The 57,148-nt window shown below is 56.6% G+C and carries 53 protein-coding genes, 1 tRNA gene and 4 pseudogenes (2 of these 58 cut by a window edge); 33 read left to right on the forward strand and 25 right to left on the reverse strand.

The window, feature by feature from the left end; genetic code table 11:
* The 5 genes and pseudogenes from PCPL58_RS02930 to PCPL58_RS02945 all read right to left on the reverse strand — a co-directional run.
* Positions 1 to 1,307: the 5' portion of an HDOD domain-containing protein gene (locus tag PCPL58_RS02930; protein WP_065348775.1), read on the reverse strand. The gene continues 76 nt to the left of window position 1, outside the view; only the first 1,307 of its 1,383 coding nucleotides appear in the window; its start codon is at positions 1,305 to 1,307; its stop codon lies beyond the left edge, outside the window.
* A 156-nt stretch (positions 1,308 to 1,463) separates the two neighbouring features.
* Positions 1,464 to 2,744: a 4-aminobutyrate--2-oxoglutarate transaminase gene (gene gabT / locus PCPL58_RS02935; RefSeq protein ID WP_054082315.1), complete on the reverse strand. Its 1,281-nt coding sequence runs from the start codon at positions 2,742 to 2,744 to the stop codon at positions 1,464 to 1,466.
* A gap of 179 nt (positions 2,745 to 2,923) precedes the next feature.
* The gene (gene gabD / locus PCPL58_RS02940) at positions 2,924 to 4,366 is read right to left on the reverse strand and encodes an NADP-dependent succinate-semialdehyde dehydrogenase (protein ID WP_003367662.1); all 1,443 of its coding nucleotides are present in this window, start codon (positions 4,364 to 4,366) and stop codon (positions 2,924 to 2,926) included.
* 328 nt (positions 4,367 to 4,694) lie between these two features.
* Positions 4,695 to 4,775, reverse strand: a pseudogene (locus tag PCPL58_RS30565) (LysE family translocator); the annotation flags it as partial.
* A 45-nt stretch (positions 4,776 to 4,820) separates the two neighbouring features.
* Positions 4,821 to 6,089: an FAD-dependent monooxygenase gene (locus PCPL58_RS02945; RefSeq protein ID WP_065350987.1), complete on the reverse strand. Its 1,269-nt coding sequence runs from the start codon at positions 6,087 to 6,089 to the stop codon at positions 4,821 to 4,823.
* Positions 6,090 to 6,245: 156 nt separating this feature from the next.
* On the opposite strand from PCPL58_RS02945, the gene PCPL58_RS02950 reads away from it, so the two are divergent.
* Together PCPL58_RS02950 and PCPL58_RS02955 are read left to right on the forward strand one after the other, a co-directional pair.
* Positions 6,246 to 6,322, forward strand: a tRNA-Arg gene (locus PCPL58_RS02950).
* A 167-nt stretch (positions 6,323 to 6,489) separates the two neighbouring features.
* Positions 6,490 to 7,725, forward strand: coding sequence for a tyrosine-type recombinase/integrase (locus PCPL58_RS02955; protein WP_065348776.1), 1,236 nt, complete (start codon positions 6,490 to 6,492; stop codon positions 7,723 to 7,725).
* Positions 7,726 to 7,960: 235 nt separating this feature from the next.
* On the opposite strand, the gene PCPL58_RS02960 is transcribed toward PCPL58_RS02955, so the two are convergent.
* Positions 7,961 to 8,938, reverse strand: coding sequence for an IS5 family transposase (locus PCPL58_RS02960; RefSeq protein ID WP_065348561.1), 978 nt, complete (start codon positions 8,936 to 8,938; stop codon positions 7,961 to 7,963).
* 6 nt (positions 8,939 to 8,944) lie between these two features.
* Positions 8,945 to 9,211, reverse strand: a complete 267-nt coding sequence (locus PCPL58_RS31960) for a hypothetical protein (RefSeq protein ID WP_104685587.1) — start codon at positions 9,209 to 9,211, stop codon at positions 8,945 to 8,947.
* Between PCPL58_RS31960 and PCPL58_RS02965 the strand changes: the two genes are divergently transcribed.
* On the forward strand, positions 9,137 to 9,895 hold the full coding sequence (locus PCPL58_RS02965) for a chromosome segregation protein SMC (protein ID WP_232002969.1): 759 nt from the start codon (positions 9,137 to 9,139) through the stop codon (positions 9,893 to 9,895). The two genes, PCPL58_RS31960 and PCPL58_RS02965, sit on opposite strands and share 75 nt — an antisense overlap.
* Positions 9,896 to 10,189: 294 nt before the next feature.
* On the opposite strand, the gene PCPL58_RS30575 is transcribed toward PCPL58_RS02965, so the two are convergent.
* The 5 genes from PCPL58_RS30575 to PCPL58_RS02990 all read right to left on the reverse strand — a co-directional run bounded on the left by PCPL58_RS30575 (position 10,190) and on the right by PCPL58_RS02990 (position 14,229).
* Positions 10,190 to 10,867: a hypothetical protein gene (locus PCPL58_RS30575; protein WP_157893883.1), complete on the reverse strand. Its 678-nt coding sequence runs from the start codon at positions 10,865 to 10,867 to the stop codon at positions 10,190 to 10,192.
* A gap of 37 nt (positions 10,868 to 10,904) precedes the next feature.
* Complete coding sequence (locus PCPL58_RS02975; RefSeq protein ID WP_065348779.1) at positions 10,905 to 11,435, reverse strand: hypothetical protein; 531 nt, start codon at positions 11,433 to 11,435, stop codon at positions 10,905 to 10,907.
* Positions 11,436 to 11,791: 356 nt separating this feature from the next.
* On the reverse strand, positions 11,792 to 12,601 hold the full coding sequence (gene istB, locus PCPL58_RS02980; RefSeq protein ID WP_005741073.1) for an IS21-like element ISPsy4 family helper ATPase IstB: 810 nt from the start codon (positions 12,599 to 12,601) through the stop codon (positions 11,792 to 11,794).
* The gene (istA, locus tag PCPL58_RS02985; protein WP_002551322.1) at positions 12,598 to 13,620 is read right to left on the reverse strand and encodes an IS21-like element ISPsy4 family transposase; all 1,023 of its coding nucleotides are present in this window, start codon (positions 13,618 to 13,620) and stop codon (positions 12,598 to 12,600) included. The genes istB and istA overlap by 4 nt, the downstream gene beginning before the upstream one ends.
* 54 nt (positions 13,621 to 13,674) lie before the next feature.
* The gene (locus PCPL58_RS02990) at positions 13,675 to 14,229 is read right to left on the reverse strand and encodes a ParA family protein (protein ID WP_083188520.1); all 555 of its coding nucleotides are present in this window, start codon (positions 14,227 to 14,229) and stop codon (positions 13,675 to 13,677) included.
* Positions 14,230 to 14,885: 656 nt separating this feature from the next.
* Here PCPL58_RS02990 and PCPL58_RS02995 point away from each other — a divergent pair.
* The gene (locus PCPL58_RS02995; RefSeq protein ID WP_065348781.1) at positions 14,886 to 15,896 is read left to right on the forward strand and encodes a DUF4238 domain-containing protein; all 1,011 of its coding nucleotides are present in this window, start codon (positions 14,886 to 14,888) and stop codon (positions 15,894 to 15,896) included.
* 110 nt (positions 15,897 to 16,006) lie between these two features.
* On the opposite strand, the gene PCPL58_RS03000 is transcribed toward PCPL58_RS02995, so the two are convergent.
* The 3 genes from PCPL58_RS03000 to PCPL58_RS03005 form a co-directional block, all read right to left on the reverse strand.
* Positions 16,007 to 17,959 (reverse strand): AAA family ATPase, encoded by a 1,953-nt coding sequence (locus PCPL58_RS03000; protein ID WP_173926043.1) that lies wholly within the window; start codon positions 17,957 to 17,959, stop codon positions 16,007 to 16,009.
* A gap of 84 nt (positions 17,960 to 18,043) precedes the next feature.
* Positions 18,044 to 18,622: a hypothetical protein gene (locus tag PCPL58_RS31675; protein ID WP_173926046.1), complete on the reverse strand. Its 579-nt coding sequence runs from the start codon at positions 18,620 to 18,622 to the stop codon at positions 18,044 to 18,046.
* An 887-nt stretch (positions 18,623 to 19,509) separates the two neighbouring features.
* A complete protein-coding gene (locus PCPL58_RS03005) occupies positions 19,510 to 20,058 on the reverse strand; it encodes a hypothetical protein (RefSeq protein WP_054992720.1) in 549 nt (182 codons plus the stop codon).
* A 753-nt stretch (positions 20,059 to 20,811) separates the two neighbouring features.
* Here PCPL58_RS03005 and PCPL58_RS31965 point away from each other — a divergent pair.
* Positions 20,812 to 21,138 (forward strand): DUF1493 family protein, encoded by a 327-nt coding sequence (locus PCPL58_RS31965; RefSeq protein ID WP_269454006.1) that lies wholly within the window; start codon positions 20,812 to 20,814, stop codon positions 21,136 to 21,138.
* 210 nt (positions 21,139 to 21,348) lie between these two features.
* On the opposite strand, the gene PCPL58_RS30580 is transcribed toward PCPL58_RS31965, so the two are convergent.
* Positions 21,349 to 21,960: a hypothetical protein gene (locus PCPL58_RS30580; protein WP_157893884.1), complete on the reverse strand. Its 612-nt coding sequence runs from the start codon at positions 21,958 to 21,960 to the stop codon at positions 21,349 to 21,351.
* 294 nt (positions 21,961 to 22,254) lie between these two features.
* Between PCPL58_RS30580 and PCPL58_RS30585 the strand changes: the two are divergent.
* Positions 22,255 to 22,592: pseudogene (locus tag PCPL58_RS30585) on the forward strand (transposase); the annotation flags it as partial.
* Positions 22,593 to 22,805: 213 nt separating this feature from the next.
* On the opposite strand, the gene PCPL58_RS03020 reads toward PCPL58_RS30585, so the two are convergent.
* Positions 22,806 to 23,783, reverse strand: a complete 978-nt coding sequence (locus tag PCPL58_RS03020; protein ID WP_065348561.1) for an IS5 family transposase — start codon at positions 23,781 to 23,783, stop codon at positions 22,806 to 22,808.
* A gap of 143 nt (positions 23,784 to 23,926) precedes the next feature.
* Between PCPL58_RS03020 and PCPL58_RS32525 the strand changes: the two are divergent.
* The 14 genes and pseudogenes from PCPL58_RS32525 to PCPL58_RS03080 form a co-directional block, all read left to right on the forward strand.
* A pseudogene (locus PCPL58_RS32525) lies at positions 23,927 to 24,052 on the forward strand (IS5/IS1182 family transposase); the annotation flags it as partial.
* A gap of 266 nt (positions 24,053 to 24,318) precedes the next feature.
* Positions 24,319 to 24,654, forward strand: a complete 336-nt coding sequence (locus PCPL58_RS03025; protein ID WP_016566852.1) for a hypothetical protein — start codon at positions 24,319 to 24,321, stop codon at positions 24,652 to 24,654.
* A 157-nt stretch (positions 24,655 to 24,811) separates the two neighbouring features.
* Entirely contained in the window at positions 24,812 to 25,576 is a 765-nt protein-coding gene (locus tag PCPL58_RS03030) for a hypothetical protein (RefSeq protein WP_065348784.1), read from the forward strand.
* 58 nt (positions 25,577 to 25,634) lie between these two features.
* The gene (locus PCPL58_RS03035; RefSeq protein WP_065348785.1) at positions 25,635 to 26,405 is read left to right on the forward strand and encodes an SDR family NAD(P)-dependent oxidoreductase; all 771 of its coding nucleotides are present in this window, start codon (positions 25,635 to 25,637) and stop codon (positions 26,403 to 26,405) included.
* Between the two features lie 25 nt (positions 26,406 to 26,430).
* Complete coding sequence (locus PCPL58_RS03040; protein WP_065348786.1) at positions 26,431 to 26,895, forward strand: GNAT family N-acetyltransferase; 465 nt, start codon at positions 26,431 to 26,433, stop codon at positions 26,893 to 26,895.
* Positions 26,892 to 27,611: a hypothetical protein gene (locus tag PCPL58_RS03045; protein WP_065348787.1), complete on the forward strand. Its 720-nt coding sequence runs from the start codon at positions 26,892 to 26,894 to the stop codon at positions 27,609 to 27,611. The genes PCPL58_RS03040 and PCPL58_RS03045 overlap by 4 nt, the downstream gene beginning before the upstream one ends.
* 288 nt (positions 27,612 to 27,899) lie before the next feature.
* The gene (locus PCPL58_RS03050; protein ID WP_227443062.1) at positions 27,900 to 28,202 is read left to right on the forward strand and encodes a hypothetical protein; all 303 of its coding nucleotides are present in this window, start codon (positions 27,900 to 27,902) and stop codon (positions 28,200 to 28,202) included.
* A 125-nt stretch (positions 28,203 to 28,327) separates the two neighbouring features.
* The gene (locus PCPL58_RS03055) at positions 28,328 to 28,858 is read left to right on the forward strand and encodes a GrpB family protein (protein WP_065348789.1); all 531 of its coding nucleotides are present in this window, start codon (positions 28,328 to 28,330) and stop codon (positions 28,856 to 28,858) included.
* A 147-nt stretch (positions 28,859 to 29,005) separates the two neighbouring features.
* Entirely contained in the window at positions 29,006 to 29,422 is a 417-nt protein-coding gene (locus tag PCPL58_RS03060; protein WP_232002881.1) for a hypothetical protein, read from the forward strand.
* Positions 29,423 to 30,334: 912 nt separating this feature from the next.
* A complete protein-coding gene (locus tag PCPL58_RS03065; RefSeq protein ID WP_003413911.1) occupies positions 30,335 to 30,691 on the forward strand; it encodes a DUF4190 domain-containing protein in 357 nt (118 codons plus the stop codon).
* A 16-nt stretch (positions 30,692 to 30,707) separates the two neighbouring features.
* Positions 30,708 to 31,148 (forward strand): DUF805 domain-containing protein, encoded by a 441-nt coding sequence (locus PCPL58_RS03070; RefSeq protein ID WP_065348790.1) that lies wholly within the window; start codon positions 30,708 to 30,710, stop codon positions 31,146 to 31,148.
* Between the two features lie 85 nt (positions 31,149 to 31,233).
* Positions 31,234 to 31,671: a GFA family protein gene (locus PCPL58_RS28930; protein WP_083188304.1), complete on the forward strand. Its 438-nt coding sequence runs from the start codon at positions 31,234 to 31,236 to the stop codon at positions 31,669 to 31,671.
* Between the two features lie 227 nt (positions 31,672 to 31,898).
* Entirely contained in the window at positions 31,899 to 32,264 is a 366-nt protein-coding gene (locus PCPL58_RS03075; RefSeq protein ID WP_003435103.1) for a histone-like nucleoid-structuring protein, MvaT/MvaU family, read from the forward strand.
* Between the two features lie 160 nt (positions 32,265 to 32,424).
* Entirely contained in the window at positions 32,425 to 32,724 is a 300-nt protein-coding gene (locus PCPL58_RS03080; RefSeq protein ID WP_002555839.1) for a hypothetical protein, read from the forward strand.
* A gap of 148 nt (positions 32,725 to 32,872) precedes the next feature.
* On the opposite strand, the gene PCPL58_RS03085 is transcribed toward PCPL58_RS03080, so the two are convergent.
* Complete coding sequence (locus PCPL58_RS03085) at positions 32,873 to 33,760, reverse strand: SDR family oxidoreductase (RefSeq protein ID WP_065348791.1); 888 nt, start codon at positions 33,758 to 33,760, stop codon at positions 32,873 to 32,875.
* A gap of 97 nt (positions 33,761 to 33,857) precedes the next feature.
* Between PCPL58_RS03085 and PCPL58_RS03090 the strand changes: the two genes are divergently transcribed.
* From PCPL58_RS03090 to PCPL58_RS31975, 3 genes and pseudogenes are all read left to right on the forward strand, one after another.
* Positions 33,858 to 34,679: a helix-turn-helix transcriptional regulator gene (locus tag PCPL58_RS03090; RefSeq protein WP_065348792.1), complete on the forward strand. Its 822-nt coding sequence runs from the start codon at positions 33,858 to 33,860 to the stop codon at positions 34,677 to 34,679.
* Between the two features lie 283 nt (positions 34,680 to 34,962).
* Positions 34,963 to 35,637: an HAD family hydrolase gene (locus PCPL58_RS03100; protein ID WP_065348794.1), complete on the forward strand. Its 675-nt coding sequence runs from the start codon at positions 34,963 to 34,965 to the stop codon at positions 35,635 to 35,637.
* Between the two features lie 9 nt (positions 35,638 to 35,646).
* Positions 35,647 to 35,820: pseudogene (locus tag PCPL58_RS31975) on the forward strand (DUF4411 family protein); the annotation flags it as partial.
* Here the strand turns inward: PCPL58_RS31975 and PCPL58_RS03105 are convergent.
* Entirely contained in the window at positions 35,739 to 35,993 is a 255-nt protein-coding gene (locus PCPL58_RS03105; RefSeq protein ID WP_065348795.1) for a hypothetical protein, read from the reverse strand. The pseudogene PCPL58_RS31975 and the gene PCPL58_RS03105 overlap by 82 nt on opposite strands.
* An 83-nt stretch (positions 35,994 to 36,076) precedes the next feature.
* Complete coding sequence (locus PCPL58_RS03110; protein ID WP_003435089.1) at positions 36,077 to 36,547, reverse strand: Lrp/AsnC family transcriptional regulator; 471 nt, start codon at positions 36,545 to 36,547, stop codon at positions 36,077 to 36,079.
* Positions 36,548 to 36,918: 371 nt separating this feature from the next.
* Between PCPL58_RS03110 and PCPL58_RS03115 the strand changes: the two genes are divergently transcribed.
* From PCPL58_RS03115 to PCPL58_RS03155, 9 genes are all read left to right on the forward strand, one after another.
* Positions 36,919 to 38,073: a cysteine desulfurase family protein gene (locus tag PCPL58_RS03115; protein WP_044310391.1), complete on the forward strand. Its 1,155-nt coding sequence runs from the start codon at positions 36,919 to 36,921 to the stop codon at positions 38,071 to 38,073.
* Between the two features lie 1,204 nt (positions 38,074 to 39,277).
* Positions 39,278 to 40,102 carry an energy transducer TonB gene (locus PCPL58_RS03120; RefSeq protein ID WP_083188305.1) on the forward strand — a complete coding sequence of 275 codons (825 nt, stop codon included), beginning with the start codon at positions 39,278 to 39,280 and terminating at the stop codon, positions 40,100 to 40,102.
* Between the two features lie 74 nt (positions 40,103 to 40,176).
* Positions 40,177 to 40,863: a MotA/TolQ/ExbB proton channel family protein gene (locus PCPL58_RS03125; protein ID WP_065348797.1), complete on the forward strand. Its 687-nt coding sequence runs from the start codon at positions 40,177 to 40,179 to the stop codon at positions 40,861 to 40,863.
* On the forward strand, positions 40,863 to 41,264 hold the full coding sequence (locus PCPL58_RS03130; protein WP_002555939.1) for an ExbD/TolR family protein: 402 nt from the start codon (positions 40,863 to 40,865) through the stop codon (positions 41,262 to 41,264). Before PCPL58_RS03125 ends, PCPL58_RS03130 begins: the two co-directional genes overlap by 1 nt.
* 99 nt (positions 41,265 to 41,363) lie before the next feature.
* Complete coding sequence (locus PCPL58_RS03135) at positions 41,364 to 44,189, forward strand: TonB-dependent receptor (protein ID WP_065348798.1); 2,826 nt, start codon at positions 41,364 to 41,366, stop codon at positions 44,187 to 44,189.
* Positions 44,190 to 44,332: 143 nt separating this feature from the next.
* Positions 44,333 to 46,216, forward strand: coding sequence for an extracellular solute-binding protein (locus PCPL58_RS03140; protein WP_065348799.1), 1,884 nt, complete (start codon positions 44,333 to 44,335; stop codon positions 46,214 to 46,216).
* A 1-nt stretch (position 46,217) separates the two neighbouring features.
* The gene (locus PCPL58_RS03145; RefSeq protein ID WP_065348800.1) at positions 46,218 to 47,285 is read left to right on the forward strand and encodes a microcin C ABC transporter permease YejB; all 1,068 of its coding nucleotides are present in this window, start codon (positions 46,218 to 46,220) and stop codon (positions 47,283 to 47,285) included.
* Complete coding sequence (locus PCPL58_RS03150) at positions 47,285 to 48,307, forward strand: ABC transporter permease (protein ID WP_003435077.1); 1,023 nt, start codon at positions 47,285 to 47,287, stop codon at positions 48,305 to 48,307. Before PCPL58_RS03145 ends, PCPL58_RS03150 begins: the two co-directional genes overlap by 1 nt.
* Position 48,308: 1 nt before the next feature.
* Positions 48,309 to 49,892 carry an ABC transporter ATP-binding protein gene (locus PCPL58_RS03155; RefSeq protein WP_065348801.1) on the forward strand — a complete coding sequence of 528 codons (1,584 nt, stop codon included), beginning with the start codon at positions 48,309 to 48,311 and terminating at the stop codon, positions 49,890 to 49,892.
* Positions 49,893 to 49,901: 9 nt separating this feature from the next.
* On the opposite strand, the gene PCPL58_RS03160 is transcribed toward PCPL58_RS03155, so the two are convergent.
* The 4 genes from PCPL58_RS03160 to gabT (PCPL58_RS03175) all read right to left on the reverse strand — a co-directional run bounded on the left by PCPL58_RS03160 (position 49,902) and on the right by gabT (PCPL58_RS03175) (position 54,448).
* Complete coding sequence (locus PCPL58_RS03160; RefSeq protein WP_065348802.1) at positions 49,902 to 51,398, reverse strand: methyl-accepting chemotaxis protein; 1,497 nt, start codon at positions 51,396 to 51,398, stop codon at positions 49,902 to 49,904.
* 471 nt (positions 51,399 to 51,869) lie between these two features.
* The gene (locus PCPL58_RS03165; RefSeq protein WP_002555947.1) at positions 51,870 to 52,358 is read right to left on the reverse strand and encodes an Lrp/AsnC family transcriptional regulator; all 489 of its coding nucleotides are present in this window, start codon (positions 52,356 to 52,358) and stop codon (positions 51,870 to 51,872) included.
* 47 nt (positions 52,359 to 52,405) lie between these two features.
* Positions 52,406 to 53,062 (reverse strand): HAD family hydrolase, encoded by a 657-nt coding sequence (locus PCPL58_RS03170; protein ID WP_032631801.1) that lies wholly within the window; start codon positions 53,060 to 53,062, stop codon positions 52,406 to 52,408.
* Positions 53,063 to 53,143: 81 nt separating this feature from the next.
* A complete protein-coding gene (gene gabT / locus PCPL58_RS03175) occupies positions 53,144 to 54,448 on the reverse strand; it encodes a 4-aminobutyrate--2-oxoglutarate transaminase (protein WP_065348803.1) in 1,305 nt (434 codons plus the stop codon).
* Positions 54,449 to 54,732: 284 nt separating this feature from the next.
* Here gabT (PCPL58_RS03175) and PCPL58_RS03180 point away from each other — a divergent pair, with 284 nt between their 5' ends.
* Positions 54,733 to 55,662 carry a 2-hydroxyacid dehydrogenase gene (locus PCPL58_RS03180; protein WP_044310401.1) on the forward strand — a complete coding sequence of 310 codons (930 nt, stop codon included), beginning with the start codon at positions 54,733 to 54,735 and terminating at the stop codon, positions 55,660 to 55,662.
* A 51-nt stretch (positions 55,663 to 55,713) separates the two neighbouring features.
* Here the strand turns inward: PCPL58_RS03180 and PCPL58_RS03185 are convergent, their stop codons facing one another.
* Positions 55,714 to 57,148 carry the 3' portion of an NAD-dependent succinate-semialdehyde dehydrogenase gene (locus tag PCPL58_RS03185; protein ID WP_065348804.1) on the reverse strand. Its footprint extends 23 nt past the window's final position, so only the last 1,435 of its 1,458 coding nucleotides appear in the window; its start codon lies beyond the right edge, outside the window — the gene reads right to left on this strand; its stop codon occupies positions 55,714 to 55,716.

Consider the following 57,148-nt stretch of genomic DNA (forward strand, 5'->3'; position numbering starts at 1 on the left):
GCCACGTCGAGCAACCCATCTTCGACCGCCTCGGCAGCCACCTCAGTTTCGGTCGTCAGCGGCCTCAGCAAACTCGGATCCGTCACCCCCGTCAGCTTCTTGCGCAGGCGCTGCAAGTCACCGACGCTGAGCTTCAACAGTTTGGCCGACTTGGTCTTGATCAGCGTGGTGACACTTTCTTCCTCGCCCAGGCGCGCCATCTGCCCCGCCAGGTTCATTGCCAGCACTTCGCGCGTGTAGATGCCGGTGTTGTACTGATACACCGCAGCGATCAGCTCACGCAGTTCCAGCGGCAAACGCCAGCGCGTGCGCAGAGCAGAACCGAAGGCCGCGGAGTACTGCTCCAGAGACTGCCCGATCACCTGCTCATCCAGTTGGCCGCCAGCCAGCAGCCACTCCTGCAGGCAACCCAATACCGCCAGGTCACCCAGCGACTGCAACAGCCCGGCGCTGAAGCAGCGCTCCGCATCCAGCTCCAGCATGCCGCCCAGAATGCGTGCGTAATCTGCCGTGCGCTGCGAAAGAGTCCAAAGCTCATGGGCCTTGGCCAGCAACGCATCATTGGTCAGCACCGCCATACGCTTTTTGGCCAGGCCTGACGCGATATTGGCACCCTGCACCGGCCCGAGAATGGCCAGCGCCCCGCCCATGGTCTGGATCGGCTTGCCCAGATGCTGCGCCGCCGTATTGGCAGCTGCGATCAGTACTGCCGTGATGTGCGGATCGTTGCGCAGCTCCTGCTCCAGCAAGGCGGCGTCGATGCCGCTGGCGGTCTGGCTGAGCGTCACCGCCGTGGCGACATCGACGAACAGCGGCGCGCCATCGGCTATATCACGGCGTTTGTCGAGAAACTTGGTCAGGGTCAGGCCCGGCGTCAGCGCGGGCACCGCACCCGCAGCCGGGGCGCTGCGTTCCAGCAACAGGCCTTCAAGACGCTGGCGCAGCCCTTCGGTGTTCAGTGGTTTGGTCAGGTAGGCAGTCGGCGCCAGCGGCACGACCTCACGCACGCTGGCGCTGTCATTGCGATTGCTGATCAGAATGAACGGGATGGCGGGCTGACGACGCAGATTGCGCACGCCCCGCAGTAGGCTCAGGCCATCGATGCCCGGCAGCTCGCGGGCGGCGATGATCAGGTCCGGCAGGTGTTTTTTCATCCACTCGACGGCCTGTTTGCCATCGGTGCACATCTCCAGCTCGATATCCGCACGCACGTCCAACACCAGGTCGCTAAGCGTCTCGCGAACCCATGGATCAGACTCGGCTATCAGTACGCGAGGAACGGCGGGCAAAACTACAGCGGTCATCATGACTCTCCGATGTCAATGCGATCACCTTAGCCAATGCAAACGTCCGGATATACCCAAAACAGCGAAATACCCTGCTCAAACGCAAAAAAAACCCGTCGAAACGGGCTTTTTTTGTCTGTTTGGTCATAAATTAATCAATTCATGACTTCACACTTTTTACGCGATTTCAGCAAAGCATTCGTCGAGAATGGCCAAGCCGCGGTTCAGCAATTCGTCTTCGGCAGTCAACGGCACCAGCACGCGCAATACGTTGCCGTAAGTACCGCAGGACAGCAGAATCAGACCCTTGTCACGCGCCTTGGCAACCACCTGAGCCACAGCAGCGGCGTTAGGCTTGTGCGAATCGCCGTCTTCGAACAGCTCGACAGCGATCATCGCACCCAGCGCACGCACTTCACCGATAACCGGGTACTTGGCCTGCATCGCCTTGAGCGAGGTCACCAACTGCTCGCCAACCGCCTTGCAGCGCTCCAGCAGGTGCTCTTCTTCGAAGATGTCCAGCACCGCCAGTGCCGCAGCACAGGCCACCGGGCTACCGGCATAGGTGCCGCCCAGACCGCCGGGTGCGATGGCGTCCATGTATTCAGCCTTGCCGCATACGCCCGCCAGCGGGAAGCCGCCTGCGATGGACTTGGCGAAAGTAGTCAGGTCAGCCGCAACGCCCATCTGCTCCATCGCGAAGAACGTGCCGGTACGACCCGCGCCGGTCTGCACTTCGTCAGCGATCAGCAGAATGCCGTGCTTGTCGCACAGCTCGCGCAGACGCAGCATGAAGGCCTTCGGCGCCACGTAGAAACCACCTTCGCCCTGAACCGGCTCAATGATGATTGCAGCGATGTCCTTGGGCTCGGCGTCGTTCTTGAAGATGCGCTCGATGCTGGCGATGGAATCGTCAACGCTCACGCCATGCAGTTCGCACGGGTACAGCGCACGGAAGATACCGCCCGGCATCAGGCCCATGCCGGCCGAGTAAGGCACGACTTTGCCGGTCAGGCCCAGGGTCATCATGGTGCGGCCGTGGTAAGCGCCGGTGAAGGCGATAACGCCCGCACGACCGGTCGCAGCACGGGCGATCTTCACGGCGTTTTCCACCGCTTCGGAACCGGTGGTCACCAGCAGGGTTTTCTTGTCGAAATCACCCGGCACTTTGGCGTTGATCTTCTCGCACAGCTCGACATAAGGCTCGTAGGCCAGCACCTGGAAGCAGGTATGGCTCAGCTTGGTCAGCTGTTCTTGCACGGCGGCGATGATCTTCGGGTGCAGGTGACCGGTGTTCAGAACGGCGATACCGCCCGCGAAGTCGATGAACTCACGACCTTCCACGTCGGTAACGGTCGCGTTCTTCGCCGAAGCAGCGAAGATCGGGTGGATCTGACCAACGCCACGCGGGACGGCTGCATGGCGGCGTTGCATCAGGGATTCGTTAGTCTTGCTCATGTATTCCTCATTCGCCGCTCATCGGTCGGCGTGGGTCAAGGATCAAGCGGACCGGATCAACTGCAGCAGCATACGATGATCGACTGCTGCAGCCTTCAGGCCACCAGGAAACTGCGGTGCAACAAAAGCCGATGACACGTCGCTCTCGCGCGCCATCGGCTGCAATACCCGAGTGTCGGTCAGACCGACAGGCAGAGGTATTTGATTTCCAGATAATCTTCGATGCCGTACTTGGAGCCTTCACGGCCCAGGCCGGACGACTTGATACCGCCGAACGGCGCCAATTCGTTGGAGATCAGGCCGGTATTGATACCCACCATGCCATATTCCAGCGCCTCGGCAACACGGAACACGCGGCTCATGTTCTGCGCGTAGAAGTACGACGCCAGACCGAACTCGGTGTCATTGGCCATCGCGATCACTTCGGCCTCGTCCTTGAAGCGGAACAGCGGGGCCAGCGGACCAAAGGTTTCTTCCCGGGCCACGGCGGCATCTTTCGACACGTTGACCAGAATGGTCGGTTCGAAGAACGAGCCTTCCAGGCTGTTGCCACCGGTCAGCACGGTTGCGCCCTTGCTGACGGCGTCGGCGATGTGTTCCTTGACCTTGGCCACCGCCTTGTCGTCGATCAACGGGCCGGTGGTGACGCCTTCTTCCAGGCCGTTACCGATCTTCAGCTTGCCGACCGCCGCCTTGAGCTTCTCGGCGAATGCGTCATACACCGCGTCCTGCACGTAGATGCGGTTGGCGCACACGCAGGTCTGGCCGTTGTTGCGGTACTTGGAGATCATCGCGCCTTCGACCGCCTTGTCGAGGTCGGCGTCGTCGAACACGATGAAAGGCGCGTTACCGCCCAGCTCCAGGGAAACCTTCTTGATGTCCTTGGCGCACTCGGCCATCAACTGGCGACCAATGTCGGTCGAGCCGGTGAAGGACAGTTTGCGCACGATCGGGTTGCCGGTCAGCTCGGCACCGATATCGCCTGCGCTGCCGGTCACCACGCTGAACACACCAGCCGGGATACCCGCACGCTCGGCCAGTTCAGCCAGGGCCAGTGCCGAGAACGGCGTTTGCGACGCAGGCTTGAGCACCATGGTGCAGCCCGCCGCCAGTGCCGGACCGGCCTTACGGGTGATCATTGCCGCCGGGAAGTTCCACGGGGTGATCGCCGCCGTCACACCAATCGGCTGCTTGAGTACGATCAGGCGCTTGTCCGGCTGGTGACCAGGAATCACATCGCCATACACGCGCTTGGCCTCTTCGGCGAACCACTCGATGAACGACGCGGCGTAGGTAATCTCGCCCTTGGCTTCGGCCAGTGGCTTGCCCTGCTCCAGTGTCATCAGCAGACCCAGATCGTCCTGGTTCTCGATCATCAGCTCGAACCAGCGGCGCAGCTTATTGCCACGCTCCTTGGCGGTCAGCGCACGCCAGGCCGGAAGCGCCTTGTCAGCCGCCTCAATCGCCCGACGCGTCTCGGCTGCGCCCATTTTTGGCACAGTGCCGAGGATCTCGTTGTTGGCAGGGTTGTTGACCTTGATCGACTGACCACCGTCCGCATCCAGCCACTGGCCGTTGATGTAGGCTTGCTGGCGGAACAGTGTGGAATCTTTGAGCTGCATGTCGGCCTCCTAAACAGCATCGCCCGAGAGGCGACGCGAACAATTGATATCGATGCACCCCATTTGGAAGCCATCGTCAGGAAAACATTCCATCGGGTTCCAGCGCTGCGCAACGCATGAAGGCAGGAAGACCGAACAAGAGCGTTTGAAATCTCAAACGAATCCTAGGCATTGCAGGGGGAAAGGACAATAGCCCGTTCGAAAAAAAGAACGGGCGTACGGAGGTGGGTGGTTTTCTGATCAGCGCCGAACCTGACCGCAAGGCAGCCGCAGCGTGATCAGGCAGCGCATAAAAGCCGTGAGCGACCACGGAGCAACCGGCGAAGGTCACGATCAACCTCAAAGCATTGCCGAACGACCCGATCATCGTCCTGGCCGGGCCGTGGCTGATCGAGTTCGACAGCGCCATGACCACCGCAGAGCCCGGCGCAGGTTTTAACCCACGCCTGTAGCGCTATCGATAATCCGGCAGCGTGAAAGACTGCACCGCCGGGGTCAGCGCCTTGGCAGCACGTTTGCTGATAAAGGGCGTTGCCACCAGCCGCTGCACGGCGCGCAGAATCTTCACCCCGGTCTGAGTGCGAGGATGGACCAGACGCGGAACAAGTTTCGGCACGCTCTGCGACTTTTTCACCACAGGGCGCAGGACATATTCGTACGCGGCAAGCGCCTCGGCAATGGTGTCGGTCTTGGTGAGTTCGCCCGCCAGCACATACGCGCCAATCAGCGCCAGCGAAGCGCCGACCCCACCCAGCGGCGTGACACACCATGCTGCATCGCCCAGCAGTACCACCGGGCCATTCGACCAGCGATCGATCTTCACCTGACGCAAGTCGTCGAACCAGAAATCCTCCGCAGCCTCCATCCCCTCCAGCAGACGAGGCACCTCCCAGCCCGCGCCTGCAAACGACGCGCGAAGAAACGCCTTCTGCTCGGCAACACTGTTGCCGACCGTCAGGTGGCTTCGGCCCTGCACATTAAAGAACGCACGCGTCGTACCGCGATTGTCCGGACGAACCCCCGCACTGCGACCGCCCACCGCGTTATACCAGCGCGCGGTCTGGCTATCGGTCGGCGCACGAGGCACGGTAAAGAACGCGCTGGCCAGGTCCATCCGGCGCAGCTGATTCTCGCCGGGGAACACCAGCTCCCGCGTGCGCGAACCGACACCTTCAGCAATGATCAACAGATCAAAACGCTCCTCGCCACCGCCCTCGAACGTGACCGACACGCCCTCCGCATCGTGCTCGACCGAGACAATACGATCTCCAAAGCGATAGAACGCATCAGCAGACGACGCCTCATACAGCAGGCGCGCAAGATCCCCGCGCAACACCTCAAGCTCAGCAGTCGGGCCGTCGCCCTCCAGACCGGACAGATCAATTTGCGCCGCCGTGCGGTTGTCCTCATCGACCCACGCAAGCCCGGTCTCGCCGGTGTTGAGATCCTTCACCGCCTGCTCAAGCCCCATCAAACGCAGAACCTGCCGAGCCGCGCCCCGCATATCCACATTCTGCCCGCCATCGCGAAAGGCAGGCGCCTGCTCGACAACCGTGACATCGCAATCGCGCTGCGTCAGCCACCAGGCCGCGGCACACCCCGCGATACTGGCCCCGGTAATAAGAACGCGGCACGGGCTGCGCTCGATGCTTTTGAACTGATTGATAAGAGGCCCTCGGTGAGAACGAACTGACAGAGTGGTATGGGGAGCATCATGCACCACCACACAGCCGTGCCGAAAGCGCAGGTCTGTCCCTTTGTGGGCGGTAATGGGTGTGGGCTGATGAAAGGCTGTGGCGGGGCGCGCTGAGTGATTTGTGTCGCACACCGCCCGCAACTGGACGCCCCGTACCCATGTGAGTATCATGGCGCCCGCGTCGCACCAGTAGCTCAGCTGGATAGAGTACTGCCCTCCGAAGGCAGGGGTCGTGGGTTCGAATCCCGCCTGGTGCACCATATAGCAATCTAGACCTGTCTCAGACAGTCTACGAAATACCCCAAGAAGCCCGCCCCGTGCGGGCTTTGTTGTCTCTGGCTATCCATAGCGGTCCACCCCTATACCTTCACGCCGTGTATGCCCACGTGTATGCTTTGCAATTCCTTGAACAGGAGGCATACAAGCCGTGAAACGCACCGACATCAAGCGCCGCCCGCTAGCCGACACCACCCTCTCCGGCCTGGAACCAGAGGATGCAACCTATCGGGAGCAAGATGGCAACGGCTTGTATTTTCGGGTCAAAGCAAATGGCCAGAAGTCTTGGGAATTACGTTACAAAAAGCCAGACGGAAAATGGTCTTGGCTAGGGCTAGGCGGCTATCCCGAAGTCAGCGGTTCCCTAGCCAGGCAGAAGGCTGCACAACTGCGTGAAGACTCATCCAACGGGAAAAATCCGTTAGTCAGCAAACAGGCTAGGAGAGCTGCTGACCTGGAGGCAGCCAATAACACGTTCGAAGCGCTTGCACGGGAGTGGTTTGATTCAAGACGGTCGGGCTGGGAAGCTGGGACCGCCCGGCGAATCATTGGAGCTTTGGAGCTGCACGCGTTTCCAGTATTTGGGAAGCGGGTTTATACCGAGATCCTGCCTCTTGAGTGGATGGAATTCCTGCGCAGCATGGAGCAGAAAGGGATCATTGACCAAATGGGCAGAGTCCGCGCCACGTGCAAAGAAATCTATGACCTGGCACGCGTCACTGGACGCGCCATCCATAACCCTCTCGAAGGCCTCAACAAATTCCTTCAAACGCGTAGCGCTGAAAATTATGCGCACGTTTCAGTAGAGGAACTGCCTGCACTGCTTCGTGCGATCAACTCTTACCCTCACGCGAAGGATGTTCGTTTGGGGCTCCGCTTGCTCGCGCTGTTGGCCGCACGTCCGAGTGAAATTCGAGAAGCACGCTGGTCAGAGATCGACCTCAATAAAAAGCTATGGACGATCCCAGCCGAACGTATGAAGCGTAGGCGTGAACACGTGGTCCCTCTATCACGACAAGCTGTCGAAGCAATCACTGAATTGCGCTCGCTTACAGGAGCATACCCACTGCTGTTTCCCGGCCGGAAAGATCGGACTATCCCACGCAGCAATACCGTTTTTCTGATGGCGTTACGGAGACTCGGTTATGGCGGACGCCAAACAGGCCATGGCTTCCGCCATATCGCAAGCACGATCCTCAATGAACAGGGCTTCGATGAAAATCATATTGAGGCGCAGCTTTCCCATGTGAAGGAAGGAATCGCAGGGGTGTACAACAAGGCAGTTTATTTACCTCAACGCAAAGTCATGATGCAGTGGTACGCCGATCATCTTGATCAACTCGCCCAGGGTAACGTGGTAGAAGGCCACTTTGGCAAGGCTGTATGAACGCGCATACCCATCCCCCCTCAAAAAGCGGTGTAACCAGTGTTACTCGTGTAACGTCACTCGCTAAACGCCCGGTTTCATTGGTTTTAAGGAAGGTCTGAAGTAGGCAGACTTTTTAACCCTCCCGTTGCTTCAAAGTTTCAAAAAACGTCGTTTCAATCGAAAATCAGACCTTTGCCTCGCCCAACTCCTCTTTTTTCTTCGGACAAGCGCTTTTTAGCGTCAATTGTCCACATTACAGGCGCACCTCTCCTGTATTCAGCAGTCGTTTTCGCATCATCCACAGATTGGACAGAGCAAATAGCGTGGTCTGCTGCGCAGTGTTTTTCAGCAGGCCTCGGAAGCGTACTTTCGTATAACCAAACTGGCGTTTGATCACTCGAAACGGATGCTCAACCTTGGCGCGCAGTTGAGCTTTCGCGTATTCGATTTTGCGACGCATGCGCCCGATCAGACTTTCCTTTGCATGCTTTTTATAACTGCTGGGCCGCGCTGCAATCGACCATATCATTTGGCGATTTTGATGCTCGGGACGCTTTTCGACACCGGTGTAGCCCGCGTCGCCAGAGACGTAAGTTTCTTCTCCGTGCAGTAACTGGTCGACCTGAGTTACGTCAGCTACATTCGCCGCCGTGCCCACCACGCTATGCACCAAACCGGATTCGGCATCGACACCGATGTGCGCTTTCATCCCGAAGAAATATTGATTTCCTTTCTTCGTCTGGTGCATTTCAGGGTCACGTTTTCCGTCCTCGTTCTTGGTCGAACTCGCCGCATGGATGATCGTTGCATCGACCACGGTGCCCTGGCGCAGCAACAAACCACGGTCGCCCAAATAGCCATTGATGACCTGCAAAATCCCACCGGCCAGCTCATGTTTCTCCAGCAGTCGGCGGAAATTGAGGATCGTGGTTTCGTCCGGAATCCGATCCAGGTGCAGTCCTGCAAACTGTCGCAGAATTGTGGTTTCGTAGAGCGATTCTTCCATGGCCGGATCGCTGTAGCCGAACCAGTTTTGCATCAGATGAACCCGCAACATCGCCATCAACGGATAGGCAGGGCGACCACCTTCGCCCTTTGGATAGTGTGGCTCGATCAGTTTGACCAAGCCATTCCAGGGCACGACCTGATCCATCTCGATCAGGAAGCGTTCACGGCGGGTTTGTTTGCGTTTGCCAGCGTATTCGGCGTCAGCGAAGGACATCTGCTTCATCGGGACTCAACCGTTCAGTGCTTGGGACTGGCGTATTTCACCAGATTTGGAAGTCTTTTTCAGAGTTTCCTTAACGTCCGTTACACAGTTAAGCGGCTCAGCGAATATCCAATGTAACGCTGCCCCGGCGTGTAACGCCAAAGTCAGCTGCATACCCAGCTGCTGCCGTTTGAAGCCGCGCTGGAAAATGAGCAGTCCATTGGGCCTGCCCAGGAACGCGAACTGCGCGATAAGTACAACGAGCTGAAAACGCGTTTCGATGCGCGCAAGCATGAAGCTGACCTGTTGGATCGGAAGATCAATCGCCGCGAGACCCTCATCAACAGCCAGTCCCTGATGGCGGGTTACATCGAGGCCATGAACACCTGGAAAGCCGATGAGCAGGAGCTGAATGAAAAACGTCAGAGCCTCAGCATCCGTCTGGAACAGATCCAACAACAGGCGGTAGAGGACATGGCCAAAGCCCGGCAGGCGGAAACGGATGCGGCTACCGCATATGCACAGGCTGTCGCATGGGGCGACACCGAAGGTGAAAAGACCGCCAACGCCGATGCACAAAAAGCCGCAAAAAACCTGGCAAACGCTGCCGAGCATGATCGTCGGCAGGGGCTGATCATATCCGCGCTCAAGCAGGAGCTGGCCACCGTAGATCAATACATCGTTGAAGCACAGGAAAAGCACAGAGGCATAGAGCGCGACGCCCTGTGGCTCTCTCAGACGGTCCTAGAGGAGAAATGGAACGAGGCCGCGAAGTCATTGTTTGAAGTCGGTGGAAGGCTTTGGGCGAATTACAACCTGCTCGGCCTTGATCAAGTGAGCCTGTTAAAACTGGCGGTTCCGCAGGAAGGCGAAACCGTCGGGAATTGGACGTGGCATCAGCTATCGGAGCGGTCGCGCAATTACAGCGCACAGGACCTGCTTCAGCTCAACAATACTGGAGACATGAAAAGGCAGTGAAGGGCTTAAGCAATAACGCCTTTAACCTGAAAAAGGGCCCAGATGGGCCCTTTTTGTGCGATTTGCTAGACATAAAGATTCACGACATTATTCCGCTCTGAACAGGCCATGTATTCATTGCTTCCTTTTAAAAAAGCGTCTCGACTCAATCGTAGGATACGTAAATCCCTGCAGTGAGAATAACTTAAGTCCGCCCGGTGCGGATCGCGGAAAATCTTCATGGCTTGACTATGAGCACATTCAAAGCATGCAGATTAAAAATTAATTTATCGCTACGACTATAAAGAGGTGCTTTTAACAATTGAAATCAGCAATAAGAGGCCGAATCGATTTTGGCACAGCGTTCAGTATATTTTCACGATTGCGATGATGCATCTTATGAAACTCTGCATTGAGTAATAGACAGACCATGACCGTGAAGCCTTGGGACACTCTGACATACAAATCCTTGGCGCTTACTGCTTTCGCTTTTGCATAGACTGGAAGCCCATCCAGCGATGTTATTTGCTCCATATTTTCGAACGAAGCTGTGTGAGTATCTCGGCACAAGATTTTATAATCGGAATGAAGCTGATCAAAATAACATTTTATTGTTGAATGCGCTGTAAAGACTTGCAATTTTGCAGAAAACTCAAATAGCTTATAAACATTTTTTTCTTTCAGTATTCCAGGTTGCTCTATTGCTGCAATGGCCCGCACAAAGTTTTCAATGGAAGACCTGAGCATAATACGACACGCTTTGTAGCTTCCATTAATCCAGTTAAAAAGGGACGAACTGAGATCCGATACAGCTTCGGAGATTCTCAACCAAACATCATCTATGAACGAGGATCTAGACGCAAAAATATCATCCTTCGATGATATGACTTCTGCATGCCAGCATACTACAGAAAAATAGGCTTTATGCATTTCCTTCATCGATTCAACATATGAACTCTTTGCAAGATTTGGCGTAACAGTATACGCAGCCACATAATTCCTAAGGGCAGAAAAATCAGTAGTACACTCCCTACTCATCAATGGCACCAATTTTCCGAATGGTTTCGTTCCATGAAAAGCTGACAGAGCTTTTTTCTTTAATCATCAAGTCTAGCTTTTCGGAGTTACCCGTTATTAGCGACAGTGCGTTAACAAGGCTAGCGAGTTTTGTGTCGTCCAGATCATTAGCCTCACAGACGATGAGACCTATGAGCTCATATTTAGAACGTTTCTCTACTCGAGAAATTGCAATGCCCAGAACCTCATTTGCAAACTCAGCTATATCCTCATTTCGAGAAAATAAATTTATGTCTTGGAATAGCCGAGGCAAAACCCCTATGAGATAGTGAATGTTAGGGTTGGGCGATATATAGCCATCTACTGTTTTGGAGGTCGCATCTGATACAACCAACTTACTTCTAAGTATGTTAGGTATCTCGCTAAGCTTGAGGTTTTTCTTAGCATCAAGTAGCCAAGACATTTCTTCAATAAAATCAATAGCATACCTAATTTTGGTATCATCTGTGACTTCTTTGCTTTTCGCCTTCTTTATTTCACGCATCTATCGAGACTCGGTTAACAAACTCTGTAGTGATGGCCGTAAGGGCACTCTTAGACTCAGGGTCTTCACCATCGAGTATTTGGCTTTGTGAAAGTTGGTTTTTCGCAATCGCTGTACGCTTGACCAAATAATTTGGATATAGAAACTTTTTCCAGTTTTTGTCATTCAACAGGTAGGCCTTTGCATTCTGGAAGACGTTCGTCTGAGTCTCCGCAACAGTCAGTACTAACCCAGCGCACTTTATTTCGAGATTAAAATTGTCTTTTTTCTCTTCAATAATGCTTCTCAGAAGGTCAATACCTGTTAAATGTCAACGCCAACTAAAAAGTGACCCCCTTCCGTGCTAAATCGCCAACTTAGTTTTGACCCCCCTCGGGTTCATATTTTCGAGCCGGTTCGGCCCGAGAAGATTTGGTTCCTGCTTTGCGCTTGTCCTTGAGTCGATAGCTTTCACCTGTCATCTGCACGATATGGGCATGATGTAACAGCCTGTCCAGCATGGCCGCTGTCAGTGTTTGATCATCCGCAAAGGTTCCGGCCCACTGGGTAAACGGCAAGTTACTCGTGAGGATCAGGCTGCCTTGCTCGTAGCGCTTGGCGACAACATTGAAGAACAGGTTGGCTTCATCACGACCAAACGGCAGGTAGCCGATTTCATCGATGACCAACAACCCAGGGGCCATCACCACACGACTGAAGTATTCCTTGAGCCGTTCCTGGCGGTGCGCAGCGGTCAGTTGCAGCATCAAGTCAGCCGCCGTGACGAAGCGGGTTTTGATACCGGCCATCACTGCCCGGTAGGCCAGGGCGATAGCCAGGTGGCTCTTGCCTACACCACTAGGCCCCAGGAACACGATGTTCTCGGCACGTCCAACAAAACTCAGTGCTGCCAGCTCCTGGAGCTGTGCCCGGGGGACGCCGGTGGCAAACGCGAAGTCGTATTGCTCCAGCGTTTTCACAGCGGGCAGCGCGGCAGTTTTCAGCAGGGCCTGTCGAGAGCGTTCACTTCGGGCATCGGTCTCGGCAGCCAGCAGCTTTTCGAGGAAGTCGGCAAAGCTGTCTTCGCCGCTTGCTGCTTGTTGGGCCAGGTGCGGCCAGTCCACCCCGACGCGCTCAAGCTTTAGCCCCTTGCATAGTTCTGTCAGGCGAGCATGTTGAAGGTTCATGCTCTCACCTCCAGCAGTTGCTCATAAACCGACAGCGGATGCTGCAAGCTCTCGTACGGCAGGACCCGTCCCAGGCGTAGGCCTTGGGCGGGTTGTGGGCGCAGGCTCTGTGTTGGCAGTGGTAATAGTACCTGCTGCTCTTGGGCCAGACGTACCGCCGGTTGAACACCCGTCGTGCCGTGAATCCGCTGATGAGCGACTTCGTCGAGCCATTGGCCGATATGTGCGTTGGCCGTCACCACATCCAGCGTCAGACCCGCACTCTTGAGCGTAGCGGCCAACGGGGTAATGAAACTGCCCTTCAGATACCCGTTGAAGCGCTCAACCTTGCCCTTGGTCTGGGCACGGTAAGGGCGGCAGACCTTGGGAATAAAACCAAACTCATCGGCCAGCGCAGCCAATCGGGGATGCCAACGGTGCTGGCCCTCCCCAAAAGCATCTCGCTCGGTGATGATGGTTCCGGCGTTATCAAACAATGCCTGCTCGGGCACGCCGCCAAAGTAAGCGAACGCCTCCCGAAGCCCTGTCAGCCAGGCTTCGCTGTCCTCTCGCTCGGAGAAACGGACAAAGCTTGCTCGACTAAAACCAAGTGTCGCCACGAACGCCTTAAGCGGCTGACGGCCTCGTCGAATGGTGGTGAAGTCCACCTGTATCTGCTTGCCGGGCAGTGTCTCGAAACGTACCACCGGCTCTTCTGCCTTACGTTTGAAGGGGCGAATATAAGCCTTCAGACGACTGACGCCGCCGCTGTACCCCAATGCCGTGATCTCACGCAGCAGGACGGTCGCCGGAATCCAGTGTGGGCGCGCCGCCTCAATACGCTCGTGCAGGTAGTCCTTGAAGGGGTCGATTTTGCACGGACGTGCGGGTCTCACCTTGTCACTGGGTAGCGACCGGGCCTTTCGCAGGTACTTGCGCACGGTGTTACGCGAAATACCCAGCTCACGGGCGATGAATTTGATGCCATGGCCCTGACGGGCCAACACTTTAATTTCCACAGACTGCTCCTGGGTCAACATATTGGCAGCTCAAAGCCGCCAGTTTTACCCAGGGGGGTCAATTCTAGGTTGGCGTTAGGGGGTCATTTTTACAGTGGCGGTGACAGTTAAAGAGATCGGATCAGCTTTTACAGGAATTAAGTAATACCCCGATGCTATAAGAGCGCTAGTCATCCAAATTGACGGTGTGGGTGGCGTATCTATGACGATGTAGTCATACTTGCCTTCCAGTGTTTTAATGTAATTTTTGAGCCGATTCTCTCTGCCATCTCCGGGAGCCATTTCTAGCCGGTAGAGTTCCAGGCTACCGGGGAGCAAATCCAAGTTGCGTTTAATTTTCACAACCTCGACTTCATCAAGATCTCTAGGAAGGGCGGTCTTGCTCGCTTTAACCGCACTTGGCACTATCCTTTTCCTGTCAAATATTTTGACGACAGTGTCCTTCTCTTGGCGTAAATGCTCCATGTATGCTTCGGGAGTAATTAAGCACTGAGTGGCATTAAATTGTGGATCTACGTCGATGACTAGAACCCGACTGCCGTGACGGGTAGCAAGACAATCGGCGAGGTTGATTGCTAGAGTCGTTTTAGCCACGCCTCCTTTCATATTTATTAGGCTAACGACTTTCAAGATACTCTCCCTAGATTCCATTTTACCCTCACGCCAGTAACGTGAGGTGAGCTGTCCGAGTGCGAAGACACGTTGCCCGCCAGAGAGCGTAAATTACTGCGTATTCCTCGTGATGTCCATACACACTAATCGTTACCTACCGCGATCTTGAGCAAAGGATCTGAATACTTGGGGATGGTTTCAGGTCGTAGCGCTGCCAATGAGGTGAGAGTGCAGGTCCCACAACCATGCTGCAGAGACTCGGAGTCTCAAATATGAGTCCGCCCACGCTCATCCGATAGATTCCGACAGCGCCCCCTAAACAAAATGAGACTGTCTACCCGTGCACCAACCAACCTCGTGCTTTTCCATCCTGAAATTCCGACCGTTCCGACAGAACCGCCCCAAAGCTGCCTCTGACGAATGTCAGCAATCGGCCAAAGTGGTCGTCCAAAATTTCTTTGAGAAAAAGCATAAGTTGAGGAACGCTTCAGACACGATTACGGGGCGACTCAAAGCACAAATTTTCCTTTGTAAAATTGGATGAGCAATCGTTTTTTAACATTATGAAACATCTGATGGGTCAGTAAACGCATCGAAGCGCACTATAAACTCACCAGACCGGATACAATAGCTAGTCAATGTAAACTTTGATCACACCATGAGTGCAAAAATTCATGAACTCACGCTCTCAACCCAAAAAAGCTGGGTATGCAAATCAACATTACGTCCCAAGGTTACTGTTAAAGCGATTCACAGGTCCTGACAAAATAAATATCGGATTAATGAACGCCTTAAGCGGTGAAATAAAGCCATCAGTCCCGTACAAGCCGCAGTGCGCGAAACACTATTTTTACGGCAAGGACTTGTTCATTGAGAAAGAGTTGGGGAGAATCGAGGAGGAGGTTAGAAAGATAATTCGTACAATAAGTTCTATTTCCGACCCTCACATTGAACGATTCAGCTATGCCCATATATTACTAACTATATTCTCAGTCTATCAGTATGTTCGAACAGAAAAGGCTTTGAAACTGGTCGAAGAAGTTATTACAAAAAGCTTTTCTATTATCAAAGATCAAACAAAGCCTCAACTGATGCTCAAGCTAGCTGAGGCAGCAAACGGCGCGCTTTCTGAAAGCGAGTTGTCGGAGCTTTGTGATAGCCTGAGTATCTCCATAACTAATCCGCATTCCACTCTATTTGAAACAGCCAACAACATCATGCGCCCTAGCATGCTACTTGAAATGAAGCTACTTATAAATCACACAGACACCCCTTTTCTTATAAGTGACAATCCACTGATTTATATGAACGATGGTAATGAAGATTGCTTTTACAGGATGCTTTTGCCACTGACACCAAATCTATTGATTGCTTTCTATGACGGAAAGAAATATAAAATCGGATTAAGGAAAACCAACTTCCACAAAATAACTAATAAATCCGACATCTTCTACCTAAACGCACTTCAGTACCTAAATTGCAACAAAAACATTTACTTCAGCCCACAGACGCCAGTCAAACATCTAATTTCGCTAAACAAATCATTTAAAAAACTCAGGTTCAGTGAAGCGTCAACTCTAATCGAATTTAATTGCCAACCATTTTTGAAAACCAATAGGCCTACAGTTAATCATAGGTTCACCTTTGCAAAGAAGATAGCCTTAAAAGGAAGGCCACCAAAATAGTCACTTCCGCTTCTGCCCATAGAGGCTCTTTTTGAACGGCAGCTTGGGGTTGTAAGCTGCCTCACGCGAGAAGTTGCCAGGCACTGCAAGATGCCCACTTAAAGACTGAGTCAGCCCCTTCGGCTTCGGATACGCGAAAGCAATGTATTCACGGCCTCAATATCCCCAAGCAACTCGTCAGGATGTGTCACGGGACGCTGCTGGCCGGCCGCATGTGAATGCGCACTCACATTGCGGCAGCATCGGTTATGCAGACGTTGCACTTCATGGAACTCCTGCTCCTCCACAGCTATCACGCCGTTAAGACGGCCTACTGAGATTCCGTCGCGGAACCGCACAACCGTTTCGTTGAGTATCGTATCCTCGATACCGATTTCGATCGTCACGCGAAGATCACTGTATGCATTACGGATCGCATACCGCTCAGTGTCTCCGGGAGGGGTGTTGAAGGTTGCTGCAATTTGCTGCTGGTCACGACGGTGTTGCGCGATGCGCTCACGGTGCCGGCGCATGTCATATGGCAAGCCGACATCCACGTAGCCAGGACCTTCCGCACGGTAGCTGATCGACCTCACTTCAGGTGCCATACGCATATCCTGGCAGAGTGTTTTAAGTTCCCCAAAGAATACAGCGTCGTGCGTGAATACAATGACTTGCCGGTTGACTGACTCTTCAACAATTCGTTGCGCGACAGCGGTTCGATGGCTGTGGTCGAGGCTTGAGACCGGATCGTCGAAAACGATTCCGGAAGTCGATCCAGACTGGTGAAGCTCAGCGAAGAAGTAGGCAAGCGCGGTCATTCGCTGCTCTGCCTCGCTCAACACTTGGTGCGGGAGAAGCTGGCATTCCAACAGCTGAATTCCTAGACGAACTGCCCCGGCATCACCGGCTGAGGTGACTGCAGCTTCAACGTGCCTCAGTTCCAGCCTAGTAAGCTCCTCGTTCATACGCCCAGCCAAAGTCTCGCTGATGTAAGTACGAGTCAGTTTGCCAGCCAGCACGCTGATCGGGCGTGTAGCTGCAACGTCATTTAGGCAATTCTGGAGCCGGCTCCTGTGGTCCAGATTATCAATCACCCGGGCTATGGCTTCGATATGCTCGGAAAGTAGCTGCCGCGCTTCCAGCTCTTTCAGCCGTAGCTTTTTGGCCGCTAACGCCCCTGCATCCATGCTCGCGCGAAGGCGACCCGCCTCTACGCGAACTGCTTCCGCAGCATGAGTGATCGATGTCAGCGGATTCGCTCCACGATACCCAGGACAGTCCTGCCATACCCCAGTAACCACCGCAGTTTTGAGCCACTGAAGTCGGGCGATCAAGTCATCCTGAAAGATCTGGATGTCATCCGGAAGCGCTGGTACGCGAGCCCTCAGGCTCTCCACCATGTTAGGGGAAACTGTGAAATCGACACTTGCTGGAGCGACCTCTCGAACGATCTGCTGCCAAGCGTTGCGTGCAGCCTGTGCAGTTTCCGCCGCCCGATCTCGAATGTAGTGATCGAATCGCTGCAAGCGTTCCTGCGCTTCAGGACTTAGCTCTTGCTGACAAAGAACACAGACTGCATCGTCACAGGTGACCGGGAAAGCCTGTCCTGGATATGCAGTGCTGGACGAGTATTCACGAGCAGCGTTGAATAGCAACGCCCAAACACCCTGCCCCGTTCCAGGAAGTAGCTGTGTAGCATCTCCGGCCTGCAATATGGCGGACGCTGCATGTTCAGCTTTCTCGGCCTCGACTACGGCTTGATGTGCTTGGAGCTTGGCATTGATGGCCTCATCAGATACTACGCCGGCCACCTTAGCGATGAGGTTGCCCAACTCATCGACTCGCGTTGCAGCATTGTCAAGTAGCGAGGCCCGGGCAGTTGGGTCCGCTTCGCTGATTTCCTGCGGAAGTCTTACACGCTCTGCCTGCTCATCCTCAGCGAGCATAGCCAATTCACGCGCTCGCGTCAGGTCAGTGGTTGGGCCTATCGGATGCAGCGCCCGTCCGGCATCGGTGTCGGAAGGAATGACACTGAATGGTGTCGTGTCAGTGGCAAGGCCCGTAATCTCTGCCTGTAGCACTGGGCGCAGAGCCTGATTGAGTCCATTCGCCAACTGCTGGAGATAAGTCAGAGCAGATGGCTGAAAGTTAGCAGCTTCTCGCGACTAGAGGTAATGCCGAGCGCAGTCGCCATCAAAAACGGAAATTCCCCGGAGTTCTGGCCGTGGTACGTTATCGCGCTGACTGCTCCAGGTCGTCTGCTCGGTGGTGCCGTCCAGAACGAAGTCAATAGCAGCACTTGGTATGAGTTGCAGGTAATCCGCCGCGTAAGCATTGGCGTGGACAGCACCTGGACTCCGTGCGCGGCACGCCTGCTTCAGCACCCGTGCGTAACCGGACTTCCCCGTGCCGTTTCCGCCGTACACGATGGTGAGACCATGCGGCTGGAAGTTCAGAACCTCACTGTTCGGGATCCTCCCCACGTTTGTAAGTGAATGCAGGGACTGCAATACGACGGTGTGGTCCCGATTCGCCTCGGCGGGAAAATGGTTCGCGGCAAATAGGACAGGCTGAGGAACCGGCAGGAATGTGCTTCGCACCCCATGATGTTGCTTAGCAAGATCAAGAATTTCGACTAGATCTTGATCACTCCATTCACCTTGGACACACAAACGGCGCAAGGCGTCGCTGCGCCATGGCGGCAGCTTTTCCGACCAAGCCAGTACTTCCTCGTATATAGCCATGCCTTATCTCTCTATGTCCGTGAGCTTGCAAGGATAGTGCACCAATCGTTACCTGGTGGCAGGCGAGCTCTGAGTCTGGATGACGGCTCCCACTTAACTCCGTCACGTTGTGACAACCTGACCGTAAGGGACGGTGGTCCGGCATTCCGCAAACAAAGAATTATCTGCTCTACATGGATAGGTACAGCAAGTGCGAGATACCAAGATTCCATTCGGTGAGTACGGCGAGCGCTTTATCGACAGTCAGTTTCCGAACCGAAATCGAACTCCACGAGGATCAGCTATTGGCCGACTCCCACCTATCCAGACAGGCAGCAGTGGGCGGACTCTGAAAAAACTTTTTTCAAGCTGCTTTGGCCGATAGCGGTCATCGTATGCAGCTGCCCGAACGGCGTACCAAAGGGCAACGTTACATATTTTCGCGTTGTTACATCGCATAAACCCAAGCCTCCCACGCGGTGTTACGAATAATTTGTGCTTTACTTTCAATTAGTTAAGATAATTAGTTACATCTGTAACACCAGTTACACCGCATTTATGATGTCCTAGCCCCGCCCCCCTATGAAACTAGCTCCATCAGCGGATGGAGTTCGGTATGAGCCGGGGCCCCTGAGGACCTCTGCTGCATACGGGGCAGGGAACCCACGCATCTTGAGTAGCCGACGTTTTTACAGCTTAGTGAACTGGTGAACCCGGTGAACTCACCCAATCAGGTGGTGAACCCGGATGTTCATTCCTTCAGCTACTGATCTGCTGCCGTCAACCTGTCAACTGTCAACCAACGTCAACCGATCAGCAGCTACCAAATCCACGCGGGTTTCATGCCCCGTGTTCCTCGAATGTCGCCAGGGTCCCCGGCGTTAATCCTCTGGGAATGGCGAGGCTGACTAGCTGACGTCAAGTGACTCGAAAGCTCCTCCTGTAGCCTCTCCGGAGGAAATACAAACTTTGAACGGGTACCAAGAGTCCTCCAAGTACCATCCCTCCCCCGTGATGAATCCATCCGCGAGGGAGACTTGGATATCCCTAATTCCATCTAAAGACAAACGCTCAGTGCACCAGACCTCAGCCTCTCCTTTGAAAAGCCTAAGCCACAACCCATTTGAAACGAGGGTGCTACCCAGCTCTGGGATGCTGATCAAATTCTCAATATCGCCACCGAAGTGCTTTACGAGCAGTCCGTTACGAACGTCCACGATGTAACCCTGACCACCGGCAACTACGATCACATGAAAAGTTGATTCCACTTCCAACACGCAGTTGAAGCGGCAAAACCCGGGTTGGAAGTTTCCCACCCAAGAAGGCATCCCTTCAGGCAAGAACCTGATAACGATCCCCTCACTATGCTGCCCTTGGCCGGTTGCACTGAACTGGAGAGGAAGAGGGCCATCACCTGGCAGCCCAGGAAGAAGCTGATGATGCGGCGTATCGGTCATAAATTTGCCCGGCTGCGGAGTTTATTTCAGTCGAATCATGACACTACCTGCCCCTCCGTTACAGAGGCGTGACCTTCCAAAGGTGGGGCAGCTATCGAGGAGCTGTCAATCTGGGTTGAACACAGAGGGTCTACAGAAGTGGCACAGAACATTTGAGTAGCACTGGATACCCTGGATGGATGCAGATTCATCACCCTTGCTCTCGCCTCACTGGCGGCAGAAGGTAGCGCCGTGTATGCCCACGTGTATGCCTAACCGAGTCACCACCAAAAAAACCCTTTAAATACGGGGCTCTTACTAACCGGTTCAAACGACGCCTGGGCAGTCTGGATGTGTCTTGAGTTGTGGACAGTCTATGAAATGCCCGAAGCCCGCCTTGTGCGGGCTTTTTTGTTTCTAACCTTCTAAAATGATGCCATAACCTGAACGTACTTGCGTCAAGGTTGGCTCTGCTGTGCTTCAGGATTTTTTGGAGAAATGGTCCCACCTCCGGAAGTAAAAAATCCTTACTTCGATCAGTACATTGGCGCATTTGCAGGTCGAGCCATTCCAATGGTTGGCTAAGCTTACACAGCACCAGCACTAGAACTCATTGGCTATAAAACCGTTGTTGCCTACCATAACATGGTATGTGCTGAAGATCAGGTGTTCTGAATGAGTAAGGATAACGTGGAGTATGAGCTGCTGAACGATATAGTCAGGTGTATTCAAGAGGTGTTTGAATTCAGCAAAGATGCATTTTAAGATCTCAGCCTGGCCACGGATATTAACCGTGAGCTGAGCATCGAAGGGGACGATGCCAATGAGTTGATGCCCGAGTTCTTTGAGCGTTTTTCCATTAGTATGGATAACTATGATCCTTGCAGATATTTTGTACCTGAGGGGTATGATTTTTTTGCCTTTAAACGAGGCAAGGAAAGGCGAGGTAAGATTCCTATAACTCTGGGTATGCTGTATTTGGCTGTTGAAATGAAAATCTGGGACACACAAGAGTTAGAAAGCGTAGGGTTCAGTCCTACTCCGCTTTATAACTGTACGTCTAAGGTTTCTTTGGAAGTTTATAACGTCAATAATAAATAGAGCTTCTCATTCGCGCGCATCTCACTCGCTTTTGCGTATCCGTTAGACCTCTGTCCATTAGCCTGTTAGGGTCGATCGTCGAACTGCCTGCCAACGTAGAGCGCTAAAGCATTGTGGTTATCACTACACCTCAACTCTGGGCGTCCCCTGCCCAGAGTCGTTCAAGTATCTATACATCTCGAAGCCTTATCGCATGGTGCACACAATTTCTCAATTTGTAAACGGAAGATTAAGCTGAAGGACGTTCAGCCTAATGGACAACGGATTGGGTTCAGTGGCATTAGTCACTGAACGACACCTAGCCGATGCTACCCACTCATTTCCAATGGAACTTTTATTTTCAAGTGAAATAAAAGATCCCGCGTCTGCTCTAATGCAAATCGGTTGATTAATTCCAAGTCTTAACTCTCCGAGCGGCACCGCAAGCTGACCATTATTCAGCGGGCCTGACTTACCTAGTGCCGGATCATGCCAGTACATGCTCCACCCATACAAATTGTCGTCTTTAAGGCTACCCTCACGACGAGTAGCAGCTTTTAAAAAACTATAATTGAAATCTTCAGGTTGTATTTCAGAAATCACATTCCAGTAAAACGCCCCGTTTTCACTTAAGAACTTAATCTCGTAGCTTTGTACGTCATCCCGATAAAGGAATAAATATTGAATATTACGGTTGGTCACAGTAGCCATCGATAATCGATTTCCAGTATAAGCTGCTGCTGGCGATACGCCTGACTGATATTGTGTAAAACCAATAGCACCCAGTGAGTTATCTTGGCACATTGTGGCAAGAAAAGAATACTTCTGATTGAAAATGATCACGTCAAATTTTCCTTATTTGATGAGGTGAAAAGCTAGTTAATGGCTAGATAAATTATTGTGCGATCAGCAGTTGGCTATCGCTATACGCAACCATAGCTCCGTCTTGGCATAGGCCTTAGACTTTTTTCGACTAGCGTAAAAAATTAACGATGGTATCCAGGAAGCAGTCGTGGTTGATAGGTGCTTTCTTTATAATTATTCAAAATATTTTTTTGGTTTTTATAATGATTAAGGGAACTCTGAAGAAGACTATCAGATTCGACAAGAGTCTAATCGTAACCGCCGAGGGGCCCGATGAAGCAGAGGACCTTTGCCGGTGCCGGGTATGCTGGTAAGCGCAAGCAAACTCGTAAGGGACGTTTCCTGATTGATCTGGATCAGAACCCTGGAAGGGATTGATCAATCTGATTGAGCCTGGCCGTCCCGCCTATCCATTAATGGCGATGCTGCGCATTCATTTGATGCAAAACTGGTTCGGCTACAGCGACTCCGATATTTATCGGAATATGAAAGGACACCAGTATTTCTTCGGCATGCAAGCGCATGTCGACGAAGATGCCGAGTCGAGTTTAGTACGTGGCCTGGCGGGTACCGCAGCAAGTGTGGCGGGCGTGACTCGCATCGATCAGTTGAAACCTAGGTCATTGGCGATGCAGTCTAGACCGGCGTGGACAAGCGTGCGAGTCATCAGAATCGTTAGGGAAGGTCTGAAGTAGGCAGACTTTTTAACCCTCCCGTTGCTTCAAAGTTTCAAAAAACGTCGTTTCAATCGAAAATCAGACCTTTGCCTCGCCCAACTCCTCTTTTTTCTTCGGACAAGCGCTTTTTAGCGTCAATTGTCCACATTACAGGCGCACCTCTCCTGTATTCAGCAGTCGTTTTCGCATCATCCACAGATTGGACAGAGCAAATAGCGTGGTCTGCTGCGCAGTGTTTTTCAGCAGGCCTCGGAAGCGTACTTTCGTATAACCAAACTGGCGTTTGATCACTCGAAACGGATGCTCAACCTTGGCGCGCAGTTGAGCTTTCGCGTATTCGATTTTGCGACGCATGCGCCCGATCAGACTTTCCTTTGCATGCTTTTTATAACTGCTGGGCCGCGCTGCAATCGACCATATCATTTGGCGATTTTGATGCTCGGGACGCTTTTCGACACCGGTGTAGCCCGCGTCGCCAGAGACGTAAGTTTCTTCTCCGTGCAGTAACTGGTCGACCTGAGTTACGTCAGCTACATTCGCCGCCGTGCCCACCACGCTATGCACCAAACCGGATTCGGCATCGACACCGATGTGCGCTTTCATCCCGAAGAAATATTGATTTCCTTTCTTCGTCTGGTGCATTTCAGGGTCACGTTTTCCGTCCTCGTTCTTGGTCGAACTCGCCGCATGGATGATCGTTGCATCGACCACGGTGCCCTGGCGCAGCAACAAACCACGGTCGCCCAAATAGCCATTGATGACCTGCAAAATCCCACCGGCCAGCTCATGTTTCTCCAGCAGTCGGCGGAAATTGAGGATCGTGGTTTCGTCCGGAATCCGATCCAGGTGCAGTCCTGCAAACTGTCGCAGAATTGTGGTTTCGTAGAGCGATTCTTCCATGGCCGGATCGCTGTAGCCGAACCAGTTTTGCATCAGATGAACCCGCAACATCGCCATCAACGGATAGGCAGGGCGACCACCTTCGCCCTTTGGATAGTGTGGCTCGATCAGTTTGACCAAGCCATTCCAGGGCACGACCTGATCCATCTCGATCAGGAAGCGTTCACGGCGGGTTTGTTTGCGTTTGCCAGCGTATTCGGCGTCAGCGAAGGACATCTGCTTCATCGGGACTCAACCGTTCAGTGCTTGGGACTGGCGTATTTCACCAGATTTGGAAGTCTTTTTCAGAGTTTCCTTAGATAATCTGGTCTATCGCTGTACGCCCGAGCAGTTAAAAACATGGCAAGAAAAGTTTGATCGCACGCGTGCGTCGCAAGATTTAGTACGCGAAAGCCCAGGTTTGGGCAAAGGTTGAACATCCATTTCGTATGATCAAGCGCCAGTTTGGTTATATAAAGATGCGGTCTGAAGGGCTGGTCAAAAACACAGCACAATAGGCCATGCTATTTACCCTACCGAACCTCTAGCTGCTGGCCATGGGAGAGGTGCGCCTGCAAAGCGGGGAAACGTCTCGGAAAGTTGCTATTGGCTGGTAGGCGCCGCCCCGCTACAGCCTGAAACAGCCCACTCTCGGAGTTTGCGGAAGCGCAGTCGTGAGGGCGCTGTAAAGCAATTTCAAAAAAACACCTCAAGCACCAGCCCAACGAGTAAAGTACCGCCGCCCGAGACGTGGATCCGGGTTTTTCCATGGAGTTTTATCTTGAAGTCAGTTAGTAAAGTTGTCGCCGCAGCAGTATGTGGTCTGGTTCTGGCGGGTTGCACCGGCACCCCTATGAAAACCCCGCAATACGACAGCAGCCAATACACCGTCGTAGGTCACAGTGAAGCAAGCGCCACCGGCCTGATGCTGTTCGGTCTGATCCCGATTCGTCAGAACGACCGTTTCGTTCGTGCGCAGAACAGCGCTATTCAGGCCAAGGGTGGCGATGCGCTGATCAATACCCAAGTGCAGGAGAAGTGGTTCTGGGCCTGGGTCCTGAACGGCTACACCACTACCGTTTCTGGTGACGTGATCAAGCTGAAAACGGCTAAATAAGCACTGCCCGATTTCAGAAAGCCCGGTTCGCCGGGCTTTTCTGTTTCTGGCGATTGGCGGATGCGCTGTCGAGCGATGGAGTAAGCGCTGACATGCATCGTTACCAACCGCCAAAAGGTTTAGCATTCAGCCCACTTTCGGATGTGAAGTTTTCTGCATGACGGCCTTCTACCTCAAGTTACTCATCACCCCCGCGCTGATGCTGGCCATTTCATTGGCGGCAAAGCGCTGGGGCACCGGCGTGGCAGGGCTGCTTTCCGGCCTGCCGATGACCTCGGCGCTGGTCATGCTGTTTCTCAGCCTTGAGCAAGGCACTGCATTCGCCTCGATGGCGGTGCCCGGCGCATTGGCCGGGCTGGCGGCGATTCAGGCGACTTATCTGTTTTATTTTCTGGCCACTCGACGCGTTTCAGCGTTGGCTGGATGCACCTTGGCGCTCGCCGTGTATGGCGCGACGGCCTTTGTGGTGAACCTGTCGGGCTTACTGGCGCTGTCGATCATTGTCACGCTGCTGATGGTTGGGTTGATCGTCGTTGCCACCTCGAAACAGGCTCCGCCGGACGTAGCGTCGTACGTTGCAATGCCGCGCTGGGTCATCCCGATGCGAATGCTGACCGCCACCCTTCTGCTGCTGGCGATTACCGCAAGCGCTACTTGGCTCGGGCCGGTGGTCAGTGGGCTGCTGGCACCGATCCCGGTGATCGCCTGGCCGCTTGCAGTGTTCGTCCACGTTCAAGGCGGGCGTTATGAACTGGCGGCGATAATCCGCGGCAATGCTATTGGCGCCGTTGGGGTGGTGAGTTTCTACCTGACCCTCAGGTATTCCATAGTGCAATGGGGCGCGCTTCTGTCTATCGCGGCTGCCGTTTTGCTGGCTGTTGTGGTGACGGCTGGGTTGGCGCGGTTGTTGGCGAAGCGTTAGGGCTATAGTTGCCCCACAGAAGTCAAAAACACTTCAACCATGCTCCTCAAGGTGCCTTATGAGTTTGATACCCGAACTGAACAGCGAGGCCAACGTGCTGATATGCGGAGCCAGCCGAGGTATTGGCTTGGCACTGTGCGCAGCGTTGCTTGCTCGCGATGATGTAGCTCAGGTATGGGCGGTCGCGCGCAAAGCCAGCACTTCCACTGAGCTGGCAACGCTTGCGGAGCGATATGGCCAACGCATCAAACGCGTCGACTGCGACGCGCGCAATGAACAATCCCTCGAAGCGCTCGTGAGCGAGACGCTTGAGGGATGTGAGCATCTGCACCTCGTCATCAGTACGCTAGGCATTCTTCATCAGGACGGCGCAAAAGCAGAAAAGGGCTTGGCACAACTGACACTTGCGAGCCTGCAAGCCAGTTTCGCGACCAACACCTTTGCACCGATCCTGCTGCTCAAACACCTACTCCCGTTATTGCGCAAACAACCTTCTACCTTCGCGGCGCTCTCCGCGAGGGTTGGCTCTATTGGCGATAACCGGCTGGGTGGCTGGTACAGCTACAGAGCCAGCAAAGCAGCGCTCAACCAGTTGCTGCACACGGCCAGTATCGAGTTGAAACGCCTTAACCCGGCCTCTACTGTCCTGGCTATACACCCAGGCACGACCGACACAGAGCTGTCTCAGCCATTCCAGGCGAACGTGCCCGAAGGCCAACTGTTCGAACCGGCGTTTTCAGCGGATCGCATCATTGAGGTGCTAGGCGCACATGGACCGGCCGACAGCGGGACCTTTTGGGATTGGAACGATAAGCCGATTGTTTGGTGACTTGTTTCACTCACCAGGGCAATGCATGAGCCAAGTGGAAATTCGACACATCACCCATCTCCCCCCGCAAATTCTTGCGCTAGAGAAAGAGGCGGTTGGAGAGGGTTTCAGGTTTGTTACCCGCCTGATTGCCGAGTGGCACTCCGGGGCAAATCGCTTCGATGCCCCCGGCGAATGTTTTATGGCAGCGTATTTGAACCAGCAACTGATAGGCATCGGAGGCCTTTCAGTTGATCCATACGTCAAAACGAACACGGCAAGGCTACGACGCGTTTACGTCAGCGCTTCGTCAAGAGGGCACCACGTGGGGCGGACACTGGTAAAGGCGCTGGTTGCGCATGCAGCTCTGCGCTTTAAAAACGTGCGCCTCACCACCGATACCTCTGCAGGCGACGCGTTTTATCTGGAGTGTGGATTTTTGCGAATAGATCATGACGATGCCACCCACTCCATGTGCTTGAGCCCCATAGCGAGAACTATCGACGTATGAATTTGGCCCGCGAAAACATCCGAGAGTTTCTTATCAATGGCGTCGTTGTGGGTGATCTTCTTTTACCCACGCACTATGCAGAACTGGATCATCTTGATGATTTTCAGGCTGGCTTTCGGACACATGGGAATACCGGTGTAAGCCTGGTATCCGATACTGAAGGCGAATGGAATCCAGACTGGTATGTCCTTGCAATGACCGGGCTGGACGACCCGGTTTTTATTGCAGCGACCGAAGCTCCAAGCGGCTATCCCGTCTATACCGCAGCCCACGGAGCAGGTCGGTGGGACGCAATACGGATAGCGCCGAGCCTTGTGGCGTTTCGCCGTTTGCTCGAAGCATTGGCAGAAGTGAATGATGACATCATCGAATTCAGTCGCTTGATCATGGCCGAGATCGGCTCTGCGAATCAGTACTGGCGTGAAGTAATCGATGCGCGCCAGGAAGCAGAGCTCCTGGAGCAATCGCCCGCTGAAGTCAGTGCCTATGACCCGGCTGATTTTGAAAGCGGCGACTTGATCGTTACTGCCCTGGGCCTTCATAAGCTCAAGGTTATTCAGCTAGTCAGCAAAGGGAGCGAGTTGTCATTGAAGGAAGCACTGGCACTTGCCGACGCGTCTGAATTCAACGCCAGAAGCGGTACAAGACGTCAACTGCGCCAATTGCGCGACCAACTGGAAGCCTTCGGCGCAACAGTCGAATTCCGGCCCGATTGACGGCTGAGCGCATACCCAATTTGTCATTGGTAGATCGTACTCGACCAGAAGCAGCGCATCGAGCAGCGCCGTGTTGCCAAGTAAATTAATAACGAGTGTAATTGCGCCCTACCTCCCTTCCGGTCCACTCATATACAGCTCAGCGGACTCACCCTTGATCGAATCAACCGGCCAGGTTATTCATTGGGCGGGTGTACCGTTACAGAGCGTAGCTACCTGGATTTCCGAATCGACGGGTGTTCGGTCCTGGATATGCTTACGAGCGCTGACGGTGGTCATTCGGATTTCATGACCCCCTTTGCCAGTGGTTTTGCCCAACAAAACCAAGCATTCGTCGCCGATCTCCTATGCTGGGATCTACCTGAAGGACGGGCTGCCCGAGTCATTATTTACATCTGCCCAGAGTGCGCGGACATTGGATGCGGAGCCTATTCTGTAGAAGTTGAAAGGAGCGATACCGGCATCGTCTGGGATTCATTTGCGTATGAAAACGGATATGAATCCCCTCGTCCAATCAGCGGTATTGGCCCATTTGTGTTCGATTCAGATGAGTACAGGCGGATCATCATCGAAGCGCCGGTACTGTGCTAAGCAACCTCGACCAGATCCAAATTCGAACTGCTGAATCGCCGTACTGTCGAGGTTCTGCTATCAGTCCCTGGCAACTGCACATGCCTTGAGCGAAACTTCGGTGCATTAGCCGCCCAGGAACGGACATGGCACTGACCAGCAAGATCACTCCCTACACTCCGGCGTGGCCTGCCCGATTTCTGGCAGACAAGCCATTAATCGCTTCTGCTTTTGGCGATGAACTGATTGCCATACACCACGTTGGAAGCACCGCTGTTCCAGGGCTCGCGGCGAAGCCCGAGATCGATGTGCTCATCGAGGTTAACGATCATCGCCATGCCTCGGCGCGAGACGAGGTGTTAATGGGTTTGGGATATGTACGAGGAAATGATCTATCGGAAGGGCATCATTTCTATCGGCGTAACGTGGCTGGTATTCGCACGCACAAGCTTCACGCTTGTACCCGTGACCACCTTACGATCACCCAGATGTTGGGGTTCAGAGATTTGCTTAGGCGCGAGCCCTCGGTGCGCCTGCAGTATGAAGCGCTGAAGCTTCAGCTGGAGTCGAGCAATACCGGTGGGATGGCGGAGTATCTGGAGAAAAAGTCTCCGTTCATTATCGCGGCGCTACTTTATGCCGGTATATCCATTCGTGAACGACCGATGGGCTGCTAAGCGACATGGGTAGCAACTGTCCGCTCCGGGTCGATTGCTGTCACATGTAGACTGAGTAGATATCAACCCTGACCCTATTCGCCGTCATCGAACCGCTGGGGTAAGCTTCGCGCCAGAGGCTTCAACCACCAAGGAGAATAAACGGAGATGGGCTTGTTCAGTCGATTGTTCGGCGATCGCTTCACACAACCTCCACCCGATGAACCACGGTTGAGCGATGCCGTGATTATGCGTGAGCTTTATCCATTCGGTGCGCAACTGAAAACGTTCACCCAGGCCCTGTTGGCGCGGCTGCCTGAAAAGGAACGTGCGCGTCTCGTGAGAAGGGTGTCGCGCTATTACAACCTAGGTGAAGACCCGGCCACCGCGTTGGTCAGTGGTCTTTTGGACGCTGAGAAAGGCCAGTTACTCAATAATCTGGTTCTCATGGCCGTGGACGTGCACGGCTTCGATGATTTCAAGTACCTCGCACCGAAACTGATTGAAGCCAGCGGCATTGACCAGGTTTATGCCTACAAGCTGGAAGAGACGCCATCATTGAGCAAGATTGCGTCGAAAACCTGATAGCGCTGGCTAAGCAGGCTGGCATCAACGCACGGCTCGATCCCTTTTGAGACACGTTGGCTGACCGCTATCGGCCAAAAGCAGGCATTCTGGTCACAACCCCGTGAAACACGAAAACCAAGGTAAAGCAGCGTCACTGCTATGCCCTTTGTACTCTGCTTGTCCTCGAAGATCATGCATACAAAAAGACAAACTGATTGTGGCTGGAATAGACAGAACGTTGAGCATCCAGAGAAAGACATTGCTGGATTCAAACCATAACAAGGCGGCAATGTTAATGACCACAAGGACGATTATCACGATATTGCATTTGAGGTGCTGACGCCTGAAGGAGGCAAAGCTATCCCAGTCATAAATCAGCCACGTATGAGAAAAGACTCCGCATTCGGGGCACTTATGGGTGGGTGGCACCCTGATAGGGATATGGCCACAGCTGGGGCATCGAAACTTGGCAGCGTTATCCACTGTTGGATTATGTTCCTGATTACGTTTTCTGGGCGGCTGATTTTATCCTAGCACTATTGGCTAGAGGGACGCATGCGCCGATTTCTGCCGATGGTGGCCGGCAGCTTAGGCCTAAAGCTGCCTGATCAAGCATTGACCAGACGCATGAAGTGGGTGACATGGACATCTTCTACTTGCGTGAAGCCGCAGCGCGATTGAAAAGCGTCTTTTCCAGAAGTATCGGTAGAGGACTCACGTTCTGAAAGTGTTTCAGCCCTCGCCCATCGCCACGGAAGCGATCAAACCAACGTAAATAACTGACTGCAAAACACCTAAAAACGTCGTACAGTCGCCAAATCTATAAATAAAGCTAACTAATTCTTGGCAATACAAACCTTTTAAACCAGAATTTGCGGGCGTTCAGGCGCATTCTGGTGGTCTGAAAGCTACTCGATATAAGGAAATAAAATGGCGATGGTCTTCTGTCGTGGCTGCGCAAAGGAAATACATGAAACGGCACTCAACTGCCCGCAATGTGGCGCCAGTCAGGTCTCAGCAACTCCCGCGCAACAGCTACAACAAACTGGCTCTCCGTGGATGGCTATCGTCTCTCTGGTGCTGGGCATCCTCTGCTCGCTGGCGCTGTTCGACGATGGTGAATGGGATCTGGATACCGTCGTCGGGCTCGGCATGTGCTCGATAGCCGGACTGGTTCTGGGCGTCATCAGCATCAACAAAAAGTTGCCTGGCAACGGAATAGCGATAGCAGGCACTGTCTTGTCAGCAGTATCGCTGCTGATATTTTTTGGATTAATAGCTAACTGATTTAGGGAAGAATGAGATGGTATTTTGTCGTGGTTGTGCAAAGGAAATCAGTGATGACGCTGGTACGTGTCCGCACTGCGGGGCACCGCAGCTGGTTGTTTCGCCAGCCAGTGCGAGCACCGATAACCCGCCTGCGTGGAGCTGGTACACAGACGTTCTGAAAAAATACGCGGTGTTCACGGGCAGGGCACGCAGAAAAGAATACTGGATGTTTTTTCTGTTCAACATCTTGATCTCGATTGTCCTCGGCTTTATCGGCGGGCTGATAGGTGATGGCGGCATTATCGCTAACCTTTACTCCCTGGCCGTGTTGGTCCCAGGTATCGCGGTGGGTGTTCGCAGGTTGCACGACACGGATCGCAGCGGCTGGTGGCTGCTGGTACCGATTGCTAACCTCGTGTTTTTGATTCAGGAAGGTCATCCAGGACCTAACCGTTTTGGGCCAGGTCCTAAGTAAATACGGTGTGAAGATGTGGTCGTCTGGCCACATCTTCAAAGGCTTTTCGCTGCCGCGCAGCCCATAGACGGAGTCACTGTTTTATATGGACACCTCTGACGGAACGTTACAAGGCACCTGCCATTGCGGCGCTGTACGATTTCAAGTCCGGCTGAGTGACGGGTTCAAGACCGTCCGGCGCTGCAACTGCTCCTATTGCCGCATGCGCGGTGCAATCGCGGTTTCAGCAGCCCTGGAGGATATTGAGATCACTTCTGGCGAGGCGATGCTCAAGCTCTATCAGTTCAACACCCTGCAAGCGAAGCATTATTTCTGCTCACAATGCGGGATATATACACATCACCAACGACGCTCCAACCCGGCTCAATACGGAGTTAATGTGGCCTGTCTTGAAGGCGTCAGTCCATTTGATTTTGAAGAGGTTCCAGTCAGCGAAGGGCGAATTCATCCGAAGGATAGAACGGCAGGAAGCGGGTCGAACATCGCTGGATACCTACGCTATTTCCCTGCTAATACTTCCTGAGATGAGATAGATCGCTTGGGCGACCTCAATGACTGCTCTGGTCGAAAGCTGATGATCCTGCGCCCGGAAAATCGCATTTTCTGAAAATAACCGGAAGCCCGGATTATCCAGTTTATGGCGTTACTCCCACGTATTGAACGCCAACCGACCTGCGGAAAATAGGCTGAACTTGTAACGGGCGCGATCTCTCTCAATAACTACGCACACCTGTTTATAAGGAAAACACCATGTCCAAACTCGCAGAATACCGCCAGCTGGAAAAGCACCTCGCCGAGCAACTCCAGGCACTGGAGACGATGAAGGGCGACCAGGGGCTCAAGAAGGAAATCGAGTTCGAAACCAAGCTGCGCAAGCTGCTTGAGCACTATGGCTTCAGCCTGAAGCACATCATCAATCTGCTGGACCCACAGACCTCGGCTCGCGGACAGACCGCTGAAAAGCCTGCGGGCAAGCGTAAGCCGCGCGAACTCAAGGTTTATAAACATCCGAAAACCGGTGAAGTGATCGAGACCAAGGGTGGAAATCACAAGGTCTTGAAGGAGTGGAAAGCGGAGCATGGTGCCGATGTTGTTGAGGGCTGGCTGAAGAAATAAAGCCTTGCCGCGTACAACTATCGATTGATCGATCTTGATCCTTGCGTCGACTCATTACCGTTGGCGCGGTGGAATAGCCGACGCCGGGAACGATCCGCGGCGGCTATTCGTCAGACCTGTATCGGCTCACTGAAAAAGGTACAGCACAATGGACAAGGCAATGGAAAAGACGATCACCGTGGACCAACTGGCTAAAACTGACCTCAGATCAGTTAAAGAGATATGGCTTGGTGATACCCATACTCAGCTATGTCTGTGGCGTGGCGAACAAGTCGTCACACACGACATGCTCAGCGAGGGTACCCACGATCAGAACAATAGTCGCCTGCACTTGCAACTGGTCAACCCTGACGACCGGGCTGCAGTGGCCAGCGTCGAGGCGCTCGTTCGTGAGCGGCTGGAAAGGATGGGAAGCAAGGGTGAGTTTTATCCCGCTGAGAATGCGGATACTCACCAGTAATCACGCTGATTACACGCGATTCTGTAGGGTCCTTGGGCTGCGTTGCCAGACTGTAGATGTGTGACGCAGAGCGTCACGAACTGCATGCCAACGCAGAGCATTGGCACGATGATCATCTGCAATTGCAGAGTTGTTCCGCCTGCAGACACTACCCCTTCAAACAACCTTCCAAATCCTCAATCAAACCTGGCCCCTTGGGCTGCCAGTCCAAGCGTTTGCGTGTCTTGTGGCTCAGGCTGCTCATGTCCTTGGCCACAAATGTCGACAGCCAGCCAAAGTGTGCGGCAGCTTCATGGGCGGGCAAGGCCAACGTGGGCAGGCCGAGGTGTTCTCCGATGGTTTCGGCAATCAGGCGGAAGGTGATGCCTGATTCGGCAGTCGCGTGATAACGAGCCCCCGGCTGATGTTTCTCCAGAGCAAGACGATACAGGCGCGCCGTGTCTTCAAGGTGCGCTGCGGACCACTGATTAAGGCCTTGGTCGATATAGGCCGAGCAGCCTTTCTCCTTGGTCTGTTTGATGACTTCGCTGACCAAGCCCTGTTTGACCGGGTTATGAATTTGCGAGAGTCGCATGACGACTATGTTGACGCCACGTTGCAACAGCGCCTGCCCGGCGAGTTCCGATGCGACGCGAGGGTTGGGGTGGGCTGGGTCGAAGTGGTCTTCGTCTGCGGCCTGCCCGGGTGCTGAAGAGCCCATCGCCGTGCTGGAGGTGATCACCAGCGGACGCGCAGAGCCGGCCAGGGCAGAACCCAATACGTCGATAACGCGAGCGTCGTGCTGGCAGTTGGCGACGAAGTGCGCGAAGTTGTGATCAAACGCCGTGTGAATCACCGCGTCGCACTTCTCCACGCCACGCTGAAGGCTGGACAGGTCTTCGATATCACCGCGATGCGGGTCGGCTCCCATGGCAAGTAGAGCTCGAGCACCCTCTTCTGAACGTGTCAGCCCCACTACCTGATGGCCTGCGTTGATCAGTTCCCAAGTGACGCGAGTGCCAATAAAACCTGTGGCGCCGGTTATAAATATGCGCATAGTCAAATCTCTCTTTGCTGAAGTCGGCAGAGTGCGCGTAACGTTTATCCCGTAAAAGACGTGACGTTATCAGGGTATAAAAACCAACAGGATCATCATGGCCAACCCGCTGGGAACGTATTTGAAGGACTGTCGGGCGCGTCTGGACCCTGCGAGTCTGGGGCTTTCCACTGCGCGTCGACGCACGCCAGGCTTGCGTCGGGAAGAAGTTGCCCAGCGCGCCAATATCAGCGCAACGTGGTACACGTGGCTGGAACAAGGACGCGGCGGCGCGCCGTCTGCTCAGGTTCTGGACCGGATCGCGCAAAGCCTCCTGATGACCGAGCCCGAGCGGCAACACCTGTTCATGCTCGCTTTTGGTCATCTGCCCGAAGTGGTCTACAGCGCGCCCGAGGGCGTATCGCCACGCTTGCAGCGTATTCTGGATACGCTCGCGTTCAGCCCTGCTTTTATCAAGACCGCCACCTGGGATGTTTTGGCCTGGAACAACGCTGCGGCAGCTGTATTTACTGACTACAGACTGCTGCCCGTAGAGCAACGCAACATCCTGCGCCTGATGTTTTGCAACGCTGGCACGCGTGCAAAGCAGGACGATTGGCAGGCCGTCGCGCGCTTTATCGTCGCCGCATTCAGGGCCGACGCGACCCGTGCCGGAGCCGCCTCGGAACTCCGTGAACTCGCTGACGAACTCTGCACCCTCAGCGCTGATTTCGCTGCGTTGTGGCGCGACAACGATGTGCGTTTACAGGGCGAAGGCACCAAGCGCCTGCGGCATCCGGTTCATGGGCTGATTGAGCTGGAGTATTCGGGTTTCGCAGTGGATGGCCGGCCGGATCTGTCGATGATTGTTTATAACCCGGTTACCCATGAGGACGCAGCGCGGGTTCAGGCGCTGGTGGAGGGTTACGTACAGCGTTAATGCGGCTGGAGAGTCTTCAACCCGACTGGAAAGCCATCAGGCTTTTCTGCTACCAGGTCGCCCTTCCGCCCGAAAGATCGAACCGCCATTCCATCACGTACTCGAAAGTGTGTGACCTCAAAAAACCAGCCCTTTCCCTCCATCTGGCAATGCCGTATTCGAAGCCCCGGTACAGCCCTCGCTTCATTGATGATCGCCGCATTCCGACACCGCCGAACAGGTGTCGACCACAACGCCCCGAACCTCGCCAGATGGTCAATCCGCATTCAAAAAGAGTAACCCTATGAGACCCCAAACCTCCTTCATCTTCGACCTGGACGGCACGCTGACCGACAGCGTTTATCAAAACGTTGCCGCCTGGAAAGAAGCACTGGACGCAGAAGAAATCCCGCTTGCGATGTGGCGTATTCACCGCAAGATCGGCATGAGCGGCGGACTGATGTTGAAATCACTGTCGCGTGAAACCGGCTTGAACATCAGCGAAGAACAAGCCGAACGGCTCAGCGAGAAACATGCTCAGGCTTACGAGCGGCTGCAAGGACAGATCATCGCATTGCCCGGCACCGTCGAGTTGCTGGAGACGCTCGACAAGGAAAACCTTAAGTGGTGCATCGCCACCAGCGGCGGGATCGATACGGCTACGATCAATCTGAAAGCACTGAAACTGGACATCAAAAAGATCAACATCGTTACGCGCGATGACGTGAGCTATGGCAAGCCTGACCCCGACCTGTTTCTGGCGGCTGCAAAGAAGATAAACGCTCCGATTGACGAGTGTCTGGTGATAGGGGACGCGATCTGGGACATGCTGGCGGCACGTCGCTGCAAGGCAACCGGCGTCGGTCTGCTGTCGGGTGGCTATGACATAGGCGAGCTTGAGCGTGCTGGCGCGTTGAGGGTTTATGAGGACCCGCTGGATCTGCTGAATCATCTGGACGAGATTGCTTCTCGGCCTTGAGTCGGCGTATTCATCATCCCCAACCTCTGTGAACAGCTCAACGTCCCTTACATGAACACGTTTGAGCTGTTACACCACCTCAGCGCCATATTTGTGCTCCCTCAGCCCGGCGAAACACCACCACCCTTATCCGCGACGATATCCGGGTCATCCGAATACACTTCCGGCTCGTCATCTTCGTAAGCCTCGTCGCCTTCCGTGCGTTTCTTGACCTCGTCGCCGCGTTCCGAACCGACACCGGGTCTGTTCGCATTCATGGCGAGGACCGGGTCTGCTTCACGGTCGTACTGGCCGAGTTGCGGGCTGGCGGGGTCTTCTTTGGGCACGCTGTGTGTGAGTATGTGATCGGTTGTCATGTCAGCCACCTTTTTCGTTTGCCAAAGAAAGTGGACGTGGCATCGGGCTGAGGGTTCGATTCAATCGATGAGCGTGGCGGTGCTCAGCCGCCAAACGATGCGTATTGCAAGGGCAGGCCGGTGGTGAATTTGATCTGTTCCATGGCGAAGCTGGAGCTTACGTCGCTGATCCCGGGGATGCTGATCAGTTGTTTGTACACCGCGTCGTACCCTGCGATGTCGGCTACGACGATGCGCAGCATGTAGTCGGTGTCGCCTGCCATGCGGTAGCACTCGACTACTTCAGGCAGCTCGCCGACGGCGGCGTGAAACTGTTCGAGCCAGGCGGCGTTGTGCTGGTTGGTGCGGATGGCGGCGAAGACGCTGACTGAGACGTTCAGCCGTTGCGGATTGAGCAGCGCGACCCGGCGGTCGATGATGCCGGCCTCTTCCAGCTTTTGGATACGTCGCCAGCACGCGGTACTGCCCAGGCCGATACGCTCGGCGATGTCCGCCACCGCGCGGGTGCAGTCGGTTTGCAGGATGTCGAGGATTGCCCGGTCGAATTTGTCCATTAGCGGTTTCCTGCGTTAGTCGCTTTACACTGATCGTTCCTCACGCTCCGCGTGGGAATGCCTGTCATGACGCTCTGCGTCACCCAACGGTGCAGCCCCTTGCATCCTCGGATTGGACGCGGAGCGTCCAGAACTGAATTCCCACGTGGAGCGTGAGGAACGATGGGTGTCTGGCTGCGATTCTGCGCCTGAAGCAGCATCCTAGAATTTTTAATCGTAAAAATCCAAGCGTAAGCGAATATTTTTTCGCTTTGGCTGCTCGTATCCGTGTAAATATCAAAAAATTTTCGCCTGCGGATCAGTAATCTTTCAAGCAGTCGGTTTGGTAATGCCAGCCCTTGATTTTGACTCGATTACAAAGCGAATTGCCCATGACCACTTCTGCGCTCTATCTGGATTACGCCGCCACCACGCCTGTTGATGAACAGGTCATCGAAGCTATGGTTGCCTGCATGGGGCGCGAAGGTCATTTCGGTAATCCGGCATCCAGCGGGCACGGTTATGGGCAGGTGGCGCGGCAGGCCGTTGAACAGGCACGCGCGCAGGTGGCCGATGCGGTGGGTGCGCCTGTCGACACCATTGTCTGGACCTCCGGCGCAACCGAGTCCAACAACCTGGCGATCAAGGGCATCGCCCATGATGCCAGCGCGCAGCGCCGTCACATCATCACCAGCGTGCTGGAACACAAGGCCGTGCTCGACACCGTCAGCACACTGGAGCGCCAGGGCTTTCCCGTCACTTGGCTGAGGCCGGACGCTCAGGGCCTGATCCAGCCTCACGCCGTACAGGCTGCATTGCGCGAAGACACGCTGCTGGTATCGCTGATGCTGGTGAATAACGAGTTGGGTACGCTGACCGATATCGCCAGCATTGGCGCGCTGGTACGCGAGCACGGTGCGCTGTTTCATGTGGACGCTGCGCAGGGCGTCGGCAAGGTGAAGGTCGATCTGGCGAGTCTGGCCGTCGACCTGATGTCGTTCTCGGCACACAAGGCCTACGGCCCCAAGGGTATTGGCGCGCTGTACGTGGGCCCACGCGCGCATTCGTTGCTGAAAGCGCAGATCCACGGCGGCGGACATGAAGGCGGCTTTCGTTCGGGCACCTTGGCCACCCATCAGATCGTCGGCATGGGTACAGCCTTTGCGTTGGCGATCAGCCAGGCCGACGCTGAAAACCGTCGTATCGAAGAGCTGAGTCGTCACCTGCGCGAAGGCCTGCTGAGCTTGCCGGATGTGCAGCTCAATGGCTGTCCGCAACAACGCATTCCGCACACCCTGAACCTGTGCATCACCCGCAGTGGCTTCACCAGCTCGCAGCTATCCCACAGCCTGGCGTTGTCCTCGACGTCCGCGTGCAACTCGGCCAGCAATGCCCCCTCGCATGTGCTGCTCGCTCTGGGCATGGACTCCGCCAAGGCCCTGGCCAGCGTGCGCGTCAGCCTTGGCCGCTATACCACGCAGGCAGATGTCGAGCGCGCCATCGAGGTGTTCAGCAAGGCGCTCAGCGCACCTGCTGCGTTCTGGTAATTCACCATGCCTACTGGCCGCCCTAATCCCGGGCGGCTCTCTCCCAGCGCACCCGCGCCACTCTGCCGAGTTGATACCCGCCAGGGTCTATGACTGCGCCTTGCAGCCGCAAAAACTCGTCTTCAGATGAAAATGTACCCCTCCAGATACAAAAAGACACAAATTGGCACAGTTCTTTCAAGTGGAACGGTCGTGCCATAAACCATTGGTGCACGCTGCATTCATGGGGTGCCTACACGCACCAAAGTGCAGTCCACGGACGTCAGAGCGTCCACAAACAGTGCAGGAGAGCAGACCACAAGTCTCGCTGCCCGCCAGGAAAGGAATCTAGCTGTGCCCTATCAGTCTTGCGTCAGACCACCGTTACGCTGGCAATTCACACCTTGGGCATCACCTGCCTCAAGCGATGCCGGCACGGCCGCTTCAACCTTGTCCCGATCTGCGCGCTGTTATTCGACCGCCCTGCACGTCTGGACTTAAGACATTTCGCGTGTGCCTTGAATGTTCTGATGATGAATCAGCGCCTTGCACGCCTGTGCGCGTCATTAAGTACACACGGGGTTGTTTTTAATTAAAAGACGGTCGACCTATAAAGAGTGTCCGACACTTTATTTTGAGTGATTTCATTTTGCCATCATCTAAAAGGGTGGCGTTTATTTCAATAACCACAACTGTCCGCACAACCGCCATACCCACACGGAGTATTGTTTTTATGAGGCGCTGATCAACTAACGCACCAACGTGGTCCTCGTGACACAGTATTGGTGCATTTAAAAAAGTGACTTGCAGGTCATGATTTTCGAACGCGTCTGCTCATGCAGAGGGTCATTGGTTGCCTGTTTTTTTGTTCAAGGTCTTATTCATATCTGCCGCTTTGAAGTCAACGAAATCGGGAATCGATAAATAGTTATACGAATGCGACACCCGCTCTGCATCAGCGGTTCCAGCGAGGGCTTTCTGGCACAGCGGTTGCAATGTAAGCATTCAGGAACATCGCTGTACGTCCCCGTACATGACGATAAGCAAGCAAGGATCTGCAATGTCAGTGCCCTGATTCAAGACGTCCTTTAACCGTTTGAGTTCGCCGTGTGCGCACCCACCGCGTTGCCCTGCCTATCCACAATATGCAGGTCTCCATCAATCGAACAGTTACCCATTGTTCGAGCGGAATCTTATTGCCCTTTAACTACCCGAGGGAGCGTTAATGAATGATGCGGTAATAATGAAAGCGGTTCCCTCTCCCTCGTCCGATGACACTTCGACGGCGTGGCAGGGTATTCCTTTCAGCGCCAATACGTCGCGTCCGGGCGGCCTTAACAAGCCGCAAGTAATGGTGTTGATTGCTGCGTCAGTCCTTATTCATGGTGCGATCTGGTGGTACATGCAAACTGCCCAGCCAGACGTCCCGGAAGTTGCACCACAAGTTCCGGAAATGACCATTGAACTGACCAGCCCTACGCCACCCGCACCGGAACCGCCGCCGCCCGAGCCACCACCTCCGCCGCCGCCTCCACCGCCTCCCCCCGAACCGGAACAACCGGTCGAGGATCCGGACGCGGTCGAGCCGCCGCCCAAGCCAGTGGAAAAGCCCAAGGTCGAGAAGCCCAAGCCGGTCAAGAAAGTCGAGCCGGTGAAAAAGCCGACGCCGCCTGCGCCAACGCCTGCCGCCGCACCCAGCCCGCCCGCGCCGCCAACACCTGCGCCCGCGCCGCCGGCACCTGCTGCGCCACCGGCTCCGGTCAAGGAAAGCGCTGCGGTATCCGGGCTCGCCAGTCTGGGCAATCCGCCGCCGGAATACCCGGGGCTGGCCTTGCGACGCAGTTGGGAAGGTCGCGTGATTCTGCGCATCAAGGTGCTGCCCAACGGCCGCGCTGGCGCTGTCGAGGTGACCAAATCCAGCGGCAAACCGGTACTGGACGAAGCGGCCGTGGAGGCTGTGCGCAACTGGAAGTTCATACCGGCCAAACGCGGTGACACGCCGATAGAAGGCTTCGCGACGCAGACCATCGACTTCAAGTTGCCGGAATGATCCGGCACCTGACAACCGACACTTCAATTATTAAAGCTGGTGAGGTTTAAACCATGAACGCATCGCTCTCTTCCATGATCGTCCCGGCCGTGCTCTGGGCACTGATTCTGTTTTCCGTATTGAGTTGGGCACTGTTGCTGATCAAGTCGGCGCAGTACGTGCGCCAGAAGTCCCAGAACAAACAGTTCACCAAGGCGTTCTGGAGCGCACCGGACCTGCTCACCGCTGCCGAGCATTCTGCGCAATACCCTGGCGCGCTGGCGCGTATCGCCAACAGTGGCTTTGAAGCCATGGCGGTCGATGAGTCGCCGCGCACCACGCAACAATTGGCGCACACCATCAACCGCTCGGACCGTCTGGAGCGCAACCTGCGCCAGCAGATACAAAAAGAGCGGCGCGCGCTGGAAAGTGGCCAGGCGATTCTCGCCAGTATCGGCAGCACCGCGCCCTTCATTGGCCTGTTCGGTACCGTCTGGGGGATCATGGAAGCACTGCAAAGCATCGGCGCGACCGGCTCGGCCAGCCTCGAAGCGGTTGCCGGCCCCATCGGTCACGCGCTGGTCGCCACCGGTGTGGGTATCGCCGTAGCCGTGCCAGCAGTGTTGATCTACAACTTCTTCCTGCGCCGCCTCAAGCTCGCCGTGGCCGACATGGATGACTTCGCCCACGACTTCGACGCCCTCGCCCAGCGCAGCGCCTTCGCGGTCACCCGTCAGCCCATCGCCAGCAAGAATGGCCATGCCGTTCGGGAGGCCAGCTAATGTCTTTCTCCACTCAGGACAGCGATGAAGTACTCAGCGAAATGAACGTCACGCCGCTGGTCGACGTGATGCTTGTGCTGCTGGTGGTGTTCATCGTCACCACGCCGCTGATGACCAACGCGATCAAGGTCAACTTGCCCAAGACCGACGCAGTCGCCCCCGCCGAGAAGAAAAACCCGGTGGTGGTCAGCGTCGATCAGGACGGCAAGTTCTACCTCGCCAAATCGGAAATCGCCCCGGAGCTGCTGGAAAAAAGCCTGCAGGACGAAAAGGCCAAGGACCCGGAAATCCGCGTTCAGTTGCAGGCCGATACCGCCGTGAATTATGGCCAGGTGGCCAAGGCCATGGCCTCCATCGAACGCTCCGGCATTACGAAGATATCCGTCATGACAGCGAAATGACGCTCGACTGACCGGGTGGCTTCGCCTCGCGAAGCCGTCTGACCCGACCCCCGTGAATGCGGTTGTCCGTGGGCTGAAAAGCCCCTGGAGGGGAGCGGCTTGCTGGAAAAAGAAGAAGTGGAACTCCCGCTCGGCACAACCGCGTCGGGAACAGAGGGCTCACAAGGCCATTTCAATAACGTCTGGACCAAGTCGGAACTAACCATGCTGATGAATCTTCCCGGTTGCACCCTCAAACCACTGGCCCTCGCGGTCCGGCGTCATCCACGTGCCCTGCTCTGTGCATTGGCCATGGGCATGAGCGGTGCCCAGGCGGCAGACGCCGTCGATGCGGACACCAGCGGCTCGGCCGTGTCCACCAGTGCAGCGGTTGTGCCTGCCACAACCCAACTGCAACGTGTAGAAGTCACCGGTTCGGCAATCCGCCGGGTCGATGCCGAAACCGCCGTGCCGATTACCATCCTGCGCGCCGACGACCTGAAGAAACAGGGCGTGACCACCACCCAGGAAATGGTCCAGCGCATCACCGGCAGCCAGTCGATCAACAACAGCGCAGGCTCGGTCGGCGCCGGAACAGGTGGTGCCTCGTTTGCCGATATGCGCGGCATCGGCGCCAACAAGACGCTGGTACTGCTCAACGGCCGCCGTCTGGCCAATAACGCACTGTCGGGTGTGGGCACGCCCAACGGCAGCGCCATCGACCTGAACATGATCCCTTTTGCCGCCATCGACCGTGTGGAAGTATTGCGTGACGGCGCCTCGGCGCTATACGGGACTGACGCCATTGGCGGTGTGATCAACTTCATCACCAAAAAATCCCTGACCGACGGCAGCCTGACACTGGGTGGAGAAACCCCGACCGCCAGCGGCGGCGGTGCCACCAAGGACATGAGCGCCAGTTGGGGCTTTGGCGATCTGGAGCAAGACCGCTTCAACGTCATGGGTGTATTCAACTACAACAAACAGCAAAACCTGGACGCCAACGACCGCTCGTTTGCCAGAGATTACGTGCCAGGACGCGGGCTCAATCAGACCTCCGGTACGGCCTATCCCGGCAATTACTTCCAGGGTGACAACTCTGCGAACCCGCTGGGCAGAAACTGCGGCGGCCCTAACCTGATCGCCAGCAACGGCATCTGCCGGTTCAGCACCCGTGAATACATCGACCTGATCCCGCAAACCGAAAAGACCTCGTTTTTTGGCAAGGCCACCGGCAAGCTGGCAGACGATCATAACGTCAGCCTCGAATATTTCTGGGCTCGTAACAACAACCATACCGATATCGGGCCTGCGCCCCTTACCGGCCTGTCTCTGGACTCATCGTCGCCTTTTTATCCCGGCAACGGCATCACTCCGGCACCGACCGACTTTACTCTCGACCCGACCCAACCGATCAGCACAGCCTGGCGAGAAACCGCAGCCGGGCCACGCGGGTCCAGCGACCAGAACACCAGCCAGCGTTTCCTGCTGAACTTCGACGGCCTGGTGGGCGGCTGGGACTACAACGTAGGTGCTTCTTACAACCAGAACAAAGTCCTGTCATCGCTCACCAACGGTTATGTCAGTGACGCTGCAATGCTCAACGGCCTGGCCAATGGCACCCTTAACCCGTTCGGCCCGCAAACCGCTGCCGGTCAGGCACTGATCGATGCCAACGAATATCACGGCCAGTACTCCAGTGCTGTGGGCCGGGTGGCCGGGCTCGATGCGCGCATCAGCCGGGAAATCGGTGACTGGTTCGGTGCAGGCCCTGCGGGTCTGGCGTTGGGCGGCGAATACCGCAAAGAGAAAATGCATCAGCAGTACGAAGCCTACGTCAACGACATCAGCAGCCTGGGCGCAGATGCCGCCGGTAGCGTCGAAGGCGACAGGAGCGTCAAGGCGGAATACGCCGAACTGAACTTGCCCGTGCTGGACAGCCTTGAACTGACCGCCGCCGTCCGTCACGACAAATACAGCGACTTCGGCAGCACCACCAACCCGAAATACTCGTTCCGCTACCAGCCGTTCAAGCAACTGGTGGTCCGTGGTGCCTACAGCGAAGGTTTCCGCGCGCCGTCGCTTTACGAGCTGTATGCCCCGCGCAGTACGACTTTCACCCAGGGCTATTACAACGACCCGGTTCTGTGTGCCGGTGGCGTCGTCCAGCCGGGTGGTAACGCCGGTCGTGATTGCCAGCAGCAGTTCCTCAACAATGGTGGAGGCAACACCGAGCTGGCCCCGGAAAAAGCCCGCAACATGACGCTGGGCTTCGTCTATCAGCCGGTCAACAACCTGTCGATGGGCCTGGATTTCTGGTGGATTCACATTTCCAACCAGATCCAGGCGTTCCCCGAGTCGACCGTGTTCGATGACCCCAACACCTACGCCGACCGCTACGTGCGCGCTGCCGACGGTTCGATCGCCAATATCGTCACCGGCAACGCCAACCTGGGCATCGTCAAGACCATCGGTGTCGACGTAACCCTCGACTATCGCTTCCCGAACACGCCTTATGGTCAGTTCGGTCTGGGCATGACCGGCACCTATGTGACGCGTTATGACTTCCAGAACATCATCGACGGCCCGTACACCGACAAGGTCGGCGACTTCCAGGGCGACGGCGTGATTTCGCGTTGGAAACACGTGCTGACCGGTACCTGGGCACTGGGCGATACCCGCGCCTCCATCACCAACCGCTTCACCAGCGGCTACAACGACTACGACCGCACCACCAATGCGCGGGTCGCGTCGTATGCGCTGTGGGACATGTCGGTGGGTCATACCTTCGACAAAGTGCTGGATATCGACGCCGGTGTGCGCAACATGTTCGACCGCAACCCGCCGTTCTCCAACCAGGCCTACAACTTCCAGTCCGGCTACGACCCTCGTTACGCCGACCCGCTGGGGCGCACCCTGTTCGCCCGCGCGACTTACCACTTCTGAGTGTGACGACGTGGCCCATAACGCTCCGTGGGCCACGTCAGATTGCGAGCTCGCCCCCTCCGGCCCAGGTTTCATCCGCCTTCCCCGGCCGGGGGCTTTTTCGCAGTGTTCCGTCATTCAGTGCGTACGAGGAAAGCCCCACCATGTCGCGTCTTAACCGTTTTCTGCGGCGCCTGCTTCTGGGTGTTGCACTGTGCAGTGGCTGGCAGACTGTGCTGGCGACGCCGACCCACGCCTTGACCGTCTATGGCGAGGCACCGAAATACCCGGCCGGCTTCCAGCACTTCGATTACGTCAACCCGAACGCTCCCAAGGGTGGTTCGCTGACCCGGTCGGCGGAAGAAATTGGCCAGTTCAATTACCTCAATCCCTACGTCGATCAGGGCATCAATGTGCGCGAGGTCGACAGCTGGGTGTACTCGCCACTGGCCTATCGCTCGCTGGATGAGCCGTACACGGTGTATGGCCTGATCGCGGAAAAGATGGAGATGGACCCGGACGGTCTGTGGATTCGTTTTTTCCTCAACCCCAAAGCGCGCTTCGAGGACGGCAAGCCCGTCACCGCCGAAGACGTGCGCTACACCTTCGAGCTGATAACCACCAAGGCCAGCTTCAGTTATCGACCCATGTTCGCCGACGTCAAAGAGGTGACCATCGAAGGGCCGCTGCAGATTCGCTTCGACTTCAAGAACAACCTCAACCGCATGCTGGCGCTGGACATCGCCAGCCTGCACATCCTCCCCGAACACTGGTGGAAGACCCGCGACTTCGCCAACGGCGGCGGTTTCGAGCCGCCTTTGGGCAACGGGCCGTACCGGGTCGCCAAGGTTGACGCCGGGCGCAGCGTCACCTTCGAACGGGTCAAGGACTGGTGGGGCAAGGACCTGTCGGTCAGCCATGGCCTGTACAACTTCGACACGCTCACCGTGAACTACTACGGCGACACCGAAATCGCCCGCCAGCTGCTGCAGGCCGGGACGTTCGACTACAACCGCGAGTTCTCCTCTTCAGGCTTCGTGGTCGGCTACAGCGGCCCGGCGATTGACGACGGGCGCCTGCAAAAGCGCATCCTCGCACCGCAACGTCCGGTCGCCGCGCAGGGCTTTGTGTTCAATCTGGACAAACCCATGTTCAAGGACCGCCGCGTGCGCGAGGCGCTGTCGTTGCTGTGGGATTTCGACTGGATCAATCGTCGGGTCATGCGCAATTTCTACGTGCGCGAACAAAGCTATTTCCCGAAAAGCGACATGGCCGCCACCGAGCTGCCGACCCCGGCCGAGCTGAAAATTCTCGAGCCCTTGCGCGGCCAAGTGCCGGAAGAGGTGTTCAGCAAGGTCTATCAGCCACCGAAAACCGACGGCAGCGGCTACATCCGTGACAAGCAGTTGCAGGCCCTCAAGCTGCTGGCCGAAGCCGGTTGGCATCCGAAGGACAACAAGCTGGTCAACGCGGCGGGCGAGCCGATGGTGTTCAGCTTCATCGATGGTCAAGGCGGTTTCGACCGGCTGATTCTGCCGTTCAAGCGCACGCTGGCGCAGATCGGCATCACCCTGGATTTCCTGCGCATCGATTCGGCGCAGTACATCAACCGGCTCAATGCGCGGGACTACGACATGATCGTGGTCAACCTGCCGAAAAACGGTAATCCGATCATTTCCCCTGGCCGTGAGCTGTACAACCTGTACGGCTCGCAAAGCGCCACCGAAGTGGGCAGCTCCAACGCCATGGTGCTGCGCAATCCTGCGGTGGACACGCTGATCGACGGGCTGGTCAGCGCCAATACGCGCAATGACATGGTGCTCTACGCACGGTCGCTGGATCGGGTCCTGCAATGGGGTTACTACATGATTCCCAACTACTACTCCAAGGGCACGCCACTGGTGTTCGCCAACCGTTTCGGCATGCCGGATGTGGCACCGACCTATGACGTTGGTCTGGAAACCTGGTGGCAGATCAGCCCGACGCCGCTGACCAATGCTCAGGCCGCTGCGCTGACCGGCAAGCCTGCCGCCGCCAAGGAGTACTGAGATGCTGGCTTATGTGATTCGACGTCTGCTACTGATCATTCCCACGCTGCTGGCCATTCTGATTGTGAATTTCCTGATCGTGCAGGCCGCTCCCGGCGGACCGGTCGAGCAGGCCATCGCGCGCATTCAGGGCTTCAGCCCCAACGGTGTGGGGGGCGGCGGGGGCGAAGTAGCCGCAAGCGGCACCGCCAGCCGCAGTACGCGCGGGCTGGACCCGGCGCTGATCGAGCAGATCAAGGAACATTACGGTTTCGACAAACCGATGCACGAACGGCTGTGGCTGATGCTCAAGAACTACGCGCAACTGGACTTCGGCACCAGCTTCTTCCGTGGCGCGCCGGTCACCGAACTGATTGCACAAAAGCTCCCGGTGTCGATGTCTCTCGGGCTCTGGGCGACGCTGATCACGTATCTGATTTCCATCCCGCTGGGCATTCGCAAGGCGGTGCGGCACGGCAGCGCGTTCGATGTCTGGAGCAGCACGCTGGTGATCATCGGTTACGCCACGCCCGCGTTTCTGTTCGCCATTCTGCTGATCGTGGTGTTTGCCGGAGGCAGTTACCTGAGCTGGTTTCCGGCGCAAGGGCTGTTCTCGGACAACTTCGACAACCTGAGCACCTGGGGCAAGGTGAAGGACTATCTGTGGCACCTGGTGTTGCCAGTCAGCTCGCTGGTAATCGGCGGCTTCGCCACGCTGACCATCCTCACCAAGAACAGCTTTCTCAACGAGATCAGCCGCCAGTACGTGGTCACGGCGCGCGCCAAGGGCCTGACCGAGCATCGCGTGCTGTACGGCCACGTGTTTCGCAACGCCATGTTGCTGGTGATCGCCGGTATTCCGCAGGCTTTGATCGAGGTGTTCTTCGCCGGCTCGCTGCTGATCGAAACCATCTTCGGCCTCGATGGTTTGGGGCGCATGAGTTACGAAGCAGCCGTCTCGCGCGACTACCCCATCGTATTCGGCACGCTGTTTCTGTTCACGCTGTTCGGCCTGCTGATCAAACTGATCGGTGACCTGTGTTACACGCTGGTCGACCCACGCATCGACTTTTCCGCGAGGAGCGCCTGATGTTCGAGTTCTCTCCCCAGACCCGGCGTCGCTTCGACCTGTTCAAGGCCAACCGTCGCGGTTGGTGGTCGCTGTGGATCTTCATCGGCCTGATGCTGGTGTGCCTGTGCGGCGAACTGATCGCCAACGACAAGCCGCTGCTGGTCAGCTACGACGGGCAGATGTATTACCCGGTGTTGCACACCTACATGGAAACCGATTTCGGCGGCGAGCTGCCTTTCGAGCCGGACTATGCCAGCGATTATGTGCGCAAGCTGATCGCGGCAAAAAACGGCTGGATGCTGTTCGCGCCGATCCCGTTCAGCTACGACACCATCAACTACGACCTGGACGCGCCATCGCCCAGCCCGCCGGACCACATCAACTGGCTGGGCACGGACGAACAGGCCCGTGATGTGCTGGCGCGGGTGTTGTTCGGCGCGCGGATTTCCATTCTGTTCGCGCTGCTGCTGACCGCGATCAGCACGGTGATCGGCGTCTGTGCCGGGGCGATTCAGGGGTACTACGGCGGCATGACCGACCTGATCGGCCAGCGCATTCAGGAGATCTGGTCGGGGCTGCCGGTGCTGTACCTGCTGATCATTCTGTCCGGCTTCGTGTCCCCCAGTTTCTGGTGGCTGCTGGGGATCATGGCGCTGTTCTCCTGGCTGTCGCTGGTTGACGTGGTGCGTGCCGAGTTCCTGCGCGGGCGCAATCTGGAATACGTCAAAGCCGCCCGCGCACTGGGCCTGACCGACGCTGCGCTGATGTGGCGGCACATCCTGCCCAACGCGATGACCAGCACCCTGACCTACCTGCCGTTCATCATCACCGGCGCCATCGCCACCCTCACTGCGCTGGATTTCCTCGGCTTCGGCATGCCGGCGGGCAGTGCGTCGCTGGGCGAGCTGATCGGCGAGGCCAAGCGCAATCTGCAAGCGCCCTGGTTGGGGCTGACCGCGTTCGTGGTGCTGGCCTTGATCCTTTCTCTGCTGGTGTTCATCGGCGAAGCCTGCCGCGACGCGTTCGATCCTCGGAGCTGACATGCAAGACAACCTGATTGAAATTCGCGACCTGCGGGTCGCTTTCAACGGCCGCGAAGTGGTGCATGGCGTCAGCCTCGATATCCGTCGTGGCGAGTGCCTGGCGCTGGTGGGCGAATCCGGCTCGGGCAAGTCGGTCACGGCGCATTCGATTCTGCGTCTGTTGCCGGCGAAAACCGTCAGCACCCAGGGCTCGATTCGTTACGACGGGCTGGATCTGGTCAGCGCCAGCGACAAGCAGTTACGCAGTCTGCGCGGCAACCGCGTGGCGATGATTTTTCAGGAGCCCATGAGTTCGCTGAACCCGCTGCACACGGTCGAAAAACAGATCGGCGAAATCCTCGCGACCCACAAGGGCCTCAAGGGCAAGGCCGCGCTGAGCCGAACCCTGGAGCTGCTGGAACTGGTCGGCATTCGTGACCCGCTGTCACGTCTCAAGGCGTATCCGCATCAACTGTCGGGTGGGCAGCGGCAGCGCATCATGATTGCCATGGCGCTGGCCAACGAGCCGGATCTGCTGATCGCCGACGAGCCGACCACCGCGCTGGACGTGACCGCTCAGGTGAAGATCCTGGAATTGCTCAAGTCCCTGCAACAGCGGCTGAACATGTCGCTGCTGCTGATCAGCCACGACCTCAATCTGGTGCGGCGCATCGCCCAGCGGGTCTGCGTGATGCGTGAGGGCGAGATTGTCGAGCAGGCCGATTGCCAGACCCTGTTCGACAGTCCGCAGCACCCTTACAGCTGTCTGCTGATCAATGCCGAGCCGGATGGCGAACCGGTGCCGTCCACGCACAGCAACACGCTGCTGTCGGTGCAGGACCTGAAGGTCTGGTTCCCGCTGGGCAAGGCCTGGTTCAAACGTGAGCCGCAGTATGTGAAGGCGGTGGACGGGGTGAGTTTCGAGCTGCTCAAGGGCAAGACGCTGGGCATTGTCGGCGAGTCGGGTTCGGGTAAATCGACTTTGGGTCAGGCGATTTTGCGCCTGGTCGATTCAGAGGGCAGCATACGCTTCGGCACCAAGGAACTGAGCCTGCACAGTCAGCACCTGATGCGCCCGTTGCGCCGCCAGTTGCAGGTGGTGTTTCAGGACCCGTTCGGCAGCCTCAGCCCGCGCATGACCGTGGAACAGATCGTTGCCGAGGGCCTGGTGACGCACAACATCGGTACGCCGAAAGAGCGGGAACAGACGGTGATCCGCGTGTTGCAGGAAGTCGGCCTGGACCCGGCCACCCGGCATCGTTACCCGCACGAGTTTTCCGGCGGTCAGCGCCAGCGTATTTCCATCGCACGGGCGTTGGTGCTTGAACCGGATCTGATCCTGCTCGACGAGCCGACCTCGGCGCTCGACCGGACCGTGCAAAAGCAAATCGTCGCCCTGCTGCGTGACCTGCAAATCCGTCGCGGTCTGACGTACCTGTTCATCAGCCATGACCTGGCGGTGGTTCACGCCCTGGCCCATGATCTGATCGTGATCAAGGACGGCAAGGTGGTCGAGCAGGGCCTGTCCCGCGAGATCTTCGCCGCACCGCAGCAGGCCTACACTCAGGAACTGCTGCGCTCGTCGGGGCTGGTGTTTGCCTGAGCCCGAAAGCTACGCGTGAAAGCTCTGGCCCAGCGCTTCCAGGCGAATGGCCAGCGGCGACAGGCTCTGGCTGCTGGTCGCCAACACACCGATATTGGCAGCGGTGTGCTCGGCGATGGTCTGTACCGAGCGCAGCTGATCGGCAATTTCCCGGCTGACGGTGGACTGTTGTTCGGTCGTCGTGGCAATCAGGCCGTTGAGCTGGGTGATATGGCCGATGCCTTCGCCGACGGCGCGCAAGGATTCCGAAGCGCGCTGGCTGTCCTCGACACAACGCCCGACGCCCTGCAGGCTGTCGTTCATGGCCGTAGCGGCCTGACGACTGCCTTTTTGCAGGTCTTCGATGATGGTCTGGATTTCCTTGGTCGACGACGCTGTGCGCTGCGCGAGGTTGCGCACCTCGTCCGCCACCACCGCAAAGCCTCGGCCCTGCTCACCGGCGCGTGCGGCTTCGATTGCAGCATTGAGGGCCAGCAGGTTGGTCTGCTCGGCAATGCTGCCGATCACGTCCAGCACTTTGCCGATCTGTTCTGACTGGTTGGCCAGGGCCTGTACGGTTTCATCGGTGGTCGTGATGCGTGCGGCAAGCTGGGTGATTTCGCTCTGCGCACGGTCGACACTGTCGCGCCCGTGGGCGACCTGATCGCTGGCGTCACCGGCCCGCTGCACGGCTTGCGCGACGTGGCTGGAGATATCGTTCATGGCTTCGCCCATGCGCTGCATGGCGTTGGTCATGCGGGCGATTTCACTGAGCTGATGCTGCGCACCGGTTTCCAGCGTACCACTGGCCTTGGCGAGGTCATGACCCAGTTCGCCCAGCCCGCGAGTGTCACGTACCACACCGTCGACCAGGCTGGTGATCTGCGCCAGAAACTGCTCGAAACGTTGCGCCAGCGAGACATGTTTGCCCGAGCGCTCGCTGGACTGGCTATCGGTAGAGAACTGGTTGGTGGTGGCCAGCATCCGGTCCAGCATGTCCTGATTCTCGACCGCCTCGGCCTGATTCTGCACGGCCAGGTAAACCAGAATCGCGCTTTCAACGACTACATACACCGCATGCACAAGGACCATGCTCCAGCCGAAGCCGTGGTGCATGACGTACACCGGGAAGCCGGAGTGCTGCAAGGCATGGAAAACGATGTGGTGGAGAGCGATGGTGACGGCAGCGACCAGAATCGGCAGCCAGTCGCGGTAGAAGGTCAGCACTGCCAGCAGGACGAAGATGCCGAAATGTATCTCGACCTGCCCGTGGGTCTGATTGATGTGCAGCGCGGTCATGACCATCAGGCCCACACCGAAACAGCAACGCATCAATCGGGTGCCGCCGATGGCCCGATACAGCCCGGTCAGCACCACCGCGGTGCCGCCACCGACGATGACTGCCTGGGTGAAGGTGTCGAACCAGAACGCCAACCCGAGCGCGTAGATGAACAACAGCCAGATCAGACCCAGCATGATCCGGTCGGCCTTGCGGTAATGGTCAAGGAAACGAGGGGCTACGGGCATCGAACACATCCTTTTGAAATCCATGGCGACAGGGGCTCCTGCCGGTTTTCAAATCTGCACGAGCAAAAGCCCGGCCAAAGTGCCGTCCGGATAGTAGCCCTATGCCAGAATTTCAGAAATACATATTCTTTGCCCGGTATTCACGGCTGCGTATGCGGTGCTGCGCAGATCTGTGACGCGGAGCGTCACGCAAGGCATTCCCACGCTGGAGCGTGAGGAACGATAGGTGTCAGGGAGATCGCGAGGTGTTCGGGCGAACGCTATCGTGGCTCAGCGCGATACACACATCCTGTGGGAGCGAGCTTGCTCGCGAAGAGGCCAGTCAGCCTTGATATCAGGTCGCTTTAACCACCGCCTTCGAAGCAATGCAGATCGCCGTCCCGGTCACTCCCACAATCCACATGGCCCTCGTGCCCATGCTCTGAAGTGGGTATGCCGTTCCGGACGCTCCTCGTCCTCTTGGCTGGAGCTTCAGTGGCGCAACAGTTTGCGCAGCGGTACGCCGTCTTTCATGACCGGGGATTTGATGACGATGTAGCTGAAGTACTTGGAGATGCCGATGTTCTTGTCCAGCAGCTCTTCGATCACTTCCTGGTAATGCTGAATGCTGCGGGTCATGAAGCGCACCAGGTAATCGTAGCCGCCGCTGATCAGGTGGCATTCCAGCACTTCGTCGACGTGACGGATGTTGGCTTCGAATTTGGCGAAGTCTTCGCGCTTGTGATCGCTGAGGGAGATTTCCGTGAACACGGTGACCGATTCGGTGATCTTGGCCAGATTGAGGTGCGCCTTGTAGCTGGAAATATAACCTGCCGACTCCAGACGTTTGACGCGTTGCAGGCAAGGGCTCGCGGAAAGTCCGACGGCATCGGCCAGGCTGACGTTGGTCATGCGCCCGTCTTTCTGGAGTTCTACCAAAATATTGATATCAATCCGATCCAGTTTGACCAAGCCTTCCATTACCTACCTCTTGTATTGCCATTCACGGTGCCTACCTTCTAGCAAAATCAGCGCCGTAAAGACAGCTGATGCTGAGCGACCAGATCGGCCATGCTGTTGATGCACAGGTCGGCGGTGCATGGCTGACGGTGTTGCTCACGGCTGCGGCGGATCAGGCACAGCCCGCCAGTGCTCAGCGCCGAGGCCGGTGGGCGTGACACTATCAAGGTGTCACGCGGCTCCAGATCCATGTCGGCAAGCCACGCCGTGTCGTCCAGCGGGTGGGTGGTCAGTGACAGCAGGCTGTCGGGCTCGAGCCCCAGTCGTTCGCACAGCACACCGCGATCCTGCAGGTCGCGGTCGGCGTACACCAGCAATCGATAGAACTTGCGCAGGTAGAGCATCGCGCCGGGCGCATCCTCGAACAGCGTCCAGTTCGGCACCGAGCGGGCGAAGGTCATGCCCTCTTCCCAACTCGCCTTGATCCCCAGGCGTTCGGCCAGCTGTCGATGCGCAAAGCACAGCAGCCCGCTGAAACCCAGTTCGTCGAAGCGCGGGTACAAGGTGCGGACCACGTCATTGAACTCGGTCAGCACCTGATCTTTCTCCGGCGTATTCAGGCCGTTTTCCAGCAGCGGCTGCAACGCCGCCCAGACACCTGAATCACGGTCCACCAGCACTTCATCACAATCGATCAGCAGTGCGCGGTAATCAATAAGCCCCATGGCAGGCAACGTCTCCATTCAACAATGATCCCCAGCGCGGGTGGTCGCAGCGTCTCGCGACGGCCGCGACCACGCTTGCGCTCAGCTGGACTTCAATACTCGTGCCAAGGCAGCGTCGAGAATGCCCAGTGCTTCATCGATCTGCTGCTCGGTGGTCACCAGTGGGGCCAGGAAACGCAGGACGTTGCGGTACACGCCGCACTTGATCACCAGCAGGCCGCCGATGCGCGCCTGATCGATGACCTTCTGGTTAAGATCGGCGTCCGGACTGCGTGCCGCGTCATTCTTGACCATCTCCATGGCGAGCATGAAACCCGTGCCGCGCACGTCGCCAATACACGCGTAACGTTCTTTGAGCGCAAGCAGACCCGCACGCAGACGTTCGCCCAACTGCTCGCCGCGTGCCAGCAGGTTTTCCTGCTCGTACGTGTCGATCACCGCCAGCGCAGCGGCGCACGACAGCGCATTACCGCCGTAGGTGCCGCCCAGGCCGCCCGGAAGCGGTGCGTCCATGATCTCGGCACGCCCGACCACGCCCGACAGCGGCATGCCGCCCGCGAGGCTCTTGGCCACCGTCACCAGATCAGGCTGGATACCCGAATGCTCGAAACCGAACCATTTGCCGGTCCGCCCGAAACCGGACTGGATTTCATCGACAATCAGCACGATGCCGTGTTGCTCGGTCAGCGCACGCAAGGCCTTCATGAACTCCACTGGCGCAGTCAGGAAGCCGCCATCGCCCTGCATTGGCTCGATCAGAATCGCCGCCACACGCTCCGGTGCAACCTGAGTGGCCAACAGCTCGTGCAACGCCGCCAGCGCGACTTCGCTGGTCACGCCGCGATACTCGTTCGGGTACGGCGTGTGGAACACTTCGGGGGCCATCGGGCCGAAATTCTGTTTGTACGGCTGGCTCATGCCGGTCAGCGTGGTGCCAAGCAGCGTACGGCCATGAAAACCGCCGCGGAACGAGATGATTGCCGGGCGATTGGTGTGGGCGCGGGCGATTTTCACCGCGTTTTCGACCGCTTCGGCGCCGGAGGTGAAAAGCACGGCCTTGTGATCGATGCCGCTCTGACCCGCGATGAGATGGCTCAGGCGTTTGGCCAGGTCCAGATAGGGCTGATAGGACGCCACCTGAAAGCAGGCGTGGGTGACTTTGGTCAGTTGCGCCTGAATCGCCGCGACCACGTTCGGGTGGTTGTGGCCGATGTTCAACACGCCGATACCGCCGACGAAATCCAGATAGCGCTTGCCATCGACGTCCCACAATTCAGAACCCTGTGCCCGGTCGATGACCAGCGGGTGGGCCGTGACAATCCCGCGCGGCACGAACTGATCGCGCTGGCGGAGCAGATGAGGGGTTTCGTCGACTTTTCTGTTCATGGTTATACCTGTCGTGGGCCAGGCAGCCGGCGGGGTGGCTGCGATGCTGTTCAGGTTAAGCGTTCAGCGAAATGATCTACGCCGAACTTGCCCCCTCAGATGTCCATATCGACTGTTTTTCGCCTTGCAAACGGCAGATTCCTTCATGCCCGCAAATCGCCATGCAATCTGCCGGGCAGCGGCGCTTTTCGGACATTGGAGAGGCCAGGAAGCAGGCGTTTCGACAGATCCTGCTTTGCATTTGCGGCATGATGGGGCTCCCCTTTCATGCTCAGGAAATGCCCATGCCCGCCCTGCTCTACAAAGCCGATCCCGCACGTGCCGAACGATGGCGCGTCCTGTTTGCCGAGCACGCGCCGGACATTGAATGGAGGGTATGGCCGGACATCGGCGACCCGGCCGACATCCACTATCTGGGTGCCTGGCTGGCGCCCGATGATCTGCAGGAGCTGTTGCCCAACCTGAAAGTGCTGTTCGCCCTCTCGGCAGGTGTGGACCAGCTGGACCTGAGCCGTATTCCGAAATCGCTGCCGGTGGTGCGTCTGCTGGACCCCGGCATCAGTCACGGGATGTGTGAGTACGCAACCTTTGCCGTGCTGAGCCTGCACCGGGAAATGCTGCGTTATCGGCAGCAGCAGGTTGAAGGCGTCTGGAAAGCCCACCCGCTGATACCGGCAAGGCAACGTCGAGTGGGCGTGATGGGGCTTGGGTTGCAGGCGCAGCATATTCTGTCGAGCCTCAAACCGTTCGGTTTCCAACTGTCGGGCTGGGCGCGTAGCGAGCATCGAATCGACGCTGTCGAGTGCTATGCCGGGGAAGGGCAACTGCAAGCCTTTCTGGGGCAGTGCGACATTTTGCTGTGTGTACTGCCGCTGACCGGGCAGACCGAAGGCATCCTCAATCGTCAGCTTTTCGAACAATTGCCCAAGGGTGCCGCGCTGATCAATATGGGTCGTGGCGGGCATCTGGTGGAAGCGGACTTGCTGGAAGCGCTGGACAGCGGCCAACTCAGCGCTGCGGTACTGGATGTGCTGCAGCAGGAACCGGCGGCAGCCGACCATCCGTTCTGGACCCACCCGAAGATCCTGCTGACCCCACATGTGGCGGCCATGACCCAGCCGGAAAGCGCCTTTCCTGGCCTGCTCGATAACATTCGCCGTTTTGAGCGTGGTGAAGCGATGCAGGGGCAGGTGGATCGCGGCCAGGGTTACTGATGCGTTGGATTATCGTTCCCCACGCTCCGCGTTGGTACGCCGTTCTGAACGCTACAACCCCCCCACATGAAACGCCTTCACTTCCAGGTATTCATCCAGTCCGTAGCTGGAGCCTTCGCGGCCCAGGCCGGATTGTTTGATGCCGCCGAACGGGGCGACTTCCATGGAGATGATGCCGGTGTTGATGCCGACCATGCCGAATTCCAGCGCCTCGCCGAAACGCCATGAGCGACGCAGGTCCTGGGTGAAGTAATACGCACCCAGGCCATAAGGCGTGGCGTTGGCCAGTGCCAGCGCTTCGGCTTCATCTGTGAAGCGCATCAGCGGCGCGACCGGGCCGAAGGTTTCTTCGTTGGCCAGCAGCATGCCCGCGTGGGTATCGCCCAGTACCGTGGGCTGGACGAACTGGCTGGTGCCGTCGGGAGAGCCGCCGTGCAGCAGTTTCGCCCCCTGGCTCAGCGCATCGTCGATATGCCGGGCGACTTTGCTGACCGCTGCCGGGTTGATCAGCGGGCCGATGGTCACGCCCTCTTCCAGGCCGTTGCCGACCTTGAGCTTGGCGACCTCTTCCACCAGCCGTGCAGCGAAACGGTCGTAGATGCCGTTTTGCACCAGAATCCGGTTGGCGCACACGCAGGTCTGCCCGGCGTTGCGGAATTTGCTGAGCATGATGCCCGTCACCGCCTGTTCCAGGTCCGCGTCGTCAAACACGATGAAGGGCGCGTTGCCGCCCAGTTCGAGGCTCAGACGTTTGATGTGTTCAGCGCTCTGGCGCATCAGCAGACGGCCGACCGGCGTCGAACCGGTGAAGGAAATCTTGCGCACCACCGGGTTGCCGGTCAGTTCTTCGCCAATCCCGGCGGGCATGCCAGTGATGACATTGAACACCCCGGCAGGAATGCCCACGCGCTCGGCCAGTACCGCCAGCGCGAGGGCTGACAAGGGCGTGAGGTCCGATGGCTTGACGATGATCGGGCACCCTGCGGCCAAGGCTGGCGCACACTTGCGGGTGATCATGGCGTTGGGGAAATTCCACGGCGTGATCGCGGCGCAGACACCCACCGGCTGCTTGAGGGTCATCAAGCGACGGTCTGCGCTGGGGGCGGGAATGGTTTCACCGTACGAGCGGCGCGCCTCCTCGGCGAACCATTTGACGAAGCTGGCACCGTAGCGGATCTCGCCGCGCGACTCGTTCAGCGGCTTGCCCTGCTCAAGGGTCATGATCAGCGCCAGGTCTTCGACGTTGTCGAGCATTGCCTGATGCCAGCGCTCCAGCAGCGCCGCGCGTTCGGCCGCGGGACGCGCGCGCCAAGCAGGCCAGGCGCGATCGGCCGCTTCGATTGCACGTCGGGTTTCGACGCCCTGCAGGGCCGGTACCTGCGCCAGCATCTCGCCGGTGGCCGGGTCGCTGATGGTCAGGGTTGCACCATCGTCAGCGCTGATCCATTGCCCATCGACGTAGGCGCGGTCTACCAGCAGGCTGGGG

This window comes from Pseudomonas cerasi (genome assembly GCF_900074915.1).
GTDB classification, from domain to species: Bacteria; Pseudomonadota; Gammaproteobacteria; order Pseudomonadales; family Pseudomonadaceae; genus Aquipseudomonas; species Aquipseudomonas cerasi.

Excerpts from the sequence above, each read along its gene's own strand:
- gabT (WP_054082315.1), bottom strand. The coding sequence starts at position 2,744 with ATGAGCAAGACTAACGAATCCCTGATGCAACGCCGCCATGCAGCCGTC.
- gabD (WP_003367662.1), bottom strand. The coding sequence starts at position 4,366 with ATGCAGCTCAAAGATTCCACACTGTTCCGCCAGCAAGCCTACATCAAC.
- PCPL58_RS02960 (WP_065348561.1), bottom strand. The coding sequence starts at position 8,938 with ATGAAGCAGATGTCCTTCGCTGACGCCGAATACGCTGGCAAACGCAAA.
- PCPL58_RS31960 (WP_104685587.1), bottom strand. The coding sequence starts at position 9,211 with ATGCTTGCGCGCATCGAAACGCGTTTTCAGCTCGTTGTACTTATCGCG.
- PCPL58_RS02975 (WP_065348779.1), bottom strand. The coding sequence starts at position 11,435 with ATGCGTGAAATAAAGAAGGCGAAAAGCAAAGAAGTCACAGATGATACC.
- istB (WP_005741073.1), bottom strand. The coding sequence starts at position 12,601 with ATGAACCTTCAACATGCTCGCCTGACAGAACTATGCAAGGGGCTAAAG.
- istA (WP_002551322.1), bottom strand. The coding sequence starts at position 13,620 with ATGTTGACCCAGGAGCAGTCTGTGGAAATTAAAGTGTTGGCCCGTCAG.
- PCPL58_RS02995 (WP_065348781.1), top strand. The coding sequence starts at position 14,886 with ATGAACTCACGCTCTCAACCCAAAAAAGCTGGGTATGCAAATCAACAT.
- PCPL58_RS31675 (WP_173926046.1), bottom strand. The coding sequence starts at position 18,622 with ATGGCTATATACGAGGAAGTACTGGCTTGGTCGGAAAAGCTGCCGCCA.
- PCPL58_RS03005 (WP_054992720.1), bottom strand. The coding sequence starts at position 20,058 with ATGACCGATACGCCGCATCATCAGCTTCTTCCTGGGCTGCCAGGTGAT.
- PCPL58_RS03020 (WP_065348561.1), bottom strand. The coding sequence starts at position 23,783 with ATGAAGCAGATGTCCTTCGCTGACGCCGAATACGCTGGCAAACGCAAA.
- PCPL58_RS03030 (WP_065348784.1), top strand. The coding sequence starts at position 24,812 with ATGACGGCCTTCTACCTCAAGTTACTCATCACCCCCGCGCTGATGCTG.
- PCPL58_RS03035 (WP_065348785.1), top strand. The coding sequence starts at position 25,635 with ATGAGTTTGATACCCGAACTGAACAGCGAGGCCAACGTGCTGATATGC.
- PCPL58_RS03040 (WP_065348786.1), top strand. The coding sequence starts at position 26,431 with ATGAGCCAAGTGGAAATTCGACACATCACCCATCTCCCCCCGCAAATT.
- PCPL58_RS03045 (WP_065348787.1), top strand. The coding sequence starts at position 26,892 with ATGAATTTGGCCCGCGAAAACATCCGAGAGTTTCTTATCAATGGCGTC.
- PCPL58_RS03050 (WP_227443062.1), top strand. The coding sequence starts at position 27,900 with ATGACCCCCTTTGCCAGTGGTTTTGCCCAACAAAACCAAGCATTCGTC.
- PCPL58_RS03055 (WP_065348789.1), top strand. The coding sequence starts at position 28,328 with ATGGCACTGACCAGCAAGATCACTCCCTACACTCCGGCGTGGCCTGCC.
- PCPL58_RS03060 (WP_232002881.1), top strand. The coding sequence starts at position 29,006 with ATGGGCTTGTTCAGTCGATTGTTCGGCGATCGCTTCACACAACCTCCA.
- PCPL58_RS03065 (WP_003413911.1), top strand. The coding sequence starts at position 30,335 with ATGGCGATGGTCTTCTGTCGTGGCTGCGCAAAGGAAATACATGAAACG.
- PCPL58_RS03070 (WP_065348790.1), top strand. The coding sequence starts at position 30,708 with ATGGTATTTTGTCGTGGTTGTGCAAAGGAAATCAGTGATGACGCTGGT.
- PCPL58_RS28930 (WP_083188304.1), top strand. The coding sequence starts at position 31,234 with ATGGACACCTCTGACGGAACGTTACAAGGCACCTGCCATTGCGGCGCT.
- PCPL58_RS03075 (WP_003435103.1), top strand. The coding sequence starts at position 31,899 with ATGTCCAAACTCGCAGAATACCGCCAGCTGGAAAAGCACCTCGCCGAG.
- PCPL58_RS03080 (WP_002555839.1), top strand. The coding sequence starts at position 32,425 with ATGGAAAAGACGATCACCGTGGACCAACTGGCTAAAACTGACCTCAGA.
- PCPL58_RS03085 (WP_065348791.1), bottom strand. The coding sequence starts at position 33,760 with ATGCGCATATTTATAACCGGCGCCACAGGTTTTATTGGCACTCGCGTC.
- PCPL58_RS03090 (WP_065348792.1), top strand. The coding sequence starts at position 33,858 with ATGGCCAACCCGCTGGGAACGTATTTGAAGGACTGTCGGGCGCGTCTG.
- PCPL58_RS03100 (WP_065348794.1), top strand. The coding sequence starts at position 34,963 with ATGAGACCCCAAACCTCCTTCATCTTCGACCTGGACGGCACGCTGACC.
- PCPL58_RS03105 (WP_065348795.1), bottom strand. The coding sequence starts at position 35,993 with ATGACAACCGATCACATACTCACACACAGCGTGCCCAAAGAAGACCCC.
- PCPL58_RS03110 (WP_003435089.1), bottom strand. The coding sequence starts at position 36,547 with ATGGACAAATTCGACCGGGCAATCCTCGACATCCTGCAAACCGACTGC.
- PCPL58_RS03115 (WP_044310391.1), top strand. The coding sequence starts at position 36,919 with ATGACCACTTCTGCGCTCTATCTGGATTACGCCGCCACCACGCCTGTT.
- PCPL58_RS03120 (WP_083188305.1), top strand. The coding sequence starts at position 39,278 with ATGAATGATGCGGTAATAATGAAAGCGGTTCCCTCTCCCTCGTCCGAT.
- PCPL58_RS03125 (WP_065348797.1), top strand. The coding sequence starts at position 40,177 with ATGATCGTCCCGGCCGTGCTCTGGGCACTGATTCTGTTTTCCGTATTG.
- PCPL58_RS03130 (WP_002555939.1), top strand. The coding sequence starts at position 40,863 with ATGTCTTTCTCCACTCAGGACAGCGATGAAGTACTCAGCGAAATGAAC.
- PCPL58_RS03140 (WP_065348799.1), top strand. The coding sequence starts at position 44,333 with ATGTCGCGTCTTAACCGTTTTCTGCGGCGCCTGCTTCTGGGTGTTGCA.
- PCPL58_RS03145 (WP_065348800.1), top strand. The coding sequence starts at position 46,218 with ATGCTGGCTTATGTGATTCGACGTCTGCTACTGATCATTCCCACGCTG.
- PCPL58_RS03150 (WP_003435077.1), top strand. The coding sequence starts at position 47,285 with ATGTTCGAGTTCTCTCCCCAGACCCGGCGTCGCTTCGACCTGTTCAAG.
- PCPL58_RS03155 (WP_065348801.1), top strand. The coding sequence starts at position 48,309 with ATGCAAGACAACCTGATTGAAATTCGCGACCTGCGGGTCGCTTTCAAC.
- PCPL58_RS03160 (WP_065348802.1), bottom strand. The coding sequence starts at position 51,398 with ATGCCCGTAGCCCCTCGTTTCCTTGACCATTACCGCAAGGCCGACCGG.
- PCPL58_RS03165 (WP_002555947.1), bottom strand. The coding sequence starts at position 52,358 with ATGGAAGGCTTGGTCAAACTGGATCGGATTGATATCAATATTTTGGTA.
- PCPL58_RS03170 (WP_032631801.1), bottom strand. The coding sequence starts at position 53,062 with ATGGGGCTTATTGATTACCGCGCACTGCTGATCGATTGTGATGAAGTG.
- gabT (WP_065348803.1), bottom strand. The coding sequence starts at position 54,448 with ATGAACAGAAAAGTCGACGAAACCCCTCATCTGCTCCGCCAGCGCGAT.
- PCPL58_RS03180 (WP_044310401.1), top strand. The coding sequence starts at position 54,733 with ATGCCCGCCCTGCTCTACAAAGCCGATCCCGCACGTGCCGAACGATGG.